At 34.1% G+C, this 57,671-nt stretch carries 45 protein-coding genes (2 of these 45 cut by a window edge); 31 read left to right on the top strand and 14 right to left on the bottom strand.

The window, feature by feature from the left end; all coding sequences use genetic code 11:
* The 5 genes from ABW636_RS05250 to ABW636_RS05230 form a co-directional block, all read left to right on the top strand.
* Positions 1-411, top strand: partial view of a fumarate reductase/succinate dehydrogenase flavoprotein subunit gene (locus ABW636_RS05250; RefSeq protein WP_367588906.1) — the end only. The gene continues 1,605 nt to the left of window position 1, outside the view; 411 of the gene's 2,016 nt are visible here — the last part of the coding sequence; its start codon lies off the left edge, out of view; its stop codon occupies positions 409-411.
* A gap of 7 nt (positions 412-418) precedes the next feature.
* On the top strand, positions 419-1,165 hold the full coding sequence (locus tag ABW636_RS05245) for a succinate dehydrogenase/fumarate reductase iron-sulfur subunit (protein ID WP_367588905.1): 747 nt from the start codon (positions 419-421) through the stop codon (positions 1,163-1,165).
* Positions 1,166-1,270: 105 nt separating this feature from the next.
* A complete protein-coding gene (locus ABW636_RS05240; protein ID WP_367588904.1) occupies positions 1,271-2,260 on the top strand; it encodes a M28 family peptidase in 990 nt (329 codons plus the stop codon).
* Positions 2,261-2,355: 95 nt separating this feature from the next.
* Entirely contained in the window at positions 2,356-2,784 is a 429-nt protein-coding gene (locus ABW636_RS05235) for a hypothetical protein (RefSeq protein ID WP_367588903.1), read from the top strand.
* Between the two features lie 264 nt (positions 2,785-3,048).
* The gene (locus tag ABW636_RS05230) at positions 3,049-3,204 is read left to right on the top strand and encodes a hypothetical protein (protein WP_367588902.1); all 156 of its coding nucleotides are present in this window, start codon (positions 3,049-3,051) and stop codon (positions 3,202-3,204) included.
* Between the two features lie 41 nt (positions 3,205-3,245).
* Here the strand turns inward: ABW636_RS05230 and ABW636_RS05225 are convergent, their stop codons facing one another.
* Positions 3,246-5,630, bottom strand: coding sequence for a M28 family peptidase (locus ABW636_RS05225; protein WP_367588901.1), 2,385 nt, complete (start codon positions 5,628-5,630; stop codon positions 3,246-3,248).
* Positions 5,631-5,966: 336 nt separating this feature from the next.
* On the opposite strand from ABW636_RS05225, the gene ABW636_RS05220 reads away from it, so the two are divergent.
* Positions 5,967-6,437 carry a CBS domain-containing protein gene (locus ABW636_RS05220; protein WP_367588900.1) on the top strand — a complete coding sequence of 157 codons (471 nt, stop codon included), beginning with the start codon at positions 5,967-5,969 and terminating at the stop codon, positions 6,435-6,437.
* A gap of 7 nt (positions 6,438-6,444) precedes the next feature.
* On the opposite strand, the gene ABW636_RS05215 is transcribed toward ABW636_RS05220, so the two are convergent.
* The 6 genes from ABW636_RS05215 to metG all read right to left on the bottom strand — a co-directional run bounded on the left by ABW636_RS05215 (position 6,445) and on the right by metG (position 12,431).
* Positions 6,445-6,792: a hypothetical protein gene (locus ABW636_RS05215; protein WP_367588899.1), complete on the bottom strand. Its 348-nt coding sequence runs from the start codon at positions 6,790-6,792 to the stop codon at positions 6,445-6,447.
* Between the two features lie 3 nt (positions 6,793-6,795).
* Positions 6,796-7,311, bottom strand: a complete 516-nt coding sequence (locus tag ABW636_RS05210) for a DUF6265 family protein (protein ID WP_367588898.1) — start codon at positions 7,309-7,311, stop codon at positions 6,796-6,798.
* 60 nt (positions 7,312-7,371) lie between these two features.
* Complete coding sequence (locus ABW636_RS05205) at positions 7,372-8,274, bottom strand: histone deacetylase family protein (protein ID WP_367588897.1); 903 nt, start codon at positions 8,272-8,274, stop codon at positions 7,372-7,374.
* 6 nt (positions 8,275-8,280) lie between these two features.
* Positions 8,281-9,768: a hypothetical protein gene (locus tag ABW636_RS05200; protein ID WP_367588896.1), complete on the bottom strand. Its 1,488-nt coding sequence runs from the start codon at positions 9,766-9,768 to the stop codon at positions 8,281-8,283.
* Positions 9,769-9,833: 65 nt separating this feature from the next.
* Complete coding sequence (locus tag ABW636_RS05195; protein WP_367588895.1) at positions 9,834-10,151, bottom strand: GIY-YIG nuclease family protein; 318 nt, start codon at positions 10,149-10,151, stop codon at positions 9,834-9,836.
* 213 nt (positions 10,152-10,364) lie between these two features.
* Positions 10,365-12,431 carry a methionine--tRNA ligase gene (gene metG, locus ABW636_RS05190; RefSeq protein ID WP_367588894.1) on the bottom strand — a complete coding sequence of 689 codons (2,067 nt, stop codon included), beginning with the start codon at positions 12,429-12,431 and terminating at the stop codon, positions 10,365-10,367.
* A gap of 229 nt (positions 12,432-12,660) precedes the next feature.
* Here metG and ABW636_RS05185 point away from each other — a divergent pair, with 229 nt between their 5' ends.
* Entirely contained in the window at positions 12,661-12,996 is a 336-nt protein-coding gene (locus ABW636_RS05185) for a hypothetical protein (protein WP_367588893.1), read from the top strand.
* Between the two features lie 88 nt (positions 12,997-13,084).
* Here the strand turns inward: ABW636_RS05185 and ABW636_RS05180 are convergent, their stop codons facing one another.
* Both ABW636_RS05180 and ABW636_RS05175 read right to left on the bottom strand, forming a co-directional pair.
* Positions 13,085-14,701: a DUF1501 domain-containing protein gene (locus ABW636_RS05180; RefSeq protein ID WP_367588892.1), complete on the bottom strand. Its 1,617-nt coding sequence runs from the start codon at positions 14,699-14,701 to the stop codon at positions 13,085-13,087.
* A 7-nt stretch (positions 14,702-14,708) separates the two neighbouring features.
* Positions 14,709-16,199 (bottom strand): DUF1800 domain-containing protein, encoded by a 1,491-nt coding sequence (locus ABW636_RS05175; protein ID WP_367588891.1) that lies wholly within the window; start codon positions 16,197-16,199, stop codon positions 14,709-14,711.
* A 184-nt stretch (positions 16,200-16,383) separates the two neighbouring features.
* Here ABW636_RS05175 and ABW636_RS05170 point away from each other — a divergent pair, with 184 nt between their 5' ends.
* The 3 genes from ABW636_RS05170 to ABW636_RS05160 all read left to right on the top strand — a co-directional run bounded on the left by ABW636_RS05170 (position 16,384) and on the right by ABW636_RS05160 (position 20,693).
* Entirely contained in the window at positions 16,384-17,286 is a 903-nt protein-coding gene (locus tag ABW636_RS05170) for a S66 peptidase family protein (RefSeq protein ID WP_367588890.1), read from the top strand.
* A 1,025-nt stretch (positions 17,287-18,311) separates the two neighbouring features.
* Positions 18,312-18,671, top strand: coding sequence for a YraN family protein (locus ABW636_RS05165; RefSeq protein WP_367588889.1), 360 nt, complete (start codon positions 18,312-18,314; stop codon positions 18,669-18,671).
* A gap of 1,083 nt (positions 18,672-19,754) precedes the next feature.
* Positions 19,755-20,693: an NHL repeat-containing protein gene (locus ABW636_RS05160; RefSeq protein ID WP_367588888.1), complete on the top strand. Its 939-nt coding sequence runs from the start codon at positions 19,755-19,757 to the stop codon at positions 20,691-20,693.
* Positions 20,694-20,977: 284 nt separating this feature from the next.
* Here the strand turns inward: ABW636_RS05160 and ABW636_RS05155 are convergent, their stop codons facing one another.
* Positions 20,978-21,397, bottom strand: a complete 420-nt coding sequence (locus ABW636_RS05155; RefSeq protein WP_367588887.1) for a T9SS type A sorting domain-containing protein — start codon at positions 21,395-21,397, stop codon at positions 20,978-20,980.
* A 143-nt stretch (positions 21,398-21,540) separates the two neighbouring features.
* Here ABW636_RS05155 and ABW636_RS05150 point away from each other — a divergent pair, with 143 nt between their 5' ends.
* The 3 genes from ABW636_RS05150 (at position 21,541) to ABW636_RS05140 (ending at position 23,980) form a co-directional block, all read left to right on the top strand.
* Complete coding sequence (locus ABW636_RS05150; RefSeq protein ID WP_367588886.1) at positions 21,541-22,674, top strand: helix-turn-helix domain-containing protein; 1,134 nt, start codon at positions 21,541-21,543, stop codon at positions 22,672-22,674.
* Between the two features lie 67 nt (positions 22,675-22,741).
* Positions 22,742-23,665: an SMP-30/gluconolactonase/LRE family protein gene (locus ABW636_RS05145; protein WP_367588885.1), complete on the top strand. Its 924-nt coding sequence runs from the start codon at positions 22,742-22,744 to the stop codon at positions 23,663-23,665.
* Between the two features lie 189 nt (positions 23,666-23,854).
* Positions 23,855-23,980 carry a hypothetical protein gene (locus tag ABW636_RS05140; protein WP_367588884.1) on the top strand — a complete coding sequence of 42 codons (126 nt, stop codon included), beginning with the start codon at positions 23,855-23,857 and terminating at the stop codon, positions 23,978-23,980.
* A gap of 54 nt (positions 23,981-24,034) precedes the next feature.
* Here ABW636_RS05140 and ABW636_RS05135 read toward each other — a convergent pair whose 3' ends face one another.
* The 3 genes from ABW636_RS05135 to mfd form a co-directional block, all read right to left on the bottom strand.
* Positions 24,035-25,222 carry a serine hydrolase domain-containing protein gene (locus ABW636_RS05135; protein WP_367588883.1) on the bottom strand — a complete coding sequence of 396 codons (1,188 nt, stop codon included), beginning with the start codon at positions 25,220-25,222 and terminating at the stop codon, positions 24,035-24,037.
* A 100-nt stretch (positions 25,223-25,322) separates the two neighbouring features.
* Positions 25,323-26,165, bottom strand: coding sequence for a helix-turn-helix domain-containing protein (locus ABW636_RS05130; RefSeq protein ID WP_367588882.1), 843 nt, complete (start codon positions 26,163-26,165; stop codon positions 25,323-25,325).
* 106 nt (positions 26,166-26,271) lie between these two features.
* Positions 26,272-29,640 carry a transcription-repair coupling factor gene (gene mfd / locus ABW636_RS05125; RefSeq protein WP_367588881.1) on the bottom strand — a complete coding sequence of 1,123 codons (3,369 nt, stop codon included), beginning with the start codon at positions 29,638-29,640 and terminating at the stop codon, positions 26,272-26,274.
* A 380-nt stretch (positions 29,641-30,020) separates the two neighbouring features.
* On the opposite strand from mfd, the gene ABW636_RS05120 reads away from it, so the two are divergent.
* From ABW636_RS05120 to ABW636_RS05055, 14 genes are all read left to right on the top strand, one after another.
* Positions 30,021-30,932 carry a carbohydrate deacetylase gene (locus ABW636_RS05120; RefSeq protein ID WP_367588880.1) on the top strand — a complete coding sequence of 304 codons (912 nt, stop codon included), beginning with the start codon at positions 30,021-30,023 and terminating at the stop codon, positions 30,930-30,932.
* Positions 30,910-31,686, top strand: a complete 777-nt coding sequence (locus tag ABW636_RS05115; protein WP_367588879.1) for a formyltransferase family protein — start codon at positions 30,910-30,912, stop codon at positions 31,684-31,686. The genes ABW636_RS05120 and ABW636_RS05115 overlap by 23 nt, the downstream gene beginning before the upstream one ends.
* 782 nt (positions 31,687-32,468) lie before the next feature.
* Positions 32,469-34,181 (top strand): tropomyosin, encoded by a 1,713-nt coding sequence (locus ABW636_RS05110; protein WP_367588878.1) that lies wholly within the window; start codon positions 32,469-32,471, stop codon positions 34,179-34,181.
* Between the two features lie 183 nt (positions 34,182-34,364).
* Positions 34,365-34,898, top strand: coding sequence for an OmpH/Skp family outer membrane protein (locus ABW636_RS05105; protein WP_367588877.1), 534 nt, complete (start codon positions 34,365-34,367; stop codon positions 34,896-34,898).
* Between the two features lie 199 nt (positions 34,899-35,097).
* Positions 35,098-35,724 (top strand): hypothetical protein, encoded by a 627-nt coding sequence (locus ABW636_RS05100; protein WP_367588876.1) that lies wholly within the window; start codon positions 35,098-35,100, stop codon positions 35,722-35,724.
* Between the two features lie 241 nt (positions 35,725-35,965).
* Positions 35,966-41,623 (top strand): hypothetical protein, encoded by a 5,658-nt coding sequence (locus ABW636_RS05095; protein WP_367588875.1) that lies wholly within the window; start codon positions 35,966-35,968, stop codon positions 41,621-41,623.
* Between the two features lie 19 nt (positions 41,624-41,642).
* The gene (locus ABW636_RS05090) at positions 41,643-46,106 is read left to right on the top strand and encodes a papain fold toxin domain-containing protein (protein ID WP_367588874.1); all 4,464 of its coding nucleotides are present in this window, start codon (positions 41,643-41,645) and stop codon (positions 46,104-46,106) included.
* 12 nt (positions 46,107-46,118) lie between these two features.
* Positions 46,119-46,427: a hypothetical protein gene (locus tag ABW636_RS05085; protein ID WP_367588873.1), complete on the top strand. Its 309-nt coding sequence runs from the start codon at positions 46,119-46,121 to the stop codon at positions 46,425-46,427.
* A gap of 434 nt (positions 46,428-46,861) precedes the next feature.
* Positions 46,862-47,425 carry an REP-associated tyrosine transposase gene (locus ABW636_RS05080; protein WP_367588872.1) on the top strand — a complete coding sequence of 188 codons (564 nt, stop codon included), beginning with the start codon at positions 46,862-46,864 and terminating at the stop codon, positions 47,423-47,425.
* Positions 47,426-47,627: 202 nt separating this feature from the next.
* Entirely contained in the window at positions 47,628-47,843 is a 216-nt protein-coding gene (locus tag ABW636_RS05075; RefSeq protein ID WP_367588871.1) for a hypothetical protein, read from the top strand.
* A 275-nt stretch (positions 47,844-48,118) separates the two neighbouring features.
* Entirely contained in the window at positions 48,119-48,370 is a 252-nt protein-coding gene (locus tag ABW636_RS05070; RefSeq protein ID WP_367588870.1) for a hypothetical protein, read from the top strand.
* Positions 48,371-49,068: 698 nt separating this feature from the next.
* Positions 49,069-49,629 (top strand): hypothetical protein, encoded by a 561-nt coding sequence (locus ABW636_RS05065; RefSeq protein WP_367588869.1) that lies wholly within the window; start codon positions 49,069-49,071, stop codon positions 49,627-49,629.
* Positions 49,630-49,635: 6 nt separating this feature from the next.
* Entirely contained in the window at positions 49,636-50,211 is a 576-nt protein-coding gene (locus tag ABW636_RS05060; protein WP_367588868.1) for an acyltransferase, read from the top strand.
* Between the two features lie 4 nt (positions 50,212-50,215).
* Positions 50,216-51,181, top strand: coding sequence for a Gfo/Idh/MocA family protein (locus tag ABW636_RS05055; protein WP_367588867.1), 966 nt, complete (start codon positions 50,216-50,218; stop codon positions 51,179-51,181).
* Positions 51,182-51,410: 229 nt separating this feature from the next.
* On the opposite strand, the gene ABW636_RS05050 is transcribed toward ABW636_RS05055, so the two are convergent.
* On the bottom strand, positions 51,411-52,403 hold the full coding sequence (locus ABW636_RS05050) for a fasciclin domain-containing protein (RefSeq protein ID WP_367588866.1): 993 nt from the start codon (positions 52,401-52,403) through the stop codon (positions 51,411-51,413).
* 396 nt (positions 52,404-52,799) lie between these two features.
* Here ABW636_RS05050 and ABW636_RS05045 point away from each other — a divergent pair, with 396 nt between their 5' ends.
* The 4 genes from ABW636_RS05045 to ABW636_RS05030 all read left to right on the top strand — a co-directional run.
* Positions 52,800-54,242, top strand: coding sequence for a lipopolysaccharide biosynthesis protein (locus ABW636_RS05045; RefSeq protein ID WP_367588865.1), 1,443 nt, complete (start codon positions 52,800-52,802; stop codon positions 54,240-54,242).
* Positions 54,243-54,305: 63 nt separating this feature from the next.
* Positions 54,306-55,715 carry a hypothetical protein gene (locus tag ABW636_RS05040; RefSeq protein WP_367588864.1) on the top strand — a complete coding sequence of 470 codons (1,410 nt, stop codon included), beginning with the start codon at positions 54,306-54,308 and terminating at the stop codon, positions 55,713-55,715.
* A gap of 17 nt (positions 55,716-55,732) precedes the next feature.
* Positions 55,733-57,478, top strand: coding sequence for an asparagine synthase-related protein (locus tag ABW636_RS05035; RefSeq protein ID WP_367588863.1), 1,746 nt, complete (start codon positions 55,733-55,735; stop codon positions 57,476-57,478).
* On the top strand, positions 57,475-57,671 hold the beginning of the coding sequence (locus ABW636_RS05030) for an ATP-grasp domain-containing protein (RefSeq protein WP_367588862.1). The gene runs 829 nt beyond the window's last position; the window shows 197 of its 1,026 coding nt (coding positions 1-197); its start codon is at positions 57,475-57,477; the stop codon falls past the right edge of the window. Before ABW636_RS05035 ends, ABW636_RS05030 begins: the two co-directional genes overlap by 4 nt.

Below are 57,671 nucleotides of genomic sequence, written 5' to 3'. Positions count from 1 at the left end.
GGTAAAATCATGTGGAACAAGTGCGGAATGTCTCGTAATGAACAAGGATTAAAAGAAGCGATCGATGAGATTGCAGCATTACGAGAAGATTTCTGGAAAAACGTAAAAGTGCCAGGAACTGCAAATAGCATGAACCCAGAATTAGAAAAAGCAGGAAGAGTTGCAGATTTCTTAGAGTTGGGTGAGTTATTTGCAAAAGATGCATTACATCGTAATGAATCCTGTGGAGGGCATTTTAGAGAAGAATCTGTAGAGCAAGAAGGAGAGCAAAAAGGAGAAGCACTACGTGATGATCAAAACTTCAAGTATGTTGCAGCATGGGAGTATAAAGGAGAGCCAAAAAATGCAGCCTTGCATAAAGAGGAACTTACTTTCGAAAATATTGAATTAAAAACACGTTCTTATAAATAAAAAAGCTATGAATCTTACACTAAAAATATGGCGTCAAAAAGATGCTAAGTCTCAAGGAAAGATAGTAGAATATCCAATATCTGGAATTGAAGGAGACATGTCTTTTTTAGAAATGTTAGACGTGTTAAACGAAGAATTAATCAACAAAGGTGATGAGCCTGTAGTATTTGACCATGACTGTAGAGAAGGTATATGTGGGGCTTGTTCATTGCAAATAAATGGAGAACCACATGGTCCAGACCGTTTGGTAACTACTTGTCAATTGCATATGCGTATGTTTAATGACGGGGATACCATCTTTATAGAACCTTTTAGAGCCAAAGCGTTTCCTGTTGTAAAGGATTTGATGGTAGATAGAGGTGCTTTTGATAGAATCCAACATGCAGGAGGATATGTTTCTGTAAATACTTCAGGAAATACCATAGATGCAAATGCAATCCCAATTAATAAAGAAGATGCAGACGATGCTTTTAATGCAGCTACCTGTATTGGTTGTGGAGCCTGTGTTGCAGCTTGTAAAAACGCATCTGCAATGTTGTTTACTTCTGCAAAAGTTTCGCAATATGCGCTATTGCCACAAGGTAAAGTAGAAGCTACAGAACGTGTACTGGCTATGGTAAACCAAATGGATGAAGAAGGTTTTGGTAACTGTACTAATACAGGGGCTTGCGAAATAGAATGTCCTAAAGGAATTTCTTTAGAAAATATTGCTCGTATGAATCGTGAGTATTTAAAAGCAAGTTTGAAAGGGTAACTATCTTTTTATTAGAAAATAACTTTTATAATATATCAGCCCCCTAATCAATGCATGATTAGGGGGTTGTTTTTTGCTATATTTACAGACCATAATAAAAAATTAATGAAACATATAGTATCGCGCGCCACAGTTTTGATCTTTGTTATTCTTGTAAGTTTTTTAAGCTGTAAATCTAAAGCACAGGAAAAAACAGAAACTGAAACTTCTAAAGAAACCAGTATCAGTCAAAAGGAAGAGATTACATCTTTATTTGATGAAGCTGCATTGATAACAAGGTTAAAAGAATTGTCATCTGATCGTTACGAAGGCCGTAAAACTGGTGAAAAAGGAAATGCTCTTGCAAGAACTTTTATCATAAACGAATTTAAAAAGTTAAATGTGCTACCTATAAAAGATTCTTTTGAGCAATCTTTTAATTTTAGTCATAAGAATAAAGAATACCCACATGCAGGAATTAATGTTTTGGGAAAAATAGCAGGGACCGTACATCCAGATAAGTATATAGTGGTAAGTGCACATTATGACCATCTGGGTATAATAAATGATAAAATATACAACGGAGCCGATGATAATGCCTCTGGAGTTGCTGCTTTGGTATCGTTCGCAGAATATTTTAAGAAAAACCCGCCAAAACATACGGTGATTTTGGCCGCGTTTGATGCAGAAGAACTAGGTTTGGCAGGAGCAAAGTATTTTGTTGAAAATATGCCGATTGCCAAGGATGATATTGTTCTGAATATCAATATGGATATGATTAGCAGAAATATAAATAATGAATTGTATGTGGTGGGAGCTCGATACAATGATATTTTAAAAAGTGTATTAAAGGATTTTAAGAACCCTACAGATATCAAATTATCACAAGGCCATGATGGGTCAGATGGCAAAGATGATTGGACCAAGGCGTCTGATCATGGACCTTTTCATAATATAGATATTCCGTTTCTTTATTTTGGTGAAGAAGATCACCCCGATTATCATAAGCACACCGATGAGTTTAAAGGTGTAATGCCTGTGTTTTATACCAAGGTAGTTAAGCTTATTATTTCTGTATTTGCAGAGGTAGATGTTACTTTATCTAAATCTAGATAGATATAGGTTCATTTTATTAATTTGTTACCACTTATTACTGCGTATTGAACGCAACCACTTGCAGGAAATTCATCTAATAAATAAATATACTATTTATGATGAATAAAGTAGTGACGTTTATTTTAGTCGGATTAACAATTTTAAGTTGTTCAAATGATGATGATGAATCCTCGAATGATAATTGTGGGCTTACAACAATAATTAGTGCTAAACAATATTCAGATGCTCCATCAGACCAATTGACAATTAATAGTTTAACTATTGAAAATAATTGTTTAAAAATTAATTTTGGTTCAAGTGGATGTAGTGGAGATAGTTGGGAGCTTAAATTAATTGATTCAGAGGATATCCTAGAATCTATGCCACCTCAAAGAAACTTAAGATTGTCGTTAAAAAATGAAGAAGCATGTCAAGCTTTCATTACAAAAGATATAACTTTTGATATTTCTAGCCTAAAGGTTGATGGCAATCAAGTACAGCTAACTATTACTAATTCTGATGAAAGTGTTTTGTATGAGTATTAAAGGACAAACTAGAACAAAACCTAATTTAAAAGGTAACATTTATAGTACTATTGACACTTACTAATAGAACTCCAAACCTGCAAGTAATTTTTTTTATCTATTTCGTAATGGTAATAAAGTAGCTTTTGAGAGTTCTTTTAGTTTTCTTGTTAATGTTTTGTATAACAGGATATTATTGAGGTATTAAAATGTTTTTTTTGAAAAATTAGGCGGAAATCGAAAAGCCTTTAATAGAGTAGGTGCTTAAAATAAATTTAAATTAGGATGAACAAATTATCGATAGGTGTTATTAAAAAAGGAGAATTGAAAATTATTTCTAAAAAATCTTTATGTTCAGTGGTTGGAGGAACAACTAGACCCACTTTATCAGAAATTTCAATAACAAAAGAGAGTAACGAATCAATAATTAATGAGCTCTAAGTATTTTATTAAAACGTACAATAATTTAAGTTATTCTTGAATTATTGTACGTTTTGTGAGGTAGTTTGTTCTGTATTAAATAAAGTATCCTTCTTTTTTACTTGATAGGGTGCTATCGCCAGATCCTTTTTAATAATAATAGCATCATTTACAACAAAAGGTTTAGGCATCATATTTTTATCTCTTTCCGGTATTGAAAAAAGGTCATTGGTTAATAGATCAAATGAAGATTCATATACGATAAATTTTGGTAATGAATCTTTATGAAAAGTCATTTCAAGTTCGAGAGGTTCATTATTTATGGCGTGATAACTCAATAAATTAGAACTCCACCTTTTGGTAAAAGCATTATAAGTAGTACCACTGTACTCAAAATCACGAGATGTCACTTTATTTGCATACAATGTATCAAAATTAAATAGGGTTTCTGTATAAATGTCTATTCGCTGCATATCCCTTTGTGGAGCGATACATAGATTAAGATGTCTTTGGTTACCAATGAGGGTGTCTTTACCAATTTCTAATTTGGGATATACAATATTTTTTATAGGTGCTTGATTTGCATATTCAAAGGACTTCCCATATTTGCTCTGAAATGCATTTGTGTTGGTATAAGTGGCAGCAATGTTCTCTTCTGGATTAATGTAGTTTTTGCTCCAGTTGTCGAGTGTTTTGTCATAAGTTGCCCAAACTGCTTTATTTTGATTAGCATCCAAAATATAGACCAGACTATTGGGTTTTTGCCTTTTTTCTGTAAAATCTGACTTTAGATGTGATCCTATTAAAAAGACTAAACCTAAAAGAAGAGCTAAGTTTCCGATTAGTCTTTTTCGTTTATAAAACCCAACCACGGGTAGTAATAAACCAAATAGTAAAACGGTTAAAACTGCAGAAACGAATAAGATTTTAAGTCCAAGAGCTACTGGAAAAGAGGCAATAAACGGTGCAAGAATATAAATTGCCGGAAATACCAATAACACCATTAAAAATGGATTAGGTTGTTTTTGTCTAATAATAACAAACAAGGATACCAACCCAAAAAATACCATCATTATAAAATAACTGGCACCTTTTAGATATAAAGCTGCTAGTGTACATAAAACTAACCATATCAATAAAGGCCCAACTAACAAGCTAGCTTGATTTTCACTTTTATTAATTCTTGCATATACTTTAAAGCATATACCAATAGATAAAAGAACAAATATAGAAATGTACTGATAGCCGTTGTAAGTGAATCCATGTTGAATTTCGCTATAATGCGGATAAATAAGCCCTAGTAATTGCCATCCTCCATACGTTAAACCTCCGGCAAGGATGAGGCACAAAAGAAAGGCACCTGTGCCAAAGAGTGATTCTTTAAAATCAATTCGATAATTAAATTTTCCGTAAACAATTAATACTATAAATAAAAGAATGGCTACTAATAGAAGTCCATATATCCAACTAAAAGGATATTTAATCAGCTTAAAAATCGGAGCATTAAAATAAATGTAATCACGATCAGAAGAAAGCGATGTAATATTGGTTTCAGAAAAATAAGAAAGAAGAGGCATTAAATAACTTCCCTGGTGTTGTAAAGTGTTTAGGTCCATATTTTCCCAGGTATCATTGGCGGTATGATAATCAAAATGATCATCAATAAATGCAAAATTAAAGCCTTCGATATTGCCAAGTTCTCTGCAAACGGTTAGATCGGTGTCATTTGGTAACATTTTATAGATACTATATGCCAGAGAGTTGGTAACAGGGTATTGTACACCTGCTTTAGAAAACTCATCAATCATTTTACCGTTTTTTCCATTGGTTTCAATAAGCATGTAGGAGTTACCGCCACTACCTCTCGCCTCAAAATTGAGAATAAGTCCTGCATTTTTTGCCCAAGGGTGTTTATTGGTAAAAAGCTGTGCCCCGTTAAGCCCAAGTTCTTCACCATCTGTAATACAAATGATAATATCATTTTTGGGGACTTTATTGGTTGCCAGATAGGCTCGTACCCCTTCTAATATAGTAGCTACACCACTACCAGCATCGCTGGCTCCATAAGAGGAATGAGGCGAACTATCATAGTGGGTCATGAGTACTAATGATTTAGAAGAATCACTTCCTTTAATTTTGGCAAGTATGTTATGAGGTTTATTGACGTTTCCTGTTTTTGAAACTGTAAAACCTGTTTGAATTTCTGGCTGTAATCCTAGTTTTTCGAGTTCACCCACGATATAATTTCTGACCGTTTTATTGGATGCGCTTCCAAGATAATGAGGTTTCTTGGATATGTTTTTAACATGTTCTAATGCTCTAAGAGTAGCAAATTCTTGTGTTGGAGTTTTTAAGTCTGTTAATTTTTGTGGCTTACTGCCATAAAAAGTATAGAATAATGAAGCGAGTATAAGAAAAAGTGTGAGTAGAGAGGGAAACTTTCGCATTTGAACTTTGATTTAGGTTAAAGGTAAGAAATACACCACAAATATTAAACCTATTCTGGTGTAATGAAGCGTAGCTTTCGAGAATTACTGTAAACCGGTAATTAAATTAGGTATTGAGCGTTTGCGTAAAGAAAGTCTATAGAATTTGTAGCGTTCCAAAAACTTTATAAACTGTGTAAAATATAAACCATTTGATGCTATAGTGGGGATTTTTTTCTGCTTTCGAGAAGAAGATAAGGAGATGCTGTACAAAGTGTAACTAGCAATAAATTAGAAGTTTATTAGGAGAACTTATTGCAAATAGTTATATTCAAGATTCACTAAAACACTAATATCATGGGAATAATAAGTTTTCAGGGAGCTCGTTCCAAAACAAAAAAGCAAAATGAGACCCCCATAAAAGTTTCAGATTATATGTCAAAAGATTTGATCACCTTTAGTCCGCATCAGTCTGTAATGGAGGTTATAGAAACCTTGGTTAAACATAGAATATCAGGTGGTCCGGTTGTGGATCAAGACAATAAATTATTAGGAATTATTTCTGAAGGGGATTGTATCAAGCAATTAAATGAAAGTAGGTACTATAATATGCCTATTAATGATGCCCGCGTAGAAAAATTTATGGTGAAAAATGTAGAAACTATCGATGGAAACTTAAATATTTTTGACGCTGCCAATAAATTTTTACAAACAAAAAGAAGACGTTTCCCTATTATAGAAGATGGTAAATTGGTAGGGCAGATTAGTCAAAAAGATGTTATGAAAGCTGCGCTGAAAATGAACAGTCAACATTGGAGAGATATCTAGAAGTACTTTAATCTCTTTTTACAATAGCATAAAAATCGTTTTCGAGCGGTAAGTATCCTTGGTCATATACGAAGTAATAAGTGTTGCCGGTTTTAGTAACGTAAATATTGGTGAAATAATTAAAATCGAAACCTTTTTCGATAAGCTTTGTTTTAGTGGTTTTTGTCTTATCTTTTGGGTTCAATTCTTGTAAAATACGATAGTTTTTGCGTAATAGGTTATTGATATTACGTACCAGATTTTTACTGTCTTTATTTAATTGATTGTTATGTGCATTTCTGCAATGATCACTACAGAATTTCTTATCTGCGCGTCCAACTATTTTATCCCCACATACAGGACATTCTTTTTGCATCAACTATTGTTTTTTATAGTTAAATTTAACTTCGCTATTCGATCCATCCTTGTTTCCGATAACAACGTATAAATTCATTTCTGTATCACTTATTTTTTCGAATGTAAAATCATCAAAATAAACTATGTTTTCAGTAACTTTTACCAGTTTAAAGTCTACCGTTTCATTTTTTTCCTCCCATCCCTTAAAATCACCCTTAAAATGCTTTAACTGCAGTAAGAGTGTGTTATCTATTTCTGTGACACCCCCATGTTCATAAAACTTTACTTTATCATCGACTACCAATTTAAACGCAAACATCATCGAATTGCCCAATGGATTACTCCACATTTCTTCTGTAATACCTCCAAATGCTTCGCCTTTCCAATAACCGCTTATCCATGCAATATCTTGTAAGGTGGCTTGAGGAGAAACCATATCCTCTGTAAATTTTAGCACATGAGATTTTTTTTCCTGCGAATACGTATATGAAAATGGGATCACAAAAAATAAAAGCAGGAATAAGTTTCGAGGTTGCATAAAGCATTGATTTTGGATGAAAGATACAATAATTATCCGTTTACAAATGGTTAATAGCATTTAAAAGAAAATCTCCTGTGCCAGGCGATATGTGTTTGCATGTGCTTCGATAATGGTTTTGATCTCAGGAGAGTATCCGCCACCCATAGAACACATCACTGGGATCGATAGGACTTTACAGGTTTGTAATACAAAACGATCTCGTTCTGCACAACCATCGATACTACATCCTAATTTACCCAGTTTATCGGTAGATAAAATATCTACCCCCGATAGGTAATAGATAAAATCAGGTTGTTGTTCTTGTATAAGCTGTGGGAGTATTTTTTTGAGAATAACCAGGTATTCTGAATCGTTCGTTTCATTAGAAAGCTCGATATCCAGATCTGATTTTTCTTTTTTAAAAGGATAATTTTTAGCACCATGCATCGAGAAGGTAAATACATCGGGATCCTTTGCAAATATTTCTGCCGTACCATTACCCTGGTGTACATCCAGATCTACGATAAGCACCTTTTTCACAAGTTTTTGTTGTAAAAGGTATCTAGCACCAATCGCTTGGTCATTTAGCAGGCAAAAGGCTTCTCCACGATTCGTATAGGCATGGTGTGTGCCTCCTGCAATATTCATAGCAATACCGTGTTGTAAAGCGTATAAAGAAGCTTTAATGGTACCATCTGCAATGATTACTTCACGATTTACTAATTCTTGAGATAAAGGAAAACCAATTTTCCTAATAGCACTGCGATCTAATGATAAATTGATCAAATCTTTATAATAGACAGTATCATGAACGGCCAAGATAGGGGTAGGATCAGGAATTTCTGGAGTAAAGAAGTTTTCCTCAATACAGGTACCCTCATGCAATAGTTGCTCTGGTAATAGCTCATACTTGATCATCGGGAACCGATGCCCTTCTGGTAAAGGATGTTTGTATATTGGGTGATAGGCTATTTTGAGCATTGCTTTTTAGTTTTTAAACCTATAAATTTTGAATATTCTGTCAGTTCGGTCAAAGTGACTATAATGTAAATAGTTGTTATGTAAGAATAGGTTTACTGCTAATGGCTTTTTAAGCGTATTCTCAAACTCATTAACCTTATCATATATATTCTTAGGAATATCACCTTGCTTATGCTCGAAATTTTCATCAAACAAACAATTGATAGAGATTGATGAGATATTTGAATATCCATTATATCCGTAAAGGGTTGGATTATGTTTGATTGTTAGGGGAGATGAAAATCTAACCGTTCCATCTGGGTTAAACCCTTCTCCTACACCTGCCGTAAATCGATAAGAAGAAGCAAAATATACGGCTCCGCCAAGAGCAACAATATAATCGTTGTTTATTTTGTATGCAGAAATTCCAAGGTGTCCACCAGAAATTCTTTTTAGGAATTTAGATGGCTTTTCAATCTCAAGAATTTTATGCTTTGAAGAACCGTAAAAAGACTTACCTTTTTCCAAAATAGGAGAATTTTTAAATGGAATAGAATTATCTTCATTTGTAAATGAATATTCCCGTATTAATTTTTCAGTAGTCAAATCTAAAACAGTAAACTTCATTTTTTTATTGGAACTTGCTATTTGGAAAAGCTTGTTGTTAAAAATGTAGGAATTACTATATTCAAAGTTCTTTTCATGTTTTGACGGTTTGTCAAAAATTTTAATTACCGATGTAAATGTGTCTAGATTAATAGAACATATTCTGGTTTCTTTATTACTGTAATCAAAACTAAAGACGATTTTATTTTTGAATTGATATAGCTTATTTTCATTTGATGTAATTTCAATCGAGTTTGGATTACCTGATTCTATTTTAGTAATATCTATAATAGGGCTAGAAAGTCCTCCGGCATCTGATAATAATAAATAATAGGCGTTAATGGTGTGATGTCGGTCGGATGGATTTTGATATTCAAGTTGTTTTAGAGAGATCGTTTTCTTTTCAGGAAGAAAGTTTTTATCCAATATGTAAATATTTAAATCCGACGTTCTTTTTGTAATTGTGAGTATGTGTATCTTGTTATTATAATTAATGCTTTCTACATATTTTTCTCCTTTTATTTTTAGGTTTAGAGAAGTGTTAGATGAAGTTTTGTTTTCAAAATCAAATGTTTGAACTCCAAATTTTGTGTTTTTGGTATTACTATAAAATATAGAATAAGATTGATTAAGAATTGTGTGCCCAATAATATTAGGAAACTTATACGAAAAGGCTTTTGTAGTTATTTTTGATTTTTGCCGATAGTCCGAGCTTAATAAATAAGCATATTGTTCCTTACCTTCTAATAAAAGCATTAAGTCATCATTCTTCCGATTGGCAAACGTGTATGATTTCTTATTTAATCTATTAGAGTTAGAAAAACTTTCCTTCAACTCCAACACCTTTTCCTGAGAAAATCCATTAAGAGAAAGTACACAAAAAAGACATAGTATGATGGTTTGTTTCATAATTGTAAAATTATTGGTATAAAAGTGGTGTATCATGGTTTGTCAGGTCGAGCGCAGTCGAGACCTTACTCATTTGGTTTATATTTTGAATGTGTTGCATTTCTGCATTCAGACAATATCTGAAGAAGATCAAATTGATTATTTGACAAAGCAATCTTTTTCTTAGCACTCCATTTTTTGATCTTTTTCTCAAAGTAAATGGCTTGTTTTATGTTAGTAAACTCTTGAGAAAAGATAAGTTCTACAGGTCTACGTTTATATGTAAAGCAATTTTTATTCAATCCTTTTTGATGTTCTTCAAATCTTCTGGAAACATTATTAGTAACTCCTGTATATGTTAAATCATCCGAGCATTGTAATATGTATACATAGTATAATTTCATTTAACATTTTGTATAATGTTTAGGTCTCGACTGCGCTCGACCTGACATTGGTCTACATTTGATTTAAAAAAAGAGTTCGACTGCGCTCGGCCTGACATTAATTATTTGTTGTTATGTATAAATGTCATTAAACTTAGAAATGTTACCCTATGTTATATAAAAACCCCAAAGGTTTTTATAACCTTTGGGATTTACTTTGATTCTATATGTTATTTAACTTACTACAGCCCCAGGATTCACGCCATCTTCATCTGGATTTAAAAATACCAGTTTACCTTCTGGAGTTTCAGTCATTAAGATCATACCTTCACTTTCTACACCTCTTAGTGCTCTGGGTGCAAGGTTCACCAATACTGTTACTTTTTTGCCGACAACTTCTTCTGGAGAAAAATGTTCGGCAATCCCTGAAACGATCGTTCTAACGTTGATACCTGTGTCCACTTTAAGTACCAACAACTTTTTAGCTTTTGGCATTTTTTCGGCTTCGATGATCGTACCGATACGCATGTCCATTTTTACAAAATCCTCGAAAGTAGCAGTTTCTTTTTGTGGCTCTACTGTTTTATTTTCGGCTTCATTGGCTTTTTTGGTAGCCTCGAGTTTGTCTAATTGATTTTGTATCTCTGCATCCTCGATTTTAGAGAATAACAATTCTCCTTTCTCTATTTGATGTCCCGCAGGAAGCAAAATCTCTTTGGTAGCAATATCGTTCCAATTGGTTGCTAATTCGTTAGATGACAAAGCAAGTATATTTTTTAGTTTTTGCGAAGTAAACGGTAAAAATGGTTCTGATAAGGTCGCCAATGCACTGGCTATTTGTAAAGCAACATACATAATGGTCTTGGTACGTTCTTCGTCTGTTTTAATCAGTTTCCAGGGTTCTTCGTCTGCCAGATATTTATTTCCTAACCTCGCAACGTTTAATAATTCCTGACTCGCTTCTCTAAATCGATATCTTTCGATTGAACTGGATATTACTGCAGGATATGCTTTAAGCTCTGTAAGTGTTTGCTCATCTACTTCAGAAAGCGTTGCCGGAGTAGGTACAATACCATTGTAATATTTATTGGTTAAAACTACTACACGGTTGATAAAATTACCAAAAATGGCAACTAGTTCATTGTTATTACGTGCCTGAAAATCTTTCCAGGTAAAATCGTTATCCTTAGTTTCTGGTGCATTAGCAGTTAATGCATATCGAAGTACATCTTGTTTCTCGGGAAACTCTTCTAAATACTCGTGCAACCAAACAGCCCAATTCTTTGAGGTCGAAAGTTTATTGCCTTCGAGGTTTAAGAACTCATTGGCGGGTACATTTTCTGGTAAAATATAGCTTCCTTCTGCTTTTAGCATACTTGGGAAAATAATACAGTGAAAAACAATGTTATCTTTTCCTATAAAGTGTACCAATTTAGTGTCTTTATCTTTCCAGTATGGTTCCCAATCTTTTCCTTCTCTCGTAGCCCATTCTTTGGTAGAAGAGATATAACCTATAGGAGCATCAAACCATACGTATAATACTTTTCCTTCGGCTCCTGCTACTGGTACTGGGATACCCCAGTCAAGATCACGAGTAACCGCACGAGGGCGAAGCCCATCATCTACCCAGGATTTTATTTGGCCATATACATTGGTTTTCCAATCTCTTTTGTGCCCTACTAATACCCATTCTTTCAAAAAATCTTCATATTGATCTAGGGGTAAAAACCAGTGTTTGGTCTGTTTTTGAATCGGTTCTGCACCCGATATGGTAGATTTTGGATTGATAAGGTCGGTCGCATTAAGAGAACTTCCGCATTTTTCACACTGATCTCCATAAGCCTCTTCATGCCCACATTTGGGGCAGGTACCTGTTACAAAACGATCTGCCAGAAACTGATCTGCTTCTGGATCGTATAACTGTTCAGAAGTTTCTTCGATAAACTTACCATCATCATATAGTTTCTTAAAAAACTCTGATGCAGTTTCATGATGAATAGGAGCAGAGGTTCGAGAGTAATTATCAAACGAAATACCAAAATCTGCAAAAGATTTTTTGATAATGCTATGGTACTTATCTATAATAACTTGTGGCGATACACCTTCTTTTTTGGCACGCATTGGGATCGCAGCACCATGCTCATCGCTACCACAAATAAAGGCAACGTCATTGCCGGTTATTCTTAGGTAACGCGAATAAATATCTGCGGGTACATAAACTCCGGCCAAGTGACCAATATGAATTGGACCGTTGGTATAGGGTAATGCTGCTGTAATGGTATATCTTCCTTTTGTACTCATAATGCTTAAAAAATAAGGCACAAAGGTAATGAACTGGTTTAAACTTTCTATACTTCGTTATAAAAACGTCTTTTATAACTCAAATCAATATTTTTTTAAAAGCGGTAATTTGTTCTATAAGTTTTACTACAAATAGGAAAGTCAAAATGTAGGTAGTTATACTTGTATAAAGATTAGTATTCGATCAATTAAATAAGTACTTTCGTGAGGTTTTTAACAAAAAATAATTATGAGAAAATTATTAGTTTTACTCCTTATCATTTTTGCATCTACTTATTCGTATGGTCAAGAGGTAACAAAAGAAATAATATGCAAAGGTGCAGCTGTATCAGTTGTCTATACAATAGCTCCATTCCAGAAAAGAGGAATGGATAAGACCATTATAAAAGAGATATCTGTAGAATCATATAAAGAAGTGATTCAACCATCTGCATTAAAAGCATATGATTTATTAGCCTCTGGAAAAACAAAAGAAGAAGTAATCGAAATTCTATATTCGGATTTTATGAAAATAGAAGACGATGTCGTTATGAAAGGGCTTTTAAAACCAGATCCATTAGATTAGATAACAAGTTTGCAGCAAAAAAAATCGGTAAAAAAGTGATAAATTTTTTGTCGATTATTTTGATTACAATTCATACAAAACTTTTGATTTAAGAAATTAAAAGTGATCTACTATAATCACCGCTATTGGTTTCTATACGATATACATAGGGACCAGTACTTAGCCTGAGATTTGCAGACTGTTTTACGTCGATTACATATTGTCCTTCCATTAATACCTCATTTCGTAAGGTGGCTACTTTTTGACCCACAATATCATACAAGGCAATATCTACATGAGAAGTGTTTGGCATTACAATATTGATATAGGTTTGACTATTATTATAAGTAACAATATGAGTAATCCCATCTCCATCGGTAGGAATGTTGGGATTAATCCCAGAACAGTTAAACCCAAGATCCATAGATTCATATTCACCACCAAGAAGGACTCTGCCTACGGTAGTCTCATCGATACATAACCATTCTTTTAAAACGGTAGCATATACCTGTCTAAAATCGGTGGTGTTAAAAACATTCCCTCCTCCGCTAAGGTTAGATAGACTTGGGTGTTCTCCTACAAAACCATTTCCGTTTAGCGCAGTGCCAAAAAACATCGTTGGAGCCGCGGTACCGTGATCGGTTCCCAGAGAACCATTTTCCTGAAAACGTCTTCCAAATTCTGACATAGTCATCGTGAGTACTTTGTCATCCCATCCCGCCGCAGTAAGATCTCTATAAAATGTACTAATGGCTTCAGAAAGTGAGTTTAACAATTCACCATGGCGTTGTATTTGGTTATTATGCGTATCAAAACCTCCTAGTGTAACCAGATATACTTTGGTGCCTAGATTTCCTTTTATCAATCGTGAGATAATACTAAACTGCCTTCCCAGGTTATCATCCAGGTATCCGCCAAAATCTGTAGAGCGTTCATAGGCGGTACTAATTTCATCGGCATAGGTAAAGGTGGTATTGGTAACTTCTCTAAGGTGACGTACTTTTTCATCATAGGTACAATCGCCAAGACCATCTGTATGGTATGAGGTTCCGTTTTCTGCGATTTGAAGTAAACGTCTTGGATCTGAAACAGCAAACGAAAAATCATTTTGAGGTCCTTTAAAGATTAGATTACCAATGCTTCCGATTTGTATCGAAGGCGGACTTGCCGGCGGATTAAAAATATAATCGGGATAGATTTCCTGAAAATAACGCCCCATAAAACCGGTTCTGTCATTTTCGACCAGATTGGTGTTTGCATAAATATCAGAGCCTTTAAAATGAGATAAAGAAGAATCCTCATATCCTACCCCATGAACAACTCTCATTTGCCCATCGCCCCATACACTCTCGAGTTTGTTCATGGGTTTAGGCATGGCAAAATCGTCATTAAGGGTAATAAACTCACTTGGAGGTATTTTGATAAGAGGCCTGGCATTGGCATAAATATCATAGTCATATACCGGGATAATGGTATTAAAACCATCATTACCACCACTAAGTCGACATAGAATAAGAATATTCTCATTTTCTGCCTGGCTAAGTGCAATTGATAATGGAGAAGGTCGTGAAACCGATAAAGGAGTATTGGCGAGCATCATAGATCCTCCACCTACTAATCCTAATGCCTGAAGAAAAGATCTTCTGTTCCATTTTTTATGATCGTCTGTATTACATGAGCCATCTTTATGGCTTTTATTATTTTGAGAATGATGAGTATTGCACATAGGGGGTTTATTTAAGTTGAAATTCGGGGATTTCTGAAATATAATTCAATAATGCAACCAGCTGGGTTTCTACACCAATAAAGTCAAGGGTCCAGGTGCCGTCTTGAAAGTAATTATCTGGAATACTATCGGTTTTAAATACTCCGACCAGCTCGTCGAACAGTACGGGGTCCTGAATCCCTCTAGGAAAAAAGTAATTGGTAAGGGCTCTTACCACCAATTCAACATCGTCTGTGGTCGTCATTAGGTTTCCGTCACCCAATTCGCCGATAGGTAAGCCAATCATAAAGTCTTTAAACTGAGCATTATTATGACTCCATGCTTGTCCAACGATATATCGAATACTTTCCCAACGACCTAATAACAGGTCTGGACTGATCCAATCCTCATCACCCTGCCAGCCTTCTACATCGATAGGATTAAGCACCTCTTGTCCTAGTATACGGTTGGTGTTTCTAAAAAAATCAATGTGATTTACACCACCGGGTAATGAAAACGATGTTTCATTAAAAAAACTAAGGTTTAAATCGCAAGGGCTTTTAATAATAGCGCCAATAGCCTCTTGATTAAAAAAGTGTTCACTTTTAAAGAGTTGGCGTAACACCGTTGCAATATTATAATTATTATTTATAAAGGTTTGTGCCATTTCTGAAACGATAGTTTCATTACAAGTAGGGCTAACAAAATATGCGTATAATTTACCACATATAAAATTTGCAACCAGGCTGCTTCGTTCCTGAAATAAAATATTGATGACATCATCATAATTCCAGCTACCAGTTTGACCAAAGATGGTTTTGGTACCGTTGCTAAACTCTCCTGCATCAAAAAGAATATCTCCCCAAGGGATATTGTTCGTGTTTACATATCCTGTTAATGCTTTAGAGGTTTCCTGAATATCATTTTCTGTATACCCATTATCTACTCCCATTGTAAATAATTCGTATAATTCTCGGGCATAGTTCTCATTAGGTCTGTCTCTTACATTTTCGTCACCGTTCAAATAGACCAGCATCGCGTTGCAAATACCAATATCGTATAAAAAGTCTCTAAAATTACCTAAAGCATGCATCTGTAACAGCGTATAGTACTGAGATTGGTACGCAGGGCTTCTATAGACTTGATCTTCGGTTACGAAATGATTACTCCAGAAAAGTGTGAGTCGATCCCGAACTTTGTTCTGTAACAAATCGGTAATCATTTGATCTTTTCCTAAATCTCTATATTCAAATGTGTCTAATGGAGCATTTTCAAATTGATCTCGATTCCATAATGCCCAAGCAGGTGCAGGAGTCGTATTTAATGCGAGTGCATCGTCGATAAGTTGATCTACCAGAGCAGCAGGTGTAGTTCCTAAAGCCGTTAATACTTCGTTTTTAGAAGCACCAAATGCAATCCTTCGGTATAAATGGTGTATTTTGTTTACGTTCCATGGGTTACCTGAAGTTGGGACATACTCTGCTAAGGAAGCTAGATTACATGAAGTATCTGACATCATAGGCTGGGGGTTTTTTAGTATGGTACTTGTGATAAATTTCCTTACAATATAATAGATAATAACGAAAGTCTTTGTTAATTAGTGTCCAAATATCTATAATTTATGATTTTAGCGTAGGAAAAATAATATATTATGCGCACGAATTGTTTTACAAATCTTAATAAAATACTATACATATAACATAATGTTAAGACCTGATTTTCTTAGAAAAGGAGATAAGATAGCCATTGTATCTACCGCCCGAAAAATTAATAAAAAAGCGATCAATGACGCTGTGTTTATTCTAAAAAAATGGGGATTAGTACCTGTTACAGGTAACACTATTGGATTAGAAAATCATCAATTTGCTGGAACTGATCATGAGAGAGCATTGGATTTTCAAAAAATGTTGGATGATAAAGAAATTAAGGCGATATGGTGTGCCAGAGGTGGGTATGGTACGGTAAGAATTATTGATAAAATTAACTTTTCTGTATTACAGACCCAACCCAAATGGATTATAGGATATTCTGATATTACAGTACTACATTCACACCTTCATACATTGGGGATATGCTCGATACATGCTTTGATGCCTATCGATATTCATAAAAATACAAAAGCTTCTTTGCAATCCTTAAGAGATACTCTTTTTGGTGAAAAAATTACATATACAATTCCTTCTTCCAGAAAAAATAAAAAGGGAACTTGCAAAGGCCAATTAGTAGGAGGAAATTTATCGATACTCTACTCATTATGCGGTTCTGTTTCTTCTATAGATACATCGGGTAAAATTTTATGTATCGAAGACCTTGATGAGTATCTTTATCATATAGATCGTATGATGCAAAATTTAAAACGCAATGGATATTTTGATCAATTGGCAGGGTTAATTGTAGGTGGAATGACCGATATGCATGACAATGCGATTCCTTTTGGTAAAAAAGCCAAAGCGATCATTTTGGATTGTGTAAAAGAATATGATTTTCCGGTGGTATTTAAGTTCCCTATGGGGCATGTAGACGATAACAGCGCTTTGATTATGGGAGTCGAAGCTTCTTTGGAAATTTTAGAAAATAAGGTTATACTTTCATATCTAACAGATTAGTGTACTACCAAATAAATTATAAGAATGGGCTAAAAATGCGAAGTTGCTTTTTTCTCGTTTGAAGCAGTGAAATTCTTGCATAGCAGTAGTTACGGAAGTTTTTTACAATAAAAAACGAGGGAGAATGAACAAGTTTTTTAGCCTATTTTTAGGGTTTGTTTGGTATAATATGGTTTAAACATCAAAATACACTTTATACACTAAAATGGTACGTTCATACAACCAAATCTACGTTTTGTGTAAAAGCAGAAAATTTTCGAAGCACATTCATCTATCTTAGCAGTATTAATTTTGGTAATACGATTTACGAATGAGAATTTCGTAAAGATAATCGCAACGATTTTTCGCTAGATTGATGAATCAAATTAAAGAATAGCAATTTATCCTGAGTTTAAGGGCTATTGTTTCATTTTATGAAGAAAATATTGTAGACAAAGAATGTGATTAGATGCGAAATTTTTATTCGTAAATCGTATAATACCATGAAATATATATATGTAGGATAGAATTGCACTAATTGATATGTTTATGGGACATTTTTTGTTCTAAATAAGACCAGAAATAACTAGCTCTATACCGTTATGAACGTTAATACGGTTAATAATTGATTTAGAGATTTGTTAGAGAATGATAAAAAAGCTTTTGTTTACTCGTGTCTCAATAAATAAATTAGAGTAATTAGTATATCTACACATAAAAAACGAGCATAATTCAGTCATCAATAAAATTTTTAGTTTCCAAAAATTCCTTCTATAGCCTATCCAGATAGAGATATGATATAGAAGGTTTTTTTATGGTATAGCATATGGTAAACACTATTTTAATAAAATTATAGTATTTTGAGATGGATTATTAATCCATCTCAAAATATAAATGATGATCTGTTTTGTGTACTAATAATATTTTTAATGTCATTCCAAATTTATTTCGGAATCTTATGCCAGTTCTATAACAAGAACCTGAAACAAGTTGATAATGATGAATTAGTATACATTCCGGACATTTAATAAATATAATTATAATTTATGGCAGAGCATAATGCATTGGGTAAAAAGGGAGAGCAGTTAGCTGCCGATTTTTTGATCAAAAAAGGGTATCATATTCTAGAAAGAAACTATAGATATTTAAAATCTGAGGTAGATATTATTGCACAAAAAGAAAATACTCTTACTGCAGTCGAAGTAAAAACAAGAAGTACACCAGAATTTGGAGATCCACAGGATTTTGTAAAACCGAAACAAATACAATCCTTGGTAAAAGCAGTCAACCATTATGTAATAGAGCAAGACCTAGATGTCGAAGTTCGTTTTGATATTGTTGCGATCATAAAAAACAAGTTAGGAACCTCGATAGAACATTTAGAAAATGCATTTTATCATTTTTAATCATCTGTTGTGATTCTTTAAGTAAGAATGTATACGTTCGACCGAAAAAAGTTCCTAATGCCTTATGTTTGTTTGTATATTAGTTATTACATATTTATGCAATCTTTCGAATTTATTGACTTAATCCTGTTTCTTGGAGCTAGTCAGGGTATTTTTTTAGCCGTTAGATTACAATTGGTAACCAAAAAAAATAAAGCTGCCAATAAAATACTTTCTTGACTTCTTTTACTGGTTACCATTACACTGTTAGGTAGGATATTGTATTTTAAATATGCCACCTATGCTTTTACCTATAGAATTGCAGCATTGGTATATGTAATTATATTTGTTTTGGGCCACTTTCTTATATGTATATCCGTAGACTTATTTTTTTATGAAAAGCCAGGTTTCAGGTTATCCTTACCACACTATATTCCTATTCTTGGTTATCTGGTTTTTCGTCATATACATATATCATTTCAAAACACGATGGCTATGGTCATTAAAAAATGATCGAAAACCTAACTTGATATTGATAGCAATATTTAAGTGCGTAATAAATATAAAAATTTGAAAAACAATTTCTTAAAAGTGATCAAGTCCGTATTGTTAAACAGAAATCAATTAAAAACGATAAAGGAGTAGGTATATCAGACTTACTGGCAGGAGTAGATAAAACGTATACCTGTGGATGTAAAAATACATCAAAAGAGTGGATCGAAACCTATTCTAGTGTAGAGTATGCTGCCGCATCTATTCCTGACTAATGTGCCGATGGGCAAAGGGAATGATTTTAATTTAGAAAAAGTTCAATTTATGTATAGGTCTGATACAATTGGGGAGGCTACCAGATTCTATGTGTCATAGGAGCTTATCGAAACCTAATAGGAAATGAAACTTATTTAAATTGGGAGTTTACAGAAAAAGAAGGTTTAAAAATTAATATTCCACAACATGTATTAGATACCTGGAATGAGCATTCATACGCCTGGACATTCCATATAAAAGGAAAAGAACTTTGGTTAAATAGGTGTATGACGATCCATTCGGTCGATTTCTTTGGTTTTAGAAAGTACTTTGGTGCAAACTTCTAAAATCAAAAAAATGAAATTATGTTATCATAAAAACGTTTTTAGAACGATTTTTCTTCTGCTAGAAACAACAGTAATTCTATTGTTTTTTTCATGTTCAGGAGACCCAGTTATAAAAGACCATAAAGTAAAAACCTTGGTTAGTGATTTTGCCGGAAACGGGGCAGTATCAATTGATAGAAGAAATGGTGTTATTTACGTATCAGAATATGGACAATTTGTGGATACAGGAGGCAGCGGAACACGAATTTTTAAGCTATCATCCAAAGGAAGAATTCTCGATACAATACGAGGATTATCGGGACCTATGGGAACTGCGGTAGATTCTAAAGGAAATCTCTACGTAAACAATGCAAATAATACTATAAATGGTCAGGTATTAAAAATAGCACCTAACGGAGATAGAACAGTGTTGGCAACTATAGATGGATGGCCTACTGGTATGGCAATCGATCATAAAGACAACCTGTATATATCCAATTATGCTGCCCCTACAGTGCATAAAATAACACCAGATGGACAAGTAAGTGTATACGCAAATGATGCCAGATTAACAGGTTGTATAGGGATTGATTTAGATCACAAGGGAAATGTAATTATTTCCAATTTTGCAACAGCAGATATATTTTCTATCAATAACAATGGAGAGGTTTCATTGATTGCCAACATTCCTGATATTGTTGTGCAAGGTTTTGGGTTGGGGTATCTATCTGTTGTTAATGATAAGATCTATACTACCGGGATTGCAATTAATTATGTTTATAAAGTTACAATGGATGGAGTTGTAGAAATTTTTGCTGGTAATGGAGAAGCAATTCAGATAGATGGACCATTACTCGATGCATCTTTTAGAAACCCTAATGGAATAACGGCAAATAAGTTTGCCCGAACATTATATATCTCAGAGTACACAGGTGTAGGAGGAGTACGTAAAATAAAGTTATGGCGATAGCACATCATCAATCAAAAAACGAACCATCGTAATTACGAGTTTGAGTTCACCCTGCTTCTACCTAAGATACTTAGGTATTAGCAGGATGTCAAAATTGCTCGCCAAAAGTTTGTTGGTATCTTTAGTACAACTAAAAATAGTTATTTCATGTATAGGAACGATGGCCGTTTTCTATTTTGAGAATATTTTTATGAAATCCATTATATAGAGAAGTCAAAATTTCGAATACTTTATTTTTTGGATAGGTATTGTACGTTATTAGCTACTTTTCTTTATTAAAAAACTTATGGTTTGATCATTTTTTTACTATAGACTCTACCGTCGATGTTAATTCGATAGATGTAAAGACCATGTTCTAAATCAGATATATCTCTATATAATATTGAAGGAGAATTGAATGCTTTTTCATTTAGGATAGTTCTAATGAAAGTTCCGGATACAGTATAAATATCGATTTTTATACTTTTTGGCCGTCCAAAATCTGTCTTTATAGTGACATAGTCTTTTGAGGTGGAAAGGAAAATAATAAAGGATGAATCACCGTTAGAACAATTTGATACGTATTTCCAGGAATCTCTTTTATCAGGAAAATCACCCTTTGTCCACCATTTTGCACTATAAATGGATTTTTCATAGGACACGGTATCTCCTTCATAATATATCGATGATTCAGACCATGGCAGTACTCCGCAATGTTCATCCATAATAGGAATGTTACAAGATCTAACTTGTTTCCAGACGTTACTGATTCCGGGTATTTCGTTTGGGTATAAAGTACGATATGATCCATTCGGTCGAAGAATAATGCATAAAATGGTACATTTGAGTATACATAAATTATTTTTTCATGCAGTCTTTCGAATTTGTTGATCTGTTTCTTTTTTTAGGGATTAGTCAAGGTGTCTTTTTAGCAATCACCCTTCAACTCATAAAAAATAATAACAAAGCTGCTAACAAGGTATTGTCTGTTATTTTGTTATTAGCGGTTCTCATGTTGTTAGGAAGAATGATTTTTTTTAAGTATTTAACCTGGCAGTTGTTTCAATGGTCTGTGCTCATTGATATTGTTATATTTTTATTTGGACCACTTACCTATATGTATTTTAGAAGATTGGTATTTTCTAATAGTGATAAATATATGTTACCCTGGCCACATTATATCCCGGTAGGTATACATGTCCTATTTTCTTTTTATTCCTTATCCTTCACTCCAAATGTATTTGGGGATAAACTAATGGCAGGTTTTTTTAGAACACCATTTTTTGTTTTTGAGGCCATGGGAATTGCATCAAATATCTACTATTGTATTGCAAATTTTAGACTTTTAACTAGCTATATAAAAGAAGAAAAGAACAGGGTTTCCTATAAGCAAAGTTTAGTCTCGTTTATAAAGTTTTTTCAGATCTCTGTAAGTATTTTTTTATTTGTTTGGTTATTTAGTTTTGCTGCCATTAAGATCTTTGATTATTCCATCTCATGGATTAATTACAATACCGTTTGGGGTACAATTTCTATTTTTATATATGTTGTGGGGTATTATAGTCTAAAAGAACCCGATCTTTTTAGATTACCCTATACAGGTAAAAAAACACCTCCTAAAAAACGATTGTCGCAACATCAGATCGAGGCTCTCAAAAAAGGGTTGCATGATAGCCTTGAAGAAGAAAAAATGTTTTTGAAAACAAACCTTACACTACGAGATTTGTCTGAGCGATTAGAAACTTCTACACACAACATTTCATGGTATTTAAATACTATAGAGAATAGTAATTTTTATGATTATATCAACCAATATCGAGTGAAAGAATTTGTTAGAAAGGTAGAAAACAAAGAACATTTACAACATACCATTTTAGCACTTTCTTTAGAAGCTGGATTTAATTCTAAATCAACTTTTAACAAGGCTTTTAAACTCGAAATGGATGATACACCCAGAAATTATATAAAAACCCAATCAACCTCTTTAAAAGAATTGGTTTGAATGCATCCAATCGGTCGATTTTAAGGTAATGCAGGCGTATTTTGAAGCAAACTTTAAAATCACAAAAATGAAAACACTAAGAAAAAATGCATCATTAAGATTTACAATACTTTTTACGCTATTGGCAGTATTTATATCTTGTTCGGGAGATATATTTGATCCAGAGTTAGAAGTCACTACTGTAGTTCCCGAGTTTTTGGGTAATGACGCTGTTACCGTTGATCGTAGAGGAAATATATATGTATCAGAGTTTGGACAATTTGCGGGTAATGGTGGTGACGGAACCAGCGTTTTTAAAATCACACCTGGTGGAGAAGTGTCCGAATTTATAAGTGACCTATCAGGACCGTTGGGAAGCGCTATAGATCGTCAAGGTAACTTTTATGTGGTAAACGCCAGTAACGGAGTAAATGGGGAGGTGCTTAAAATTGCACCTGATGGAACTCGTGAGGTATTGGCAACTATAGAGGGTTGGCCTGCTGGACTCGCATTGGATCATAAAAATAATCTGTATGTATCTAATTATTTGGCTGCCATGGTGCATAAAATTACTCCAGAAGGTGAGCTTACCGTATTTGCTAATGACGCTAAGTTAGCAGGAGGGGTAGGAGTTGATTTTGATTATAAAGGAAATCTGATTGTAGGTAATTTTACAACTGCAGATATTCTGTCAATTAGCCCAACAGGAAATGTTTCTTTAATTGCAACAATACCTGATATTGTGGTTAATGGATCGGGTATTGGTTATATCACAGTGGTAGGTAACTCGATATTTGCGACAGGAATCTCGGTAAATAAAATATTTAGGGTTTCTAGAAATGGTAAAATTGAAGAGTTTGCCGGAACAGGAGAAGCAAATAGCAATGATGGACTTCTTAATAAAGCATCCTTTAACGGTCCAAACGGAATTACTTCTGACAAACGAAACAAAGCAATTTATATTTCTGAGTTTGGAGGAACCAGAGCTGTTCGAAAAATTAAACTTTATTAGTGAGACTCTGTTTTGAAAAGTTGCGTAGCAATGCGTTCAAAAAAGATAGTTAAACTAATCCCGCTTTTTCAGCGGGACCTGAGATTTAATATTTTGTAGATTGTTTTGAAACTTTAAAAAGTAATTTTTGAAAAGTTTTGATACGGTTCTGGTTATAATTACTTTGTAGCAAAATCAAAAATAAATTATATGAGTACATTAGAAAACTTCGAATCTGCAAGAATAGACATGAGTAAAATTTATGGTGGAGCCATTTATTTAGAGTACTCTAGTGGAAAAGTAAAAGGAAATGTAACCGCAGAAGGAGAAGATTAAAACATTTTTTAAAGCAAAAATAAGGGGTTAAAAACTTCTTGTTTTTGCTTTAAACTAGGTCATAAAAAATTGTGCTAATTTGTAACTGAATTCGAATAGGTCAGATACGTCATGATTTTTGTTGATCAATAAGGATATGGTAACATTGTATTCTGGAAACAGAATAAATACAGAAGTAGCTCCATGTGCAACTCCCGCATGATGTAGAATATTTACCTTTCTCTTATCTTTAAAAACAGCATTGGTAGTTGTATTTCGCCAACCGATGGCATATCGTTGTTCGTTTATAGTTTTGTTTGCTAGTGTTACCGGAGTAATAAGCGTGTCGAGAATCTCTTTTTGATACAGTTTATGATTAAGAAATGCGTTTCCCAAAGTCACAAGATCTGTTGGTGTAGCGATAAGGCCTCCTCCTGCCCATTTGTTACTGTTATTTACACGAGATACTTCTTTGTATTCATTATTTTCTACCGAATAGAATTTTGATAGATGAGTGGTGTTTGCGGATTGTCCTTCAAAATCAATATGTTTTAGCCCAAGCGGTTCAAATAAAGAGGTTTTCATAAAATCGGGAAAAGTCATTCCAGAAGCTCCTTCGATTACGGCACTTAGTAGTGTATAATTATATGTACTATAACTAAAATCTGTACCTGGGATAAATAATAAAGGATCATTGTTAAATACAGCCACACTTTCTTCTATATGGGTATATTCATCATTGTTATAATATTCCCATATTGGGAAACAAAAGCAAAGATCATAATTTCGTATTCCCGAGGTATGTGAAGCAAGCTGTTTTATAGATATATCAGAAAGTTTGTTAGCTACGTAGGGTACATACTCTTTAACCTTATCGGTTAAATTCAGTTTTTTGTTTTGAAGAAGAATACCGGTGCCCATTGCGGTAATGGCTTTTGAGGTGCTTCCGATCCTGAATGTTGTGGTAAGGCTTACAGGCTTTTTTTCTTTTATATCTTTATATCCAATGGCATTGGCCCAAACAACAGTGTCGTTTTTACCTATCGCAACCGAAAGTGCGGGAGTGTTAAGTGTCAAGAATATGTTCTGAAACGTGCTATCTAGCTTTCTGGTAATAGATTCCTCGTGTTTTTTTACAGGTAGCAGATGGGTGGTTTTTGGTAAAGATGTCCACCCAGAGTTGTGAGTAAGTATGGGCTCTATTAGGTAAAATACTATAGATAATAGCACAGCAAATATGATTATAATGCAGATTTTTTTCATGTTTTTCGTTTAAAAATTGGCAAAAAGATCTCCTGTTATCAAATATGAATTTGATACTTAAAAGAGGTTTTAAAAAAGAAGCTACTTGAGATTTAGAAATCTAATGAGATACCATTTTTTGCTGTCTGGCTTTTAACATAGCAGAGATTTTATATAGCAGAATAATTTCAAGAATAATGGTAGGTGTGAGTAGTACTAGTCCAACAATAGATAAAATAACGGTGACAAGAAAGCTGTAGGTAATAATTTCAAAAATACCGGTTATTGTTGCAATGGTACCGATTCCGTTTTTGAGTCGTAATACGGCAATACCAAATAAAATTCCAATGACTCCAAAGATAATTGCTTCGGCTCCTAAAATAAACTGATAGTCCAAATCCCCGATGTACAGTGATAAAATATCGAAGGCGTAAAACAAAACACTAATAAAAATGAAGATAAAAGCGGTAATTCGCAGTAGGTAATTTTTAAATATCTTTCCGGTAAGAACAAATCCACGCATAAATAACACTATCGATGCCAATACTACCAATTTTAAGAAGATATAGGTCATATCGTTGACGATAATTTCATCTTCGATGTATCGGTAATAATCGACAGGTATTTCTGCAAATCCAATGAGAAAATAAACGATCCCGTTAATCCAGGCAATAGAAAGCTGTTTGTTTAGAAAACCCGCTTCTTTGTTATCATCTATTTCGAGTAAAAATAGCTTTTTAAACTCTTTGGTGGCTTTAGAATCTTCTGTATGAATTTGTTCCAGGTCATAATCCAAAGCACTTAGAATAGTTTTGATGGTATAACTTCTGGGAGTTACTTCTCCTGCTTCGATTCGTTGTATGGTGCGTACACTAATATTACATTGCTCTACGAGCTCTTCTTGGGTAAGTCCTTTTGATTTTCTGAGTTCAGAAATTTTTTGACCTAATGCTGGCTGTTTCATAATTTGATTGATTTTCATTTTGTTCAGCAATATTAGTTTTCAAAAAAAAGGTTTCAAATTTTTTAGTTTGTCTTTCACCCGACATTTACCCGACAGTCTAGTAAAATCAAGAGGTTTCAGACTTAGGTGTACTTTTCAGTTGTAACGGTTGCATGACTTTTAAAGCAGCTTGTATAGATTTTATATTTTCAAAAGTTAGCAATAATCGCAATCCATTGCGCGTGTTTTTCTCTTTCATTTTACAAATACCAGTATTTTGTTGTACAAATTGTAATACATGAGTAAATGCTTCGGTTTGATAAAAACCAGATTGTTGATCACTTATAAAATAACCAATAAGTTTGTTTTGTTTTAGGATAATTTTTTCGAGACCAATAGAAGTTGCAATCCATTTGATTCGTACCGAATTTAACAGATCAACTGCCTGATCAGGCAATTCTCCAAAACGATCTATTAATCGGGTTTCATATGCCTGTAACCCATCTTCGTCCTTAATTTCGTTAAGCTCGGTATATAAATTGAGGCGTTCTGTGATGTTATTAATATAGTCATCGGGAAACAATAACTCAAAATCGGTATCGATCTGCGTATCTTTTAAGTAGACTTTTTCTTTGCCTTCTTCTTTATATAATTCGGCAAATTCATTGTCTTTAAGTTCTTCTATGGCTTCGTTCAGGATTTTTTGATAGGTGTCAAACCCAATTTCATTAATAAAACCACTTTGTTCACCGCCCAATAAATCTCCTGCTCCTCTAATTTCAAGGTCTTTCATAGCGATATTAAATCCGCTACCCAGTTCAGAAAACTGCTCTAATGCGGTAATACGTTTGCGCGCATCATCGGTCATTGCAGAATAGGGTGGAGTGATAAAATAACAAAAAGCCTTTTTATTACTTCGACCCACACGACCACGCATTTGATGCAGATCAGACAGTCCAAAATTATTAGCATTATTAATAAAGATGGTATTGGCATTAGGTACATCCAGACCACTTTCTACAATGGTGGTTGCTACCAGAACATCAAACTCACCATTCATAAAAGCTAGCATGAGACTCTCTAGTTTTTTACCGTCCATTTGTCCATGACCGATTCCTACTTTGGCATCTGGGACTAGTCGTTGTACCATTCCGGCTACCTCTGTAATATTTTCTATACGATTATGGATAAAGTACACCTGCCCACCACGTTGTATCTCATAACTCACAGCATCTCTAATCGTTTCTTCGTTAAACCGAATCACATTGGTTTCTATAGGATATCGGTTTGGAGGCGGGGTAGTAATGGTAGATAGATCCCTTGCAGCCATTAGGCTAAACTGTAATGTTCTGGGTATTGGCGTAGCAGTGAGGGTAAGGGTATCTACATTTTCTTTAATGGTTTTAAGTTTATCTTTTACAGAAACCCCAAATTTTTGTTCTTCATCAATAACGAGCAGTCCAAGATCTTTAAATTTCACATTTTTATTTACCAATTGGTGTGTGCCAATGATAATATCTACTTTTCCTGTAGCTAGATCTTCTAGTGTTTCTTTCTTTTGTTTTGCAGAGCGGAAACGATTCACATAATCTACCACTACAGGAAAATCCTTCAGTCGTTCTCTAAACGTTTTGGCATGCTGAAATGCCAGAATAGTGGTAGGTACCAAAATAGCAACCTGTTTTCCGTTATCAACCGCTTTAAAAGCAGCACGAATAGCTACTTCGGTTTTACCAAAACCAACATCTCCACAGATCAAACGATCCATTGGGCGCTCACTTTCCATATCGGTTTTTACGGCTTCTGTAGCGGTACTTTGATCGGGAGTATCTTCATAAATAAAAGACGCCTCTAACTCATGCTGCAAGTAACTATCTGGATGGTACTGAAACCCTTTTTGCAGTTTCCGCTTTGCGTATAACTGTATCAGGTTAAATGCAATGTGTTTAACCCTTGCTTTTGTTTTTTGTTTTAAGGTTTTCCACGCTTTAGATCCTAACTTATAAACCTGCGGTGGCTTACCATCCTTGCCATTATATTTTGTGATTTTATGTAGCGAATGGATACTTAAATACAGTACATCTCGTTCTCCATAAATTAATTTGATGGCTTCTTGCTTTTTGCCTTCTACATCTATCTTTTGCAGCCCTCCAAATTTTCCGATTCCATGATCGATATGAGTCACATAATCACCTACCTCGAGACTGGTCAATTCTTTTAGGGTGATAGCCTGTTTTTTGGCATACCCATTTTTAAGCGTAAACTTATGATATCGTTCAAAAATCTGATGATCTGTATAACAGACCATTTTACGGTCGTGATCGATAAAACCTTGATAGGCAGAAAAAACAATCGTTTCATAAGGTTTTACATCCAGATCGGCATCATCAAAAATATCATGAAATCGTTTGGCCTGTTGTTGGCTTACACAAAAAATATAGTTGGTGTATCCAGCCTCATGATTTTCATTTAGATTTTTAATCAACAAATCAAATTGCTTATTAAAAGAAGGTTGAGGTTTGGTATCAAACTTAATCGCGTAATCTGCTTTGGTAAGAGGGCGATCACTAATCTCGATAAGTGTATAATCCAGTAACTGCTTTTTGATAAGATCAGAAGTTGCAAACAGCTCATCGGGGGTACTGTGTTTGATATCTCTCGAAAGTTTATCAAAAGCCATATTGGCCTTTTCAAAATTTTTGTCAATTCTTGCAGATAGTAAATCAATGTCTTTGGTAAAGATTACCGTTTGCGAAGCAACATATTTTAGAAAACTCTCTCGAGTTTCTTGCATTGCTTTATTCTCTACATTGGGAATGAGTGTAATTTTTTTGATTTGATCGGTAGAGAGCTGCGTTTCTACATCAAAAGTTCTGATACTATCTACTTCATCTCCAAAAAACTCGATACGATAAGGCTCATCATTACTAAATGAGAATACATCTACAATACCTCCTCGTACAGAAAATTCGCCTGGCTCTGTAACAAAATCTACCCGCTGAAACTGGTATTCGAACAATACCTCATTAATAAAATCTAGTGAGATGGTATCGTTTACAGCTACCTTCAGGGTGTTTTTTTCTAATTCTTTACGAGTAACCACTTTCTCAAAGAGAGCATCGGGATAGGTAACGATTAATGCTGGTTTTTTGCGGGAGTTGATACGATTTAGCACCTCTGCCCTTAATAGTACATTAGCATTATCGGTTTCTTCGATTTGATAGGGCCTTCTATAACTACCAGGATAAAACAATACATTTTTATCTCCCAGAAGTTGTTCCAGGTCATTTAGGTAGTAAGCAGCTTCTTCTTTATCATTAAAAATGCATAAAAAGGGTTTGTCTGTTTGGGTAAAACAATGTTCTATAGCAAAGGATAACGCAGACCCGATTAAACCTTGTACATGTATTTTTGCTTGAGATTGGGCAATAGCTTTCTGCAGTTTCTGTAGTTGTAGAGACTGTGATAAAGTTTGCGAGATAATGGTTGCACTCACGAGGTTAAGATTTTAGGCAAATATAATCGCAATCAAGAGGAGTGCAAAGAATTGTTTGAAGCTTTTTGTTAGCATGCTGGCTATACCTACTAGAAGTTTGATCTTTGGCGAAGCTTCAAGTAAAGTGCTGAAAGTTGTTAGGTATATAGAAAAAGAGGTTTCAGTTTTTTATAAAATTAGGCAGAGCACAAGGATTATGATAAAAATAGAGTTGTTAAATGGTGTTAGGAACATTTCTTTTTCTTTCCTGTGGATAGTTATAAGGTTGTAATGCCTAAAACATATAAACGTTTTGGCTATCTTGCGATTAAAATTTGTAATTCTAGAAAAGTAAGAGGTTAGGTATCTTACTTTTGGAATAAAATCTTAAAGAAAAAAATATGAGAAAAAGAATTATCCACGTTCATGCTGATGATTTTGGTATGGGAAACGAAATAACAGATAATATCTTTACTTGTATTGAAAAAGAAATTGTTACTAGTGTTAGTATAGTCTGTACTACGGATCACTTTGAATATGGTATTCGTAAATATTTACAAACTTCTAATGATGTTAGACTATGTTTACACCTTAATTTGGTCGAAGGTAAACCTTTGACCCCAAAAAGCTCAATTCATTTGTTAGTTAATGAATCCGGTGAATTTAAATCTTCATTTCTATCATTATGGCTACGGTACATGATGTCTTCAAAATATAAAAAAGCAAAATATAAAGAACAAGTTACAATAGAGATTGAAAATCAAATTATTAAATATCAAAATAGCCTTACTAATAATGATTCATTAAATATTGATAGTCATATGCATTTTCATATGATTCCTTTTGTTTTTGATAGCATTCTGGAAGTATCAAAAAAGTATAAAATTGATTTTGTAAGAAATCCGTACGAGCTTAGATATAAGTACGGATTTGTTAGAATAAAGAATTATTTAGCTCTTAATTTTGTTAAGAATATATTATTAAATAACCTTTCGAGGTCGTATATTAAAAAAGCTAAAAAAATTAAAGTTAGTACAAATGAGTTCTTTGTAGGGGTGTTGTCAACGGGTAGAATGACTTATAAAGATGTGCATTCTGCTTTAGAAAAGATAAGGAGAAAAAAAACACCAGATTCTGTTGATATTTTATTTCATCCAGGAGGAGTAAGTGACATAAGTAAGGTTAATTGGACGAAAAAAAAAGCTTTTCGTTTATATTACTCATCTCAAGATAGGAAAAGAGAAGCAAAAGTTCTTTGCGAGGATAGGTTTAAAAATTTAATTCATAAATATGAGGATTTTTTTAATAATTGATGAAACTCACTTTTATCAACCTGATTTTGTGGCAGATTTAATTAGAAAGACAAAACACGATATCGTTGGTGCGATTTTAGTAACAAAAGTACTGCCTAAAAGTAATATAGAAAGATATATGATTAGGCATTGGTATTTTTTACATCCTTTAGAGTTAATAAAACTAGGGCTTAAAAAAATGTATTTTAGTATTAAAAATTATTTGATACCTACCCATGATAATGGATCATTTTATAGTGTAAGAAAGGTATATAATCATTTTAATATCGATTATTTTGAAGTTAAATATGATATAAATAAGCAAGAATACTTAAATCGTATAAAATCTAAAAATCCAGATATTATTGTAAGTTCAAACTCTTTAATATTTAAGAATGAATTGTTGAAAATTCCTAAATATTGTATTAACAGACATAGTGCTTTATTACCATCTTACGGAGGATTGTGGCCTGTATTTCAGGCAGTAAGAAAAGGAGAGGAAACAGTTGGGGTTTCGGTGCATACAATGGAGGAAAAGATTGACAAAGGAGTGGTGTTAAGTAAAAAGGAAATATCTGTGCAAAATAGTGGTAGTATTGACCTGTTGTATCAGGAATGTTTTAAGTATAGTGCAGGAGTGGTTCTTGAAGCAATTGATAAAATCGAAAATAACAATATTACTTCAGTTAGTAGTGGAGTAAAACCGTCTTACTATAGTTTTCCTAAAAAAGAGCATTGGAAAGATTTTAGAAAAACCAAAATTAGATTTATCTAAATTAGATTATTCTCCTAAAAGGTAGTTTACTTAAAATAGTGCGTTTATTGTACTATTTTATAAAGAAGGCTTTATATCCTTACCTAAAAAATCAAGTGTAACGTTTGTATTTGCAGTAGTTCAAAGACGTAATAGATTTTCTATTGCATAATCCGGGTTCATAGCTTTTATGAAATGTTACATTTCTAGAGGGACATAAGCTATTGAATATCGTTTTACAGAAAAAAAATAATTTAAAGTGCTTTAATCCATTGTTTTATTAACGGTATTTGTCTTTTTGAAAAAAATCAACTTTTTTACCAGAGTCTCAAAAATTGATACTGTGATGTTTTACTATTGTCAAATATTTACAGTCAGAATAAAAAAAGTAAAAAAAATGATTGACAACGGTAACAAAAAGAAATGTGAAGACATATATAATAAGAAACCTTTGTTTTTGAATCTTTTGGGTAGGGTTATTAGAGGGTAAAAACATAAGGCTATCGAGAGGGGGTAGCAATACTCCCTTTTTAACCCGTTTTTTTAGGAGAATGATAAGATCATAACAACTAGGAAGATGTAGTAAAAAAATGCGATGAAGAGTTTGTTAACAATTTGATTTTGAAACGATGGCATAACCGTATTTTTTTTACATTTGCACCTTGTTTTTGTACTTAAAAAGAAATTGTTTTAAGGATTAGGGTAACAAAATAGAGAGAAGAAACATATACTAAGAGATTATTAGAAACTCTGTTTTTTTAATGTATAAAATTTAAATATAAAATAATTAAATATAAAAAGGTATGAAAAAAATTCACTTATTACTTTTTATGAGTTGTAGTACGATTCTTTTTTCCCAAAATCTTATAAACACAACGAATTGGGAAGCTGGAGCAGCTCCTGCACCAGGGTTTGCAAATAATGGTATTGCACAAGAAAATGTATTAGAAGTAGGATTGGGACCTTATGGCGATAATGTGGTTTTATGGAAAGCTGCACCAGATGGAAATGGAAATAAAGATGGAGGATATGAGAGTTCTTATTATCCCATTGATCATACAAAAACATATCGATTAACGGTATGGATAAAAAAAACCAACTCTGTGGATGGAGGCACCTATTTTGGGTTATATTCTAAAAATAATAACGCGCAACATTCGACCCTTAACTTAACAAACTCATCAGTACCCAATGCATATTTTTGGAACGGTGATTTACCACAATTGGATAAATGGTTTTTATTGGTTGGTTATATGCATCATAGCGGGTATACCTCGTCTACAAATTTGGGCGGTATTTATGATGGTAATACCGGAGCGAAACTAGTTCCGTTTAATGATTTTAAGTTTGCAGAAGGAGCTACTACGCTTTTAAATAGGGCATATCTATTTTACGATCCAAATGTAAATGATAACCAGTATTTTTTCGCACCTAGAATAGAACAGGTTAATGGTAGCGAGCCTTCAATAGAACAATTAATTTCTACAAATACTAATAGTAATGATAATCCAGGTACTATAGGTACTTGGATTAAAGATGGAGAAAATATATATTATAATAAGAGCGGTAATGTAGGGATAGGAACGGCAACTCCTCAACAGTTATTAACACTTCAAACCAATAGCGATACTGAAAATACAGTTTTTCAAATTAATTCGGGAGGTACACCAACTTCTCCTTCTCGCTCTCAAATTTCTTTAAGAGAAATTGCTTATGGAAATCATAAATATGGTTTTGACCTTGGGTATAATGGAGGGACTAATACTTTTTATATTAACAGGGTAGAAGATGATGTTGAAACTGTTGGTCTTTCAATGATTAGAAATTCAGGGAATGTGGGTATTGGTACTTCTACACCAACTCAAAAATTTGAAATCCATAATCCTACATCTTTCAATACAAATATGGAAGCCCAAAATCAGGATCATATAGCATTATCATCAAACAATCCTGGTAACGGAGGTTTTTTTGGAGGAATAACATGGAAATCAGGAGAAAGAAGAAGAGCTTCTATAGTGGCTACCAGAGAACATAGTGATGCAGATTATGTGGGATTAGCATTTTTTACAAAAGGTACAGATGGTCCAGGGCCTATTTATGAGAGTATGAGAATAACCAGAAATGGTAGGGTAGGTATTGGAACATCTAATCCGGATGCAGAACTTGCAGTAAACGGTAAAATCCATGCTAAAGAAGTAAAAGTAGATCTTACAGGCTGGCCTGATTATGTATTTGAAGAAAATTATCAACTACCAACTCTACAAGAGGTAGCAAGCCATATCCTGCAAAAGGGACATTTAATCAATATTCCATCTGCAAAAGAGGTTGAAGAAAATGGTGTTGAATTGGGGCAAATGAATGCAAAACTCTTAGAGAAAATAGAAGAGTTAACCTTGTATACGATTGCGCAAGAAAAGAAATTATCGGTACAAGAACGACAATTAACAGAACAACAACGAAAGAATGAAGCCTTAGAAGCTCGTTTAGAAAAACTAGAATCTTTATTGAAAAAGTAGAGATGTTAGAAGTCAGAAGAAAAAGCCCGAAGTCCGAAGACCGAAGAGATATAGATTCGAAAGCTTCGAACTTGGGTTTTCCGACTAGATAAACGAAAACCTCCGTCTTCTGACCTCGGACTTCAGACCAAAACAAAAGTAACCTCGAACTTCCGTCACCGGACTTCGGACTAAAATAAAAAAATGAACAAACTAGCACTACCCATCGCCTTTTTAGCCCTTATAACTGCTATAGGATCTTTTTTCTTTTTACAATCATCAACAGAGTTGGTGTATGTAGATGTCAATAAACTCTTAGAAGGTTATAACAGAACCAAAGTGGTAAAAGAAGAATTCGATAAAAAAGCAAAAACCATGCAAGCCAATGTAGACAGTTTGTTGTCGAATTGGCAAAAAGAGCTAAAGTTGTATGAAAAAGAACGAAGCGGGATGAGCAAAAAAGAGCTGGAGCTTAAGCAGCAGTTATTAAGCAATAAGCAACAGCAAATCAATAATTACCAACAAGCAGTACAAAAACAATTGCAGGAAGAGGATAAGAAGGTAACACAGACGGTGATTAATGACATTAATGATTTTGTAAAGGAGTATGGTAAAAAGAAAGGTTATAAAGTCATTTTTGGAGCTACAGGAAGCGGTACCATTATGTATGGAGAAGAGTCTGCAGATCTAACCGATGAAGTATTGATACAACTGAATACAGAATTTGAAGGAAAGTAAGTGGAGTTTGAAGACGGAAGTTCGATGTGGAAGAAAGAAGTCAGAAGCTAGAGGTCAGAAGATTAGAAATTACTTCCGGCTTCCGACCTCGGATTTCGGACATAAAAAAAGAAACCTCCGACTTCGGACTTCGGACTTCGGACAAAACAACTAAAGAAAAGCTTCGGACTTCCGACTTCGGTCCTCCGACTTGTAAAGAATGAAACAGAAACACACATATTTATGGATTAAAGGAATACTGTTTTTAAACGTATTGCTAATCACTTCCTGTACCCAAAAAACCTTTGATACACCCAAAGAATTAACCGAGTATATCAAAGAAGAAGGTAAAGGATATCACCATAAAAAAACGATCAATGGGGTAGATTTTTCGATCCTTTACAAACCAACCGATTTGTTGGTGTATCAAGAGAAAACAGAAGAAACTACACCACAAGAGATTCAAAATTTACGTGATAAGTATAGTAAGTATTTGTATTTCACCTTGTCGATGTCTAAGAATGACCATGAGTTATTGAGTAATGTAGCGGGTAACAAGCAAAAATTTGGAGCAATGGTCAATCAACTGGCTTTTGGGATGGAGCAGAAAGTACATCTATATACACCACAGAAAGATACCATCGAAATGGTAGATTATATCTACCCCAGGATGTATGGTATGAGTAGGGCGACTACGATGTTATTGGTATACCCCAGAGAAGAGAAGGTAACAAATGAAGAATTCATGACATTAACGATAGAGGATCTTAGGTTTTATACAGGAGAAGTAAAATTTAAGATCCCAACAACGATTTTTAATAACGAACCAAGATTAAGGTTTGAATAAGTCGGAAGAAAAAAGTCAGAAGACAGAAGTCCGAGGTCAGAAGTCTGAAGTGAGAAGTTAAAGGTTGGAAGGTCAGAAGACAGAGGAAATAGGGATCAGATGGCTTCTGACATCGGTCACCCGACTTCCGGCTTAAAAATAAAGAAACCTCCGTCTTCCGTCATCGGACTTCGGACTGAAATAAAAAGAATACCTCCGTCTTCCGACACTGGACTTCGGACATTAATAAAAGTGAACCTCTATGAACGTCAGTAACATAAAAAGAGTACTTCAAAAATTGAATATACGTATGAACCATCCATCTTCGGACTTCCGACTTCGGACTTCGGACATCGGTCTTCCGACACCCGACACCCGTCTTCGGACTTCTAACCGTCACCGAGCAATCGCATTATTTTTTACGCTAACATTTTTAAATACCTTAATTCCATATAATCAATTATGGGCTAATAACAATGGACCAAATGCTCCAGAAGCCGCAGCTTTTGAGCCGGTTGATGCCACCGATATGGTAAATCTGGTTACAGGAGATATGTCGTATGTGTTACCACTGTTAAATGTACCTTCTCCAGAAGGAGGATATCCCTTGGCATTATCCTATCATGCGGGGATTGCGATGGATCAGGAAGCGTCTTGGGTAGGATTAGGCTGGTCGCTTAATCCTGGGGCGATTAATAGATCGGTAAATGGGTATCCTGATGATTGGGGTAAAACAAGAGTTTCTGAGCTATTTTATGATGAAGGACAAACCCTTGAACAATATTCGTTCTCGATAGGAGGAACCTTACCTTCTGGAGTAACTTTAGGAATGAGTGCTGCTTGGGGTGATTATAGAGCATGGGGAGGAGTTGTTGGTTATTCAGGAGTAGCAACTGTTCAATTTGGTTCAGAAGGTTTAGGGATTAGTGGTAGTGCTGGGCCCGTTTCGGGATCTCTTAATTATAATAAAAATGGAGGATTGAGTAGTTCTATAGGTATAAATACTTCAATTGCAGAATTGTCAGGAAGAGCATCTCAATTTTCTGGAGGAACCTTGTCTGGTGGAGTATCTTTAACATTAAGTAAAAAAGGAGCTGTTGCTAATAGTAGCGTTGGTATCTCGTTTTATAATAAAGGAAAATATAAATTTTCTTTAAATGGTATTGGAGCAACTAATTCTCAGACATCAACAAACCAAAATGATTATTATGTCCAAGATATAGATAGAGGGTTTAATTTTAATGCCGGAGTATTTTGGGTTGGGTACCGCCATAGAAAATACTCTTATTCTCTTTATAAAGATACTAATTTATCTGTGAGTGGTACGTTAAACCTTTTTGAAAACAGTAAAAATGATAATGGAACATATACCAGAGATAACAATTCATTTATGGATGTCAAGCAATATGCTGCTGATGAATATGATGATATTAAAGATTGGGTATCTTCTAAAATTTCGGGTTATCATTTAAATACTGAAGGTGCAATTTCGTTACCCAATTATGATAATTATACCGTTACTGCGCAAGGGTTGTCTGGAAGCTTGTCTCCACAAATTCTAGAAGAGGTTAGACTATTTGGTAAAGGGCATATATCTCCAGCAAAATGGATTGATGATGTTACAAACTTTGGAACCTCTTATGCAAATCAATTTCAATTAGGAAACAAAGTTAATTTTTATTTTAAAGGAGGCAATAGTTCTTTTTTTAGAACACAAACTGGAAAGTTTCAGATTCCAGATATTACAAATTCCGAAAGTTTTACAGACACAGAAATGCTTAACAAGTTTCCTATACTCGCAGATAATACCTATTCTTCTAGTTTAATAGATGGAAACTTAAAAAAAATAGGTAATAGAAAAAGGAATGGTAATTTCGTGGAAACATTCACAAATGATGATATTTTAGGGAATAAAACTAACGGTTGGTTTATTGAAGCAGCTGGGTTTAGTAGATTTGGAAGTACTCCATCTCCATATGTAGACGTCTCAAAAGGTATTGGTGCGTATAGAATCACTACATTAGATGGTAAGACTTACCATTATTCGTTACCGGTCTATCATTTTGAATCTTTCTATAAAAATTTTAAAGATGTAAATGATGAGTATAGTTCTTTTTTTGAATCCAAAAAAACACAACCTTATGCTACGCACTGGTTATTAACTGCGATTACTGGTCCTGATTATATCGATACGAATAATAATAGTAGAGTGGACGAAAGTGATTATGGGTATTGGGTAGAATTTGAATATGGTAAATGGAGTGATGGCTATATGTGGCGTAGTCCAAAAGAAGGATACAAAGAGTTAGATGGGCATCAGACCTATTTTTGGGGGGTTAAACAGATTTATTATTTAGATAAGATTAAAACCAGAACCCATTCAGCTCTATTTATCAAATCTATTCGTAAAGATAATCATAGTAATTCATTACAACATTATGAGCAACCTTTTTCTATTGGCCAAAATAACATAATTCACTCAAAAACAGGTTTAAAAAAACTTCATAATAAAGAGTATAAAACTCACACTTACAATGGTCCTTTATATGGACCAAATGGAAATGTACTCTCATCTGGAAATAGAAGTTTTGATGCTCAGGAGGCATCATGGAAATATATAAATATTCCTAAGAGTACAACCTTAAAACTTGACAAAATCTTATTGTTAAAAAATGAAGATGTAAGTTATCATAAAAATGATTCTCAATCTATTTATGGAAATGGTAGAAAGTTAGGGAAGAGTTACTATAATGATGGATATTTTAATGAGTATTATCAGAATGATACTTATTTAAAAGAGGCACCGGTTAAAATGTTAAGATCTTATCCAGTAAATAGGGATGATGCTGTTTTAGATATTGCAGATGTTAGAAATAAAAATATTGATAATAAAGCTTTTAAGGTGATTACTTTTGATCATGATTATAGTTTAGGCAGAAATCTTCCTAATTCGAGTGTTGGTCATTTAACTTTGAATAAAGTACTTATTGGAGGTAAAGGAGGAGCGTTAACAATACCACCTTATCAATTTTCTTATCTTAAGCCTTACGTGGCATATAATAGAAATAACATTGATCCTTGGGGGTATGAAAATACTCATCCAGATGCTTGGAGTCTTAATAGTATTAAAACACCGGTTGGGGGTACAATAGATATAGAATATGAAGAAGATTCTTTTTATGCAGAAGCTGCATATAGAAACAAAGAAGATAACGCTTCACATAGTTTCGAATATTATTTTGATGATGGCCTGCGAGTAATACCTTCCGATGCTTTAAAGCTTACTGGTGTCAACAAATCTTCAAACCAGATAACCGTTAACTTTGATTCCTCTGGTTTAAATTTTGACCTGAGTACAATTTTTAGAATTAACGAAAAATTGCAAGTTAATTGGAGGTCTTGGAATGGATCATATGATACTAACCCTTATGCTTTTCCTAGACCAATTAAATCGAAAACAGATAGTTATACAATAACCAAAATTAATGGAAGACAAAGTATTACTCTAGATGTAAATGAGGTGACAAAGTATCATGAGGAGTTGGTAACTTCAGGTTGTGATGTTAGATATAACGCCCAAGGAGAATATTCTGGATATAAGATGCCAGAAGGTCTGTCTAATTGTCTTCTTTCTTTTGAGTTTAATAGTGAACACGGGGTATATACAACTCAAAATCCGAATGGAAAAACAGGAGGAGGGTTGCGAGTAAAAAATGTAAAAATAAGTGATGGTTCTAAGGAATATACAACGGTATATGATTACAGAGATCCAGTTTCAGGAAATATTTCAGGAATCACTTCATACGAACCTTTTGACGATGATCGATTGGTTCCTTATATAGAAGAAATTCCGTCACCTAATGTAATGTATGAATATGTTACCGTTTCTTCATTTGGTAATCATCAAAATGACCCTAATGAATCTACGATATATAACTTTAAAACATTAAAACCGTATAATTTTTCTGTCAATCCAATTTCTGATGAAGTCTTTAGTTTAGGTGACACTTTTAAAGTTACAAGATCTCAAAAAGAAAAAAAACTAGGATATAATGATGCTAGATTTTTTAAGTATACAATCCATGACGCCACTTCTAAATTAGGTAATTTAATCTCGGTAAAATCTTTTAATAAGAAAGATCAACTTGTTGGAGTAACAGCTAACAATTATAAAGATTATGACGGGGCTATAGATTTCTCTACTGGTATATATCAGAACTCATTTCAAAGAGTTAAAAAGTTTAGGAAATCGCCTACTGATACTAGAGGTAGTTATTATTTTTACTCTTCTAGTAAAGTAGAATACCCTAATATTCTGGAAAGTGTTAAAAGTATTCAAGGAGGTTTTACCAATACTACCTATTATGATAAACATGATTTCTTAACAGGGCAGGTGACAGAATCAAGGACAGTAAGAGGTGATGGTACTATTATTAAATCTAAAATTACTCCAGCTTATGCAAAATACGGCAGTATGGGAGCTAAAGTTGATAATCTGACCAATAAAAACATGCTTAGCCAAACGGCTGCGAATCTTACACAAATAAAAGCGGGGAGCGACTGGAAAACTATAGGTGCCGATATCACGACCTGGAACAACAACTGGACCTATCGTAGTCAAAATGGTACGACAGAAACCCCAAGTGCCAATGCACAAAAAGTCTGGCGTAGACACCAAACCTTTGCTTGGAAAGGGGATGTGGATAGTAATGGTGTTTATGCTGGATATACTGGTGATCTGGACGGTTTTGTATGGGGTAGTACTCAAACGAATCCGAAATGGGTTAACACCTCTACTATAAATATGTATGATCATTATTCAATGCCTTTAGAGACAGAGGATATCAATGGTAATAAAGTTGCTACCAAAATGATAGATGGCAATACCAAAGTTGCAGCGGTAGCCAATGCGGGGTATACAGAAATGTTCTATAGTAGCGCAGAGTATAAAACAAGCAATTATATTGGTAATGAAATACAAGGAGGTAATTATCAAAATAATGTAAAGGCGCATACGGGTACATGGTGTTTGTTGCTTAATCCGGGAAACCAAGGATTTAAAGTGTCTATGAAATCGAATGATAAACATAGAGCAGGAGAATATAAGGTGTCAGTTTGGGTGACCACAGCACATGCTCAAAATGCTAGAATTTATATGAACGGAGCACTAAAACCATTTAATGGCGAGCAAGTGTCAGCGGGAGACTGGACACAATTAAATCACTACGAAACACTTTCTACAGGAGATGAAACCATTTATATTACAGCATTTGGAAGCAGTATCTATGCAGATGATTTTAGGATGCACCCTATAGAATCTACTATGACTAGTTATGTCTATAACGAATGGGATGAGTTGACCCATATTATTGGCTCAAATAACTTAGCTACGCGATATGAGTATGATGATGCCGGGCGATTGATAAAAACCTATGTAGAAGTCGTAGATACTCCAGAGGTTACAGGAGGATTTAAACTTCAAAAAGAAATTAAATACAACTATGATTATGAATTTACCACAGAAGAAATCGAACCCAATAAATTGAGTTTAAGCTTATCTATCGGTGATCGTAATACCAATATAACTACTGTTACTGCTCATGTAACTGGAGGATCTGGACTATATGAATATGAGTTTGATGAAAGCAGATCCAAAAGTGACTTGAAATTTAGTAGTTATGGAGCGGGCAAATTTATTACTATAAATACTTTCTGTCCCGATGGTCGTATCTATTATAAATGTTGGGTGCGAGATAAAGTTACGGGAGTAGAAATTATTGACGATGGTAATCACCAAAAACCATGTAATGATGAAAATCCTGATGACCCAGATACACAACCTAGAGGTACTCAAACAAGAACAGGTTCGGGTCGAGATGGTCAACCGAATAGTAATGGTTCTAGAGGTAATCAACAATAATTAGATAAAAAATTAGATGATGAAAAACAGCAAGATATATGTCTTATTCTCTTTACTAATGATGTTGGTATTTGAGGTAACTGCACAGGAATGGTATTGGTTACAAAGTGTAAATTTTAATGTTGGGAATGCAAATACATTAGAAAATGTAGAATTGGGAGAAGGACGATTGCTCTCATTACAAGTCATACCGAAAACACAAAGTAATGGATATTTTGAAATTACTAATTTTAAAATAGCAGGAAAAAGTGTTAGCGGTAGTACAGGGAATTTTATGAGTATTCTTATGTATTTGTCGTTGGACGATCAATATGCTAATAAATATTCTTTAGAAATTATACCAAGTAGGTTTAGTTCAAATTCAGAGTACACTATCATAATAAAAAACCCATCTGGGGTCGTAATTTTAGAAAAGGAGTTTCTTGATTATATTTTTGGAGATGAAGTTTTTAGAATAGAAAAAACGAGCGATACAAGTATAAAGTTTACTCATAACGGAGTAGCTTTAAAAGAAATAAATGATCCTAATCTTACAAGCTTTAGAATAGGAATGGTTACTAAAACTCCTAGAAGATATGATCATCGTTTAGAACCACCTTTATTATCTTTTGATTATAAACATGCTGGGTTTGGTAATTCTGGAGAAGATGTTTCATATTTACCTTTCGAGGTCGAAGCCAAAGATAAAAACTGGGTATTGGTCAATAACTATGATGTACAAGGTAAGTTTTCTACAGCAAGTGTTGCTTTTTATGATAAATTAGGAAAACCAATACAGTCCCAATCATTTGATCCCAAAAGTACAAAAACCTGGGCCACCAAAACACTATACGATGCACAGGGTAGACCGGCTTTACAAACATTAGCAGCACCTATAGGACATAATCCAAAGTTTCTTTATAAAGATGATTTTATTAAAAAACCTAATGGAGTTATTTTTAATAATTATGATTTCGAAAACGACCCTGAAAACCCACTTACTGTAGGTGCACAACCCAACTCATTGGGTTGGTATTACAGTACCCAAAATACAGATGAGCCCTACCAAGATGTAACCTCACGACCGTATTCGCGTACGATTTATAGCGAATTAAACCCGGGAGCGGCACTTAAAACCATAGGGGGTAATAAAATCGATGGGCAATGGAAAAACGGGTATGCTTTTTCGATGCCAGCAGGAGAAGAGTTATCATCTGCTACTGGAGATCCAAAATATAGGACGTATAAAATCATCAAAACGGTAAGCAGGGATATACATGGAATAGAAAATGTAGTCTTTACCGATACCGATGGTAACACGCTGGCAAGTGCCCGAAGCGGTAATGAAGAAGGGAATAACACCAATCGTACTGCTTCTGTACAGATAGGCGCACAAGGCTTTGTAGATATACATATCCCCAAAGGAAAAACGGGAGTACAACTAAGCGGTAATGGGGGTCTTGCGATCGATATTTACGATTTGATTACCGAACAGAAAACAAGTACCAGTTCGGGTAATTTATCCAATGGCTTTTATCGTATTGCAGTCCGGGATATCACTACCTATGCCCCAAGAACGGTTACCGTTACCTATCCAGAAAATTATTACGATTACGCTATTAACGAGTATGACAAAGCAGGACGTTTACTTACCTCCAAACAACCGTTAAAAGATAGTAGTGGTACGCAACTTACCTCTACCTTCGATTACAATTCGTTTGGACAGTTAGAAACTACTGTTAGCCCAGACGAGGGGCAGGCTTGGTTTAGATACCGTAAAGATGGGCAAATACGCTTTTCTCAAAATATAAAACAACAAGAGCATAGCCCACAAGAATTCTCCTATACCAATTATGATAGAAGAGGAAGGCCTATCGAGAGCGGAGTGATAGAAAACACGACTTTTACAACTGCAAATGTAGATGGAGACCTGCCAACAGGAACCCGAAAAGAAGTACACCATACCACTTATGATCGATTGGCCAATGATGATACTTTTTTAAATACCCTGGCAACTACCTATCAAAAACCTAGCTTTTTGGCAGGTAATGTAGCTAAAACAAAGAATGAAAATACTACCACCTATTATAGCTACGATATCTATGGTAGAGTACAATGGATCGTACAGCAAATAGCAGGGCTATCAGATGCCAAAACGATTGATTATGAATATGACCCGGTAAGTAGTCAGGTCACCAAAGTATATTTCCAGAAAGGACATGCTACCGAACAGTTTATACATCGTTATACTTATGATGCTGCCGATTATAGTTTAGTAAAAGTAGAAACGTCTACAGATGATACTACCTATACCGAGCATGCAAATTATGAGTATAACGAAACAGGAGGACTTAAAAGAATCGATATCGCACAAGGCCTGCAGGGGATCGATTATGTATATAACCTGCAAGGAGCACTAAAAAGTATCAACCACCCAAGTTTACAGAGTGCTAATGACCCGGGAGGAGACACCAATGATTTGTTTGGGATGATCATCGATTATAACGAACATGATTATAACCGCCCAATAAAAAATATAAAAAGTGCCAGTTATGGTGCCAACCAATATAATGGTAATATCAAAGGAATCCGTTGGAACTCTGATTACAACCCCATAGCCGGCAAAGAACATACCTATAGCTATGACTATAACCGTAACAATTGGTTGACACAGGCATCCTATGGTAATTTTACGCCAGATAATACTAGTATCCCGGTGATTATAGATGAAGAAGTAATAGAAACACCTGCAGCCACCGATCATATACCTTCTGTAAAAAGTGTATTAAATACAGGCCAAACCCAAAATTTAAAAGCCAATAAAAGCATTACAATGGTACCAGGTTTTCATGCCAAGCCTGGTAGTACCTTTAGTGCAACCATCGTGGGGAGTGAGACAATAGATTATATACGAGATATCAATGCAGGAACGTTTGCAGTCAATACTAATGGTGATTATAAGGTCGATAACATTACCTATGATGCTAATGGTAATATCCAAACACTTAATCGTAATAAGCAAACAGAAAATGGTGGTAGTAATATGATGGATCAATTGTCCTATACCTATAAAGAGGGTAAACCTAACCAGTTATTGCGGGTAGATGATGCGGCAGGAGATGTAGCCGGGGCAGATGATATTGGAGACCAGAATGGTAATAATTATGAATATAATAAAATAGGCCAATTGGTAAAGAATAATGAAGAAAACATTGCCTATATTTACAATGCGAGTGGTTTAGTAACCGAGATACAAAAAGGAAACCAGCCACTGGTTAAGTTCTTTTACAACGATAAAGGGCATAGAGTTCGTAAAGAAGTTTATACCCCAAGCAACGGAAGTTTGAGCTATACCGAGCATTATGTACGTGATGCCGCAGGAACGGCGATGGCGATTTATCGTGATGGACAGGTGATAGAAAATACGATATATGGAGCAAGCCGATTAGGCGTTAGAAAATCAGACGGTAGCCATTTATACCAACTCACCGATCATTTAGGTAATGTACGAGCAGTAGTAGGTAGAAGTGCACAAGGACAGGCCATGGCAATGACTAGTGCTACCGATTACTATCCTTTTGGAATGCCCATGCCAGGGCGTAACCAGGTGGGAGATTATAGATATGCCTATCAGGGACAGGAAAAAGATCCTGAAACTGGAAAGGAAGCGTTTGAGTTGAGGCTTTGGGATAGTAGGATTGGACGATGGCTAACTACGGATCCTGCAGGACAGTATGCTTCACCTTATATGGCAATGGGAAATAATCCTATAACCAGAATTGATCCAGATGGAGGGTTTGATGACACTATATACGAAAATGCCAATAATGGAGATACTGTTGAAGTGAATGACGGGGTTAATAAAACGATATTAGTAAATGACACACAGTTTCAAAGCGCTAAATTTTATGCGTCTATCATCAATAATCAGTATGCTAGGGATCTTGGTTTTAGTAAAGGTTTTGTTGATAGTTATCGAGATTTTTTTAATAGTGTTAATTCCTTTAATAGCTTTGGAGAAGCTATAAATGATTATTTTACTTTTAATCTTACGCCTATCCTTCCAAGTCGGGATCCAATTGCACTTACTGCTGGAGGAGAAGTGGGTGAATGGGTAACTCCAATAGGAGGTGGTGCAAAACTTGGATTTGCGGCATTTAATAAATTTGGTTCTAAAGGTTGGAAAATAGCAAGTAAAGTAGCTTCAAAATTTAAGATATTTCAATGTGTAGAATGTACTGGAAGTATTGTTAATAGCTTAAAGAAAGCCAATATAAAAGGAGAAATCCTTGAATTTACAGTTACTGATGGACCCAAAGTAATTGGAGCGCAAGTAGGAGATGATTTTATACAAATCGCAACTAACGGAATACATAAAGCTGTACACGTAGAAGGTTTAGTTTTTGATAATATTTTTAAAAATGGAGTACCTTTAGAAGTTTGGAAGAGAGCAATAGAAATTGCACCTAGTGCACAGGCTACTCTCAAAGTGATTAAATTTTGACCACATTAAAATATGGATACTGTTAAACATATTATTAAGTTAATTAAAGAAAAACCATCTTTATACTTACCCTATACTTCGATTAGATGTTTTAAATCATTTATTTTGGGTTGGTATACTAGAAACCCTGATTTAGTAAAAGATTTTAATCTACTTGAACACGATTTTATGAAGTGGATTCATTCTAAATATAATATTGAAGTTCATTCTTGGGATAAAACAATAGAATTTTTCTCTCGTAATGAATATGAAGCGTTAGACCTTTTTTTTGAATTATTTGAAGAGTTTTTAGAAGAAAATACCTCGCTCTCCGAAGAGTGATTAAAAAAGAAACGGTAAGCTGCGCGAATGTCTCCTGACTTCGCGCCATGATTAATATATAAAGTTTACTATAGTTAAGAACAGCCACAATCTATTTTTGTTATAGGTTGTGGTTTTGTTTTTATTCCAGATAGCCCCCGCTAGCGCTCGAATCCTTTCGAGTGCCGTCAAAGATTGGTAGTGTATGAGTAAGCGGTAAGAGTAATAAATATAGAAAATACAGTCACGATAGTATATTTTTTTATAAAGTTTTAAGTTTAGCTAGCGCTCGAATCCTTTCGGGTGCCGTCAAAGATTGGTAACGTATGAGTAAGCCCTGGCTAGCGCTCGAATCCTTTCGAGTGCCGTCAAAGTTTAGCAGTTTCAAAGATAGGTTATAGAAGTAAAGATTACCCGTTTCACTTTTTGAAACTGGTAATCTTTACTTTCGTAGTATGAGTAGAAAGTATAAATTTCATAATAAAGCCGGGCTGTATTTTGTAAGCTTTGCAACCGTTTACTGGATCGATGTTTTTACACGACAGTTATATTTTGATGTATTAGCAGATAGTGTAAAGTATTGCAGAAAGGAAAAGGGTTTAGAATTATATTGTTACTGTTTTATGCCCAATCATGTTCATTTTATTTTTCGATCTTCACATGATCAACCTATGGAGTTACTAAGAGATTTTAAGCGATACACCTCTAATAGGATGATAGAAGCCATTCAAAGCAACCCACAAGAGAGTAGACAAAAATGGTTATTATGGATGTTTGAAAAAGCAGGAAAAGAAAAAGGTAACGTAAATAAGTATCAATTTTGGCAGCATCACAACAAACCCATAGAATTATGGTCAGCTAATGTGATTCAACAAAAAATTAATTATATTCATAACAATCCTGTAGCAAGTGGTTTTGTTGTGAATGCTATTGATTGGAAATATAGTAGCGCGAGAAACTATCAAGATGATGCAACGGTTCTTGAAATTGATAAAACAGGATTCTTAGAACTAGATTAAATTAGTAGGCACCCGAAAGGATTCGGGCGCCAACGTAGGGATTTTTACAAAAGAATAATGTACTTGTTTGGGTAACCTGAGTATCTCGTTCATATGATCCAGGATTTGTTAAAAAATACCGATGAGAATACAATTACTTAAAACCTTGTTAATCTAATTTTTCAAGATTTAACTTTTTATATTTTAGCCACAAATAATAAATATGAAAGTTGGTTTGCCAAAAACAAGTAAGTTATTCGTTGTTTGTGTTTTCTTTTGTGTGGCATGTAAAACTAAAACCCAAAAAGAAAACCAATATGATGAGAATGAAGCGGTAGAAATGCGGGATCCTAAGTATGTGAAAGATACTGCAAATGTAAAATTAAGTACAACTACCCAGGCGATAGAGCCAACGGATTTGATAATTGGAATGCCGTAAAGGAGATAAAATATACTTTCAACATAGATCGGGATACAATACATTATGAGCGCTCCTGGATCTGGAAACCCAAAAGTAATGTCGTAACATTAATCTCTGCTCAGGATACGATTACTTATAACCGAAATCAAATTGATAGTACTTCTCTTAAGGCCGACCAAAGATTCATAAACGATAAATATTGGTTACTTACACCTTTTAATCTGGTTTGGGATGCAGCAAACTTTACCTATCAACATGAGATCAAAGCCATTGCCCCTATAAGTAATAGCGAAATGCAAAAGTTGACAATTATATATAAAAAAGAAGGAGGGTATACCCCAGGAGATGCCTATGATTTTTATTTTAAAGGAGATTTTATCATTCGAGAATGGGTGTTTAGAGGAGGTAATCAAAAAGTACCTTCTATGATTACTTCTAGAGAGGATTATAAAGATTTTAATGGAATAAAAATTGCCCAAATGTATCAAGTTAAAGATAAGAGCAGAAAACTTTATTTCACAGGAATAGAAGTAATTACAGAATGAGTTTTACAACACCTTATTACCCTCGATTCCATAGTAAAACCGGATAGAGTGGATTTGTAATCCGTGGGGTATAAATAGCAGTAGGCTGCTAAAAAAGAAGAAAAAATATATTGATTATTTATCGTTTATACAAAACATCTCCAGAAGATTATGCATTTATTTAGTGCTGCAAGAAATTATGCTGACTTAGATAGTGAGATAGAAATTATAATACTGCCTTTGTTTTAAGAAATAAAACACGGATTGCAAATCCGCGTTATCATAACATTGCATCATTCACTTCCTAAACCGACAAAAAAACACAAGAAAATCACCTTTTTTTTCAGAGTATCAAAAAATGAGACTGTGATGTTTTACTATTGCATTGTGATTGGGTGATGACATATGATCTGGTTACACATCAGTTTAAAATGAGAGCATCTCAATTTTTGACTCCGTAATAAGGGTAGGGCTAAATTAGGAGAAAAAATCGAGGTAGTAAAGGGAGTCTTTGGCTCCCTTTCTCTTTTAATATAATGATAGGTAGGTGTTAACCATGTAATCGATACGGGTAATATACACCTCGCATAAGTAAGTTTTTAATTGTTAGAATAATACGACATATTGTATTGTATACTATTCAAACCTGATTTAGCGTTATATATGTAAAGTTTAGAATGAGACCCCTTAATTTCTATAGCTTACTTTTTTTGCTACTTATGACTATATTTACGTATGCACAGGATTGCTGTACCACACAAAAAAGTCCTTGGGTATTGGGTTTAGGAGCAAATATTGTTAATGACTCTGGACTAAAGTTTAGGGGGATACTTGATATCGAAAATAATTATAATTATAGTGTTCCAATACGCATAACATTAGAAAGGAGATTTCAGAAAAACTTCGGAATCGAAATAGCCACAAATTTTAATACATTTTTAAAAGGAAAAACGGTTAATAATTCGGTTTTACAAGAGGATGTTTCCTTTTTTGCCATCGATGGTATGTTTAATTATTACTTTTCGAATACCTACCAGATAAAAGAACGTGCAGCATACGAAGCCTATCTTACTACCGGATTGGGGCTAAGTTTCTATGATGGCAGCGCAGCCACCACAGCTAATATTGGAGCCGGGATACACTATTACCTTTCTGCATCGGTAGGCCTTAATCTAAATGCCATCACCAAATTTTCTGTCGATAATAGTCTGTCAGGAAGTAATTATTTGCAAATTGGTATTGGTTTTATTATTAAATTAGAGGATTCATACTTTAATTAATCATATATGACTCTACAATACTTTGCTCACGAAACCGCTGTAATAGATGATAATTGTAACATTGGCGAAAACACCAAAATATGGCATTTTTCTCATATCATGTCTTCTTGTACCATAGGAGAACGATGCAATATAGGCCAGAATGTGGTTATCTCTCCTCATGTAGTATTAGGTAAAAATGTAAAAATACAGAACAATGTTTCGGTATATACCGGCGTTACTTGTGATGATGATGTTTTTCTGGGGCCTTCTTGTGTATTTACCAATGTGACCAATCCACGAAGTGGGGTAAACCGAAGAGGAGAGTATGCCAAAACTCATGTGGGTAAGGGGGCAACTATTGGTGCTAATGCAACGATTGTTTGTGGTCATGATATAGGAGACTATGCGTTTATAGGAGCCGGGGCAGTAGTGACCAAAACCATAAAGCCCTATGCATTGGTAGTAGGTAATCCTGCCAAACAGATCGGATGGATGAGTGAATATGGCCATCGATTAGAATTTGACGAAAATGGATTCGCTACGTGTATAGAAAGTAAAGAAACTTATAAATTAGAAAATAAAGAAGTTATCAAACTCTAAAACCATGAATAAAAATTTTGCGATTATGGGTGTAGGAGGGTATATCGCACCCCGACACCTAAAAGCTATAAAAGACACCAATAATAACCTCATTGCTGCACTCGATAAATTTGATAGTGTTGGGATTATGGATAGCTATTTTCCCAATGCTCACTTTTTTGTAGAGTTTGAACGATTCGATAGATATATAGAAAAGCTAAAAAGAAGAAAAAATATACCCTTGGATTACGTAAGTATCTGTACTCCTAATTACCTTCATGATGCCCATATCAGAATGGCCCTTAGGCAGGGGGCACATGCCATTTGCGAAAAACCCATTGTGATAAATCCTTGGAATGTAGATCAATTAATCGATATTGAAAAAGAATCACAGTCCAAAGTATATTCGATTCTACAGCTTAGGATTCATGAAAGTATTATTGCACTTAAGAAAAAGGTAGATGAAGGCCCAAAAGATAAAATCTATGATATTGATTTAACCTATCTTACTTCTAGAGGTAATTGGTACCATGCTTCCTGGAAAGGTGATGTAGCTAAATCTGGAGGGATTGCAACTAATATCGGGGTACATTTTTATGATATGTTATCTTGGATATTTGGAAAAGTAACCCAGAATAAAGTGCATATGTTAACCAAAGATACTGCTGCAGGATATCTCGAGTTCGAAAGAGCCAGAGTACGTTGGTTCTTATCCATCGATTATAATAACATTCCAGAAGTTGCCAAGCAAGAAGGAAAGAGAACGTATAGATCGATTACCGTTGATGGAGAAGAAATAGAGTTTAGCAGTGGATTTACAGAGTTGCATACCAAAAGTTATCAGTCGATCCTAAAAGGAGAAGGTTATGGCCTCGAAGATGCCAGACAATCCATACAGATAGTACATGATATTAGAAATGCAAAATTGTCTGGTCTAAAAGGTGATTATCACCCCATGTTAACCAATAAAGAATTGATTAAGAGTATTTAGATAATATCAGTTCTGATTTGAATTTACATATAAGATAAAAAGATACAGTTTTATTGAACAAATTCAATTCGGAAAAATTATATACTATCTAAAAGAAAAGAGACCATTAGTGTACACTAATGGTCTCTTTTTTGAAAATTTGATATTACCTCAATATTGAGAATCACATGACGGGATAGTGTCTCTCAAATCAATAAATATCAAATAAGTTTATCTCTAAATTATGGGATTAAGGCACCAATACAGCATCAATTACATGAATGTATCCATTAGAAGCTTCTACATTAGAGTGTATAATTTGTACGGTTTCATTTACAGTAAATAAGGCACCATTAAATCCTATCGTAAGATCATCTCCAAACAGAGGAGTCAATGTTTTTTGCGTATTGATTGCTCTGGTATCCAATTTGCCATTTACTACATGATGCAGTAATGCGTTTCTAAGTGCTTCTCCTTCTGGGATAGCATCCAAAGCTTCAAAAGCAGCATCAGTAGGCGCAAATACGGTAAATATTCCTCCTCGTAAAGTGTCAGACAATGCTGCAGAATCTAATGCCGCTGTCAAAGTTGTAAATCTTCCTCTACGATCATTGGTTAGGATATCTACAATTGTATCAGATGGGGTTTCCATATCTTTTGGATTTGCTATCCAACTACCCTGATTAATAGGACCATCTGGGATATAAGTAGTAAAGCTACCGGTAATTCCTTTGGTAGTTGCATTTTCGATACCTGTACCATATACCAAAACTTCATCTTTCATTTCTATAATCAGATATACGGTGCCATCTGCAAGAATAGCACCTCTCGTTTCAGATTCTTCGCCATCTGCAGCAACAAATTTTCCTCGTAAGAGTTTAAACAAGCCACTGTACATAGTAACCGATACCTGTAACTCTCCGCTCAAATTCTCACCAGCACGACTATCACCTTCGATAGTGGCATAAAAATAATAAGTAGTATTTTCTCTACTTGCATTTTTATTTCGCCGCTCTAATGGAGATTGATTAACAGGGGTATATGACATTTCTCCTGGTAAAACACGTGATGTGATTCGTTCGATCTCATCAAAACTGATAAGCTTTGATTCTTTAAACTCTGCGATTTGCGTTGCGTTAGTGTTAACAGGTTCATCTAGGGAATTATCCTCACAAGAAGAGACCATAAACAAAACCGATAGTGCAAAGAATAGCACTGCTAAATTTTGAAATAAATTTTTCATAGTTGATAGAATTAAGTAAAATGTTGAGTTAAAATTTTAAGTAGTTTTTTACATAATTAATTATCAAATTTTTGTTATAAAAAATAATTTATAGGCTTTAAAGTTAAGGAACGGTCTGTTAAGTATGCTTTTGTTAACAGAAGTTTATAAGATGTAAGAAATGTCTGTTAGTTTATTGATTAGTAGGTTGATGGGGAAATAAAAACCTGCATTCACTAAAATATTGATCAAAAGGATACGTTATTAATCTTTCTGTTTTTTGAAAGATAAGGAAACGAAAAATGGTTTTCTTCTGTATAAAAATATAAGATGTTTTGAGTTGTTTTTATAGAAAATGACTACCTTAATAGTTAGATATTAAAAAATAGATTTTGGATATAAAATATTTGGGCAAAGGTGAGTAGTTTAAAAAAGAAAGCCACCAATGGGGTTATTTGGAGCAGTATTGATAAGTCATCCTCTATGGGTATCCAATTTATTTTTGGAATTATCCTCGCTCGTATCTTATTACCAGAAGATTATGGATTAATAGGAATGATTACCATTTTTATTACTATTTCGCAAGCGATTGTCGAAAGTGGATTTAGTAGAGCACTGATACAAAAAAAGAATGCAGATCAGATCGATTATTCTACGACTTTCTTTTTTAATTTTTTGATAAGTCTGTTGGTCTACGGGACACTTTATATTGCAGCCCCTTATATTGCAGGTTTTTATAAAGAGCCCATCTTAATAGCGCTTGTAAAAGTAGTTGGCCTAAATGTGATCGTTTCTTCGGTAGCTATTATACAGCGTACGATAATGATCAAGAAAATTGATTTTAAGTCACAGGCAATTGTAAATATAACTTCGGGTATTACAGGAGCATTAATAGGTGTAGGTTTTGCATTGTCGGGTTATGGTGTATGGTCGTTGGTGTTTCAGTACCTTTCCAGAAACATTATGATGTCACTTATGTTTTGGTTTTTTAGCGATTGGAAACCTAGCTGGATTTTTAGTATCGAAGCCTTAAAAAAATTATTTGATTTTGGCTCTAAAATACTTGCTTCTACACTGTTATATGCTGCTTTTCAGAATATCTATCTGGTAGTGATTGGTAAAGTGTATAAATCTGAAGAATTAGGGTATTATACCAGAGCAACGCTGTTCAAACAAATTCCTGCAACATTGGTAACTACCATTATGCAAAATGTTACGTTTCCCATATTGGTAGACGTGATAGAAGATAATAAACGGGTTAAAAATGTAATGAAAAGAAGTATTAAACTAACTGCTTTTTTACTTTTTCCTATGATTAGTATTCTCGTAGTTTTTGCACACCCCATAGTATTAGTGCTATTAACAGAAAAATGGTTGCCTACAGTACTATTGTTGCAAATTTTGGCAGTAGGTGCGATTTTCTTTCCTCTAAATGCGATTAATAACAATTTTCTAAATGCCAAAGGAAGATCTGATTTGTTTCTAAAATTAGAAATCATAAATACATTGCTTACACTGCTTACTATTGCCATTACCTATCAATTTGGAATGACTGTGATTGCAACAGGCTATGTACTTGTTTCTGGAGTTGGATTTTTTACCTACACCTATTACCCGTCAAAATTCATAGGATATTCTGGGATAAAGCAATTACTGGATATGCTACCCTATGTACTAGTAAGTGCAGGAGTCACAATACTAAGTTATATAGCACTAAGTTTTATCGAGAACCAGCTTGTATTCTTGATTTTGGGTACTATTACCAGTGGGCTAGGCTATGCGTTTTGTTCTTATTTTTTTAAATTTAAAGAAGTCGAGGATTTAAAAGAGATCATACTATCCAAACTAAAAAAGAAATAAATACGTTAAGCGAAATAAATAATCTATGTGTCTGATCCAAAAAATATTTTAAAAAGTAAACCTATGATGTGGACCAGAACATATACCAATATCTCGATTATATTTACAATATTGGTGGTCGTTTTTCACATTATAATGTTTCCTGAGTATACAATGCCCTTATTTATATTGTTAGGAGGGGTGGGTACCATTTTTGTTTTTTTTGTTGCGTTATGGCAATACCCAAGATATTGGCTTACCACCAAAGGATTTATTAGAAAACTATTTATCCATAGTGTTGTATATAGAATACTAGGGGTAATCGTAATATATCTGTTAACCCTTTTTTTTGACCCGGCCAGTTTACCTTTTGAAATCAAAGCTGTTGATTCTATAAATTATAATACCTCTGGATTACTTGCAGGAGAGGCTTTTCAAAAAGGGGAAAGCGTTTTTAAGGCATTGTCCGGTTTCTGGAAGAATGAATCAGATTATGGTTTTTCTATTGTTATTGGCTTTCTTTACTATCTGTTTGGTTCCTATCCCCTTGTAGTTAAAATCTTTAATGTTTTAGTTGGTAGTTTTACCGTGATTAGAATTTATCAAATCACAAGACATGTATATAATGAAGAACGTGCTAGATTAGCAGGTATTCTTATGATGTTGATGCCTCCTTTAATTTGGTTTATTGGTATGGCACTGAAAGAAACATTATTGATTTTTATAATTGTAAATATTGCTTATTTAATAACAAAGCAAATATTTGTTTCGGGATTTAAGTTGGGGGTAATGGGATTTATTATTTTTCAGATTGCCATTACGTTATATTTTCGAACCATTATGGCACCGTTACTATTGATATGTTTACTGCTACAAATAATGTTTATACAAACCTCGAATATAAGATATCGTGTTTTATCGGTTTTTATTTCTGGAGTATTAATTTATGCAAGCTATTTGGTGGTAGGATGGTTAGGGATGTTAGAAAGTATTGAAATGATGATCGAAGCAAGTCAGGATCAATTTGGAAGTGAGTTATCTCATGCAGCAGAAGAAAAGGGAATATCTTATACCGCAGCCATAATTTCACCATTATTAATAGCTGGGGCAATGATAACACCTTTTCCCTCTTTGTTAAATTTTGAAGAAGCTCAATTGGGTATTTATGTACACTTTTATAATGAAATCATACGTAATTGCCTGTATTTTTTTGTGTTTTTTGGCTTGATTAGAATTTTAAAACAATTTAGAAAAGGAATCATATTTATGCTAAGTTTTGTACTAGGTTATATTATGATTTTAGCTATATCCGGAATATCTTTTCAGGATAGGTTTCAAATTTTGGCATTACCTTTTTTAATTGTTTTTATGGCAGATGGCATATATACTCATTATCCTAAAAAAACAAAGCATTGGAAAATATATCTGTTTTTCATTTTTGCAGCTATTCTAATGTGGAACTTATTTAAATTATCCAATCGAGGACTCTTATAAACCATTAAAACTAAACCATGAACTATTTTATTTTATCAAAAAAAGATATAGCACCTTCAGGAGGAGAGCATCAAATATATCTTCTACATGATTGGGTGATTACCCTGCAAACAGATGATTATAAAGATTGTAATAAGGAAGGAGTAAGGATTATAATTATTGGAGATTATATAGGATCTGTACAAACACTTTTTGATACAGAACACAGTAATATTCCCAAGCTTAGAGGAAATTTTTATGCTATTGTTGTTTCTGATCAAACGATAAAAATTTATAATAGTTTTTTAAGCATCTTGCCTCTCTATTTTACAAATGATCATAGGTATATATCATCTTCAATTCGATACATTAGAAATGTTTCGCAGGAAGAATTTTCTATAAATAAAAAATACATTCTCGAAGGGTTATTGTTTAACTATGGTTTTTTTAATAGAACACTTTATAAAGAAATACAATTGTTATCTAGTAATTCCTTTTTGATTCTAAATGAGGACTCTGTTAATGAAGAAAAACATTTCGAAACTACTTCTTTATTTCATAAAAACCCATCAAGAGGATCAAAAGTGGTGGATCAACTTAGTGATCTTTTTATTTCGACAACGGCACACTATTTTCCTGACACTTCTTTTACCGTAGCATTTACTAGCGGGTTTGACGGAAGAACTTTGGTGAGTTGTGCTACACATTTTCAGAAAGATATCAAAACCTTTTCATTTGGCAAACCAGAAAATGATGATGTTGCTATCCCAAAATTAAATGCTGAAGAGCTTAATATACCGTATCAATCCTTGGATTTGGGAAGTGAAGCTTATATTCGTGAAGATTACTTAAATAGTGCCAAAGATTATATTGATCAGTTCCCAGGAGCAAACGGATTGATTTATCCACACATAGCTTATAGTGCAAAACAAATTGCAAAAGATTCAGAATTTTTGCTGTCTGGGGTAATAGGTAGCGAGTTGTTTAGGGCATTGCACATTACAGGAGCCGTTACCTCTCAGGCATTGGTAGATATTTTTACTAGCAATAGTACACAAGAAATAAGGGATAAAATAACAAACTCTAAAGCATTAGAAGCAATAAAAAAGGAAGAGTTTCATGTCGAATTAGAAGAGTTAATTGAAGAAATAATAGCCTACAGAACCTCTATTTCGAAAGACCTTACGCAAAATCAACAGTTTTATGTTTTTGTATTTGAAGAGGTGTTTAGAAAGTTTTTTGGCCAATGGATTGCGATGCAAATGCATCACATTAAAGTACGAACTCCTTTTTTGGATTATATTTTTATAAAAGAACTGTTAAAAACTCAGTACGCTGGTGTAAATAATGATTTTTTTACAGAAAACCCTCTAAAAAGAATGAAGGGGCAATACCTCTACACAGATATTATTAAAAAGACTAATAAACGTATTTATCAACAGATGACAGGAAAAGGGTATCGTCCTAAGGATCTTAGAGAATCCATATATATCTATAAAATTATATTTCCGTTCATAACCAAACGACTTAGAAGAAAAATAAAAACACCTTATTTAGATAATCTTGGCATTATTTCGGGGATTCTCGCAAATAAAGAACATGTCAAAAAATTGATTAACAATACAACTTATTTTGATTCTTCAAAACTGCTTCTTATCTTAGATACTCTTACCCCGACTACCCCAGAGAAAGAAAGAGACACACTACTTATGATGATGTCTGTTTTAATAGCACTGCGTCATAATCCAATACACAACAAAACAAAACAACCAACTATATTATGAATAAGATTATTGCACTAACAGATTATAAAAAGAAGTTTGGCTCAAAACATTTCGATGTTCCTTATAGAAGCGGAATGGATAAAGAGAAAATGACCACCTATTTTAAAGAAGTGGGGTATGAGATAGAGTTTAGATATTTTAATGAAGTTAACCCCGAAGATCCAGCGTATAAAGATGCTATTATTCTATATAC

This window comes from Aquimarina discodermiae (genome assembly GCF_040786235.1).
In the GTDB taxonomy this organism is placed as follows: Bacteria; Bacteroidota; Bacteroidia; order Flavobacteriales; family Flavobacteriaceae; genus Aquimarina.
This window is presented reverse-complemented; position numbering and strand designations above follow the sequence as displayed.

What these genes read in the sequence shown, in the direction of transcription:
- ABW636_RS05245 (WP_367588905.1), top strand. Translation starts at nt 419, where the DNA reads ATGAATCTTACACTAAAAATATGGCGTCAAAAAGATGCTAAGTCTCAA.
- ABW636_RS05240 (WP_367588904.1), top strand. Translation starts at nt 1,271, where the DNA reads ATGAAACATATAGTATCGCGCGCCACAGTTTTGATCTTTGTTATTCTT.
- ABW636_RS05235 (WP_367588903.1), top strand. Translation starts at nt 2,356, where the DNA reads ATGATGAATAAAGTAGTGACGTTTATTTTAGTCGGATTAACAATTTTA.
- ABW636_RS05230 (WP_367588902.1), top strand. Translation starts at nt 3,049, where the DNA reads ATGAACAAATTATCGATAGGTGTTATTAAAAAAGGAGAATTGAAAATT.
- ABW636_RS05225 (WP_367588901.1), bottom strand. Translation starts at nt 5,630, where the DNA reads ATGCGAAAGTTTCCCTCTCTACTCACACTTTTTCTTATACTCGCTTCA.
- ABW636_RS05220 (WP_367588900.1), top strand. Translation starts at nt 5,967, where the DNA reads ATGGGAATAATAAGTTTTCAGGGAGCTCGTTCCAAAACAAAAAAGCAA.
- ABW636_RS05215 (WP_367588899.1), bottom strand. Translation starts at nt 6,792, where the DNA reads ATGCAAAAAGAATGTCCTGTATGTGGGGATAAAATAGTTGGACGCGCA.
- ABW636_RS05210 (WP_367588898.1), bottom strand. Translation starts at nt 7,311, where the DNA reads ATGCAACCTCGAAACTTATTCCTGCTTTTATTTTTTGTGATCCCATTT.
- ABW636_RS05205 (WP_367588897.1), bottom strand. Translation starts at nt 8,274, where the DNA reads ATGCTCAAAATAGCCTATCACCCAATATACAAACATCCTTTACCAGAA.
- ABW636_RS05200 (WP_367588896.1), bottom strand. Translation starts at nt 9,768, where the DNA reads ATGAAACAAACCATCATACTATGTCTTTTTTGTGTACTTTCTCTTAAT.
- ABW636_RS05195 (WP_367588895.1), bottom strand. Translation starts at nt 10,151, where the DNA reads ATGAAATTATACTATGTATACATATTACAATGCTCGGATGATTTAACA.
- metG (WP_367588894.1), bottom strand. Translation starts at nt 12,431, where the DNA reads ATGAGTACAAAAGGAAGATATACCATTACAGCAGCATTACCCTATACC.
- ABW636_RS05185 (WP_367588893.1), top strand. Translation starts at nt 12,661, where the DNA reads ATGAGAAAATTATTAGTTTTACTCCTTATCATTTTTGCATCTACTTAT.
- ABW636_RS05180 (WP_367588892.1), bottom strand. Translation starts at nt 14,701, where the DNA reads ATGTGCAATACTCATCATTCTCAAAATAATAAAAGCCATAAAGATGGC.
- ABW636_RS05175 (WP_367588891.1), bottom strand. Translation starts at nt 16,199, where the DNA reads ATGATGTCAGATACTTCATGTAATCTAGCTTCCTTAGCAGAGTATGTC.
- ABW636_RS05170 (WP_367588890.1), top strand. Translation starts at nt 16,384, where the DNA reads ATGTTAAGACCTGATTTTCTTAGAAAAGGAGATAAGATAGCCATTGTA.
- ABW636_RS05165 (WP_367588889.1), top strand. Translation starts at nt 18,312, where the DNA reads ATGGCAGAGCATAATGCATTGGGTAAAAAGGGAGAGCAGTTAGCTGCC.
- ABW636_RS05160 (WP_367588888.1), top strand. Translation starts at nt 19,755, where the DNA reads ATGAAATTATGTTATCATAAAAACGTTTTTAGAACGATTTTTCTTCTG.
- ABW636_RS05155 (WP_367588887.1), bottom strand. Translation starts at nt 21,397, where the DNA reads ATGGATGAACATTGCGGAGTACTGCCATGGTCTGAATCATCGATATAT.
- ABW636_RS05150 (WP_367588886.1), top strand. Translation starts at nt 21,541, where the DNA reads ATGCAGTCTTTCGAATTTGTTGATCTGTTTCTTTTTTTAGGGATTAGT.
- ABW636_RS05145 (WP_367588885.1), top strand. Translation starts at nt 22,742, where the DNA reads ATGAAAACACTAAGAAAAAATGCATCATTAAGATTTACAATACTTTTT.
- ABW636_RS05140 (WP_367588884.1), top strand. Translation starts at nt 23,855, where the DNA reads ATGAGTACATTAGAAAACTTCGAATCTGCAAGAATAGACATGAGTAAA.
- ABW636_RS05135 (WP_367588883.1), bottom strand. Translation starts at nt 25,222, where the DNA reads ATGAAAAAAATCTGCATTATAATCATATTTGCTGTGCTATTATCTATA.
- ABW636_RS05130 (WP_367588882.1), bottom strand. Translation starts at nt 26,165, where the DNA reads ATGAAACAGCCAGCATTAGGTCAAAAAATTTCTGAACTCAGAAAATCA.
- ABW636_RS05120 (WP_367588880.1), top strand. Translation starts at nt 30,021, where the DNA reads ATGAGAAAAAGAATTATCCACGTTCATGCTGATGATTTTGGTATGGGA.
- ABW636_RS05115 (WP_367588879.1), top strand. Translation starts at nt 30,910, where the DNA reads ATGAGGATTTTTTTAATAATTGATGAAACTCACTTTTATCAACCTGAT.
- ABW636_RS05110 (WP_367588878.1), top strand. Translation starts at nt 32,469, where the DNA reads ATGAAAAAAATTCACTTATTACTTTTTATGAGTTGTAGTACGATTCTT.
- ABW636_RS05105 (WP_367588877.1), top strand. Translation starts at nt 34,365, where the DNA reads ATGAACAAACTAGCACTACCCATCGCCTTTTTAGCCCTTATAACTGCT.
- ABW636_RS05100 (WP_367588876.1), top strand. Translation starts at nt 35,098, where the DNA reads ATGAAACAGAAACACACATATTTATGGATTAAAGGAATACTGTTTTTA.
- ABW636_RS05095 (WP_367588875.1), top strand. Translation starts at nt 35,966, where the DNA reads ATGAACGTCAGTAACATAAAAAGAGTACTTCAAAAATTGAATATACGT.
- ABW636_RS05090 (WP_367588874.1), top strand. Translation starts at nt 41,643, where the DNA reads ATGAAAAACAGCAAGATATATGTCTTATTCTCTTTACTAATGATGTTG.
- ABW636_RS05085 (WP_367588873.1), top strand. Translation starts at nt 46,119, where the DNA reads ATGGATACTGTTAAACATATTATTAAGTTAATTAAAGAAAAACCATCT.
- ABW636_RS05080 (WP_367588872.1), top strand. Translation starts at nt 46,862, where the DNA reads ATGAGTAGAAAGTATAAATTTCATAATAAAGCCGGGCTGTATTTTGTA.
- ABW636_RS05075 (WP_367588871.1), top strand. Translation starts at nt 47,628, where the DNA reads ATGAAAGTTGGTTTGCCAAAAACAAGTAAGTTATTCGTTGTTTGTGTT.
- ABW636_RS05070 (WP_367588870.1), top strand. Translation starts at nt 48,119, where the DNA reads ATGCAAAAGTTGACAATTATATATAAAAAAGAAGGAGGGTATACCCCA.
- ABW636_RS05065 (WP_367588869.1), top strand. Translation starts at nt 49,069, where the DNA reads ATGACTATATTTACGTATGCACAGGATTGCTGTACCACACAAAAAAGT.
- ABW636_RS05060 (WP_367588868.1), top strand. Translation starts at nt 49,636, where the DNA reads ATGACTCTACAATACTTTGCTCACGAAACCGCTGTAATAGATGATAAT.
- ABW636_RS05055 (WP_367588867.1), top strand. Translation starts at nt 50,216, where the DNA reads ATGAATAAAAATTTTGCGATTATGGGTGTAGGAGGGTATATCGCACCC.
- ABW636_RS05050 (WP_367588866.1), bottom strand. Translation starts at nt 52,403, where the DNA reads ATGAAAAATTTATTTCAAAATTTAGCAGTGCTATTCTTTGCACTATCG.
- ABW636_RS05040 (WP_367588864.1), top strand. Translation starts at nt 54,306, where the DNA reads ATGATGTGGACCAGAACATATACCAATATCTCGATTATATTTACAATA.
- ABW636_RS05035 (WP_367588863.1), top strand. Translation starts at nt 55,733, where the DNA reads ATGAACTATTTTATTTTATCAAAAAAAGATATAGCACCTTCAGGAGGA.